The organism is Neolewinella lacunae (assembly GCF_014349155.1).
Classification (GTDB): Bacteria; Bacteroidota; Bacteroidia; order Chitinophagales; family Saprospiraceae; genus Neolewinella; species Neolewinella lacunae.
The window spans coordinates 1-47660 of record NZ_JACSIT010000122.1 but is presented as its reverse complement, the minus strand read 5'-3'; the positions used below and the strand labels follow the sequence as shown (position 1 = coordinate 47660).

Below are 47660 nucleotides of genomic sequence, written 5' to 3'. Positions count from 1 at the left end.
GTCGAGGCCCAGCAGGTCACCGCCCGTGAAGCTGAAGTTGCTCAGTACCAACTCGCTGGCAAAGGCACCAGCGAAAGGCTGGAAGCCATCGTCGGCCAGCTCAACCATCAGCGTGTAGCCCACTTCGATGGCCACCGTAGCGGAACCGCTGGCGGGATCGTCCGTGTTCAAAATCGTTTCTACCACGTTGCCTTCGAAGTCGAAAACAATCAGGGCGTCGTCGAAGCCAGCGTCTACGCCGTTGAAGTCGTAGTCGAAGCTCAACTCACCGGCCGTGGCGAATTGCAGGTCGGCAGTCACGCCGAAGGGAGAACCAGAGCTGAATACTGCCGCAGAAGTGCGCAGCGTCAGCGTAGTGGCGGTGAAGGTGGCCGTAGCCGTCTGGTTGGCGTTGCTCGTCGTGGAGACCACGTCCCAGTTGCCGGGGGCCAGGGCACCCGTCAGGCCGTTCGTAGTTGCAGAAGACTGGGCCGTAGAGCGGATCATGTACTGGAAGCTGCCGCAGCCGTCGATGATCGGGCCGTTGCTCGGGTCGCTGTCCATTACCGTGATGTCAAAGCCGAAGACGTCCAGGCACGCAACGTTGCCCGTCAGGACCATCCGGGGGATCAGCAGACCCTGGCAGTCGTCGTTGAGCGTCAGGTTGATCTCGCCGATGCAGGACAGGTTGGGCTGCAGGAACTGGACCGTCACGATGACCGGGGCAGTCGATACGCTGCCGTTTACGTCAGTGGCCGTGATGAGCACTTCCACTTCGCCAATGTCTTCACAGGTGAAGATCAACTGGCTGGCCGTCAGAGAGGCAAGGCCGCAGTTGTCCGTAGCCGTGGCCAGGTCGGCAACCGTCAGGGTAGCCGTTCCCGTGGCATTGCTCAGTACTACCGTTTGCGGTGTGACGACGATCTCGGGAGCGATGTTGTCTTCCACCGTTACCGTGGCTTCACAGCTGGAAGTGTTGCCGTTGACGTCCGTTACTGTCAACGTGACTACGTTTGCACCTGCGTCCGCGCAAGTGAAATCTACCTGGCTGATGGCGTAAGTCTCGATGCCACAGGCATCCGTAGAGCCGCCATCGACCAGCGGTGCATCGCCCGTTTCACCGCCGCCGTCGCCGCCGCCACCGTCGCCAGCCGCAAAGACCTGGCCACCGTTGGCGCTGCTGATCGTGTAGGTATAAGCACCCGTAGCGCCGTTGCCGAAGGTGGTCGTCACCATCGTGTACTGGCCGGGCACGAGGTCCAATTGGATCATGATTTCGGGGTCGTCGCCGTTGGTGTCGTCGTCGATGCCGATCAGGTTGGTACAAGCTGCGTTGGGGTCGAATCCTCCGCTGTAGAGGGAGAAGAGGAAGTCTGCCGTTGTGTTGGGCACCATCATGAAGGTGTACATATCGGCAGCATCAACGGTAAACTCGAACACTTCGTAGAAAGTGTTCGTACCTACGCCGGACAGTATACAGTTCGGCAATACGGAGAAACCGTTGGCATGGTTGTAAGTGGGGTCGCCAGCGTCCAGCTCGCCGCTAACGGAAGTTACGGCCATGGCCGTTCCGCCACCGCCGCCACCCGTTGCACCGGGGGCAATGGAGGCATTACCTTCTTCGTCGAGCTCAATGGTCACGTTCTGGCAAAGGGCAACGGGGGCCACATTGTCTTCTACGGTTACCGTAGCCGTGCAGGTAGCGCTGTTGCCGCTGAGATCAGAGACCGTTACGGGAACCTCAAAAGAGCCAATGTCATCGCAATCGAGGACAAAGCACTGGTCGAAGGGCGCAAGGTTTACTGAACAGTTGTCAGTAGCTTCGAATAGCTCGATCTCACAGTAGGTACCAACGCCGTCTTCGTCCAACTGGACCACGAGCGCTTCGCAGGTGACGACCGGGCTGATCGTGTCGAGTACCAGAACGGTGGTTACACAAGGCTCAGAACTATTGCCAGAAAGGTCAACAGAAGAGTTAGGAAAGAAAACAAAGGAGTTGATTTCATTACAAGTAAGTGGCACCAGGATGGCAGGCGAAACCAAAGAAATACCGCAGTTGTCGGTATTACCCGTCACGCCATCGGTGGAGCCGTAGAAGGCCTCACCATCCTCATCTAAGTAAATGGTATCGGACGCGATACAAGTAGTAACGGGAGCGATCGTATCGAGCACCGTAATCTCAGCTTCGCAAGTGCTGACCGAGGGGGTAGTGCCAGCAAGCGTTTGGGTCAGGGTCACGGTAATGATCTCTTCCTCCGCGTCTTCACAAGTAAAGGCAGAAACGTCCAGGCTAAGGCCAGTGGCGTCACAGGAGCCAATTACCTGGACTTCTTCGGGGGTGATGCTGGCGGCACCAGCAGCATCCAGGTAAACCGTAAGGTCGCGGCACTGGAGCTCCACAATGCACTCCGTCAGGGTGATGGTCTGCTCACAGGTAGTGGATTGGCCACTTTGGTCGGTGACCGTAAAGGTGCGCGTAATCACGATGGGATCCGTTCCCATTTGGCTGTCCACGTAGGAAATTTCGTCGATACAGTCCTCGTCGATAGCTCCACCTTCGGCGGTAAACTGCGTTTCGGTGATCATTACCGGGGTTTCCGAGTAAGCCAAGTCAGAGTTTATACCATTCCCAACCTGATCAGTATCACCAGCTAGTTCGAAGTCTTCGGGGCAAGTAGTAATAATGGGTGCTTCCGTATCCTGAATGGTTGCCCGGACGTACAGGGAGTCTGGCGACTCATTTCCGGTAGAATCGCGGAAAATGAGGACGTTGACGATTTCTACGGAACCAACACTTGAACTGGCCACGAAAGAGCGACCAAGCGTGGATTCGATGTTGCTGATGTCGCCACAGTCATCCAGGATACAGCCATTAACATCTACGGGGAGAATGTAGATGCCACCAAATGCAGACTGGATGATGCCGTCTGCGGGAACTGGGCTCCACACACCACTTGGGGTGTTGCTGCCCAGGCCAGCGGGGCAACCCTCAAAAGTCATGGTAACTTCCTCACAGGTGACGGTGGGGGAAGTAACATCTCCGCCCATCGCACAAGGATCGGGAGAAGTGATGGTCACCTGGAAAGGACCTGCGTTAGTGCCGTTAGGCGCAACGGTGCTGCTCCAGTCTGCTACGTACAGGTAGTACGTTGTTCCTAAAACGGATTGGAAGGTGATGGTCTCAGCCCCTCCGGTTCCTCCAGCATCCGCACATGCGATGTTGGAAAAACTGCCACAGTTGCCACTGCTGATGTTGATCTCGGGGTCCCATCCCGTGGGAACAACCCTGACAACCAGTTCTTCGCCGCTTCCGGTGAAGGTGTACCAGACACCCTCAGAAATACCTAAACAAGAGGTAGGTCTTCCGTTGGCGTTGGCACTTGCGTTGGACCCCATTACGGGTCCGGCAACACCTGGTACCAGCGTGATGACCTCCGCATCAGCGCATTCATCGTTAGGTGGAGGAGGAGGCGTGGTACCTACGCAAACGTTGAAGTTTACGTTTTGGACGCTGGTGAACCATCCGTATACCCGCAAGTAGTACAGCGTCCCGGGGGTAAGCCCCGTGACGTTGTACGTCTCAGGGTCACTGGTGCCGAAAAAGGTCAATCCTGCGCAGCCGCCCGTGCCGGTGTAAAGGGCCATGCCCATGTCCGTGCTTGTAGAAGTACCGGAGCCGTCATTTACCAGATTCAGCAGCGAGATCCGATGTGCACTGCTCGTGGCCGTAAAGGAGAACCAGACGTCATTGTTGGCCGTTCCGCTGATCGTTCCGGGAGGTGAAGTGGAGGCGGTAGCGCCCGCCGTAGTGCCTGCAGTCACCGTTCCGCAGTTGAAATCAGCATTTACCGTCAACGGAATGGCATTGGCGCACTCGTCGTTGGAAGGAGGAGGGGGAGGAGGAGGAGGAGTGCCTACGCAAATGTTGAAGTTTACGTTTTGGATGCTACCGAACCATCCGTATACTCGTACATAGTAGAGCGTACCTGGGGTAAGTCCGGTTACATTATAGGTCTCAGGGTCACTGGTACCGAAAAAGGTCAATCCTCCGCAGCCGCCCGTGCCGGTGTAGAGGGCCATGCCCATATCGGTGCTCGTAGAAGTTCCGGAACCGTCATTTACCAGATTCAACAGCGAGATCCGGTGGCTGCTGTTGGTAGCAGTAAACGAGAACCAGACGTCGTTGTTTGCCGTTCCGCTGATGCTCGTGGTAGGGTTGGCAGAGGCCGTAGCGCCAGTAGTAGTTCCCGCAGTCACAGTACCACAGCCAAAGTCGGCGTTCACCGTCAGAGGAATTGCGCCGGAACATTCGTCATTTACCGGTTGAGCCAAAAGCGGAAGCCCGCCAATTAACAAGAGGCAGGCCAGGCCTAGCCGGCCCAGAGGGAGTAAAAATTTCTTCATCGAGTCGTCTTTAAATCTGAGATTGATGACCTTGGTAGAAAGCTGAACTTCACCGAGGCCCGAACATGGCACCAAAAGTAGCTAAGAACTTTAATACATCGGTAACTTTTGGAAAAAAAACTGTCGTGAACAGCCTCGCCGTCTGCCTGCGGCGTCTGTACCGCCATCGTCCCTGGGCTGGCCTGGGCGTTCCCTGCTCCCTGCCCTGCCCCGGCACCTGCGGCCGCGCCCACCTTCCGCACCACCCTAAAAAGAGAAAGGCACGACGCAAGCGCCGTACCTTTCCTGAACTAAACCCCAGTTATAAAAATTCTTGGTGGCCGGGTGCAACCGGCGCATGGGCAATATACGGGCAAGGCCGTGTTAAAATTGTTAAGGCAGCGGATTTTTTCCCACTCCCCCAACTTTTTTCGGGTAAAATCAGCGGGCCTGCTGGGCACCAAAGTCAAACAAGAGGCTGAAACGCAGCGTGTTATCCAAAGGATTGCGCTGGTTGCTGGTGGGCACCAGGTAGCTGAAGTTGAGGCCAAAGATGTTGTACTTCAGGCCCAGGCCAGCGGTGAGGTAGCGGCGGCCACCCTTGGTCTGGTCTTCGTGGAAATAGCCCGCGCGGACGGCAAACTGCTTGTCGTACCAGTACTCCGCCCCCACGCTGAGGGTGAACTCGCGGAGTTCTTCGCCAAAACCCTGGGGGGCATCGTTGAGGCTCGAGAAAATGCCGGCGATGGGCGATTTGTCGTTGATCTCATCCTGGTCGCAGTCCACGTCCGTACCGTCGCAGGGGGTAGGGACGAGGAGTTTGTTCGCATCGAAGGTCAGCGTCAGTTCATTGTACTCATCGAAGCGGAAGGTGTAGGCCGTACCGATGGCCAGGTTGGCGGGCAGGAAGTCGCGTACCGTATCCTGGGTGTAGGTGATCTTGGAGCCGATGTTGGTGATGGCCGCGCCGATGGCGAAGGCGTTGTTGTTCTTCGTATCGTCGTTGCGGTAGGTGAAGCCGAGGTCGGCCGCAAAGGCCTGGCCGGCTTCGAGTACCACACCGCTCACTTCCTGGCCAGCGGCGAGGTTAGAGTTGATGTACTTACCGGTAAGGCTGGCGCTGAAGCGGTCGCTGAGCTTACGCGTGTAGGCCAGGGCGAACTCAAATTCGTTGGGCTTGCCCGTACCCGTGCTCATGCCGTTGACGTCGGTGTACTGGATGTCGCCCAGGCTGAAGTAGCGCAAAGAAGCACCTACGGCCTGGAACTCGTCCAGTTTTTTGTAGCCACCGAGGTAGGCCAGGTAAACGTCGTTAAGCCCCAAAGCCTGAAGCCAGGGGGTGTAAGTTGCCCCCAGGGCGAGGTCTTCCTCGGCAAAGGCCAGGCGGCTGGCGTTGTAGTGCAGGGAGTTGGCATCGCCCGAAAGCGCTACACCGGCATCGCCCATAGCACCACCCCGGGCGTCGGGGTTGATCCGCAGGAAAGGTACGGCCGAAACGACGGTATTGATGCAAGGGCCTCCGGTGCCGGGCTGGACGGCACGGCCATTCTCATCCAGTACGCAGGCACCTTGTGCAGCGAGGGTGAAGGAAAGACCACAAAGGGCCAGGGCGCACAAGGAGTTAAGTAAGATTCGTTGCATGTGAAGATTGTGATTCCGAAAAAGGGAGACCGCCCACAGGGGAAGATACCGGGCGGTGCTGTGGTTAAATCGCTCTACCGGGCCCGGCAAATGCCCGTTAAGGCTTTTTTAACGATTGCCCGGAGGCTTTATTTTCGGCGGGATGATTTTGCCGGGGCAAAAGTAAGTGCTTCTCCGCAGATACGCCAAACGCGGAAGGCGTGGTTTGTACCGCCGCCTGATTCCCGGTAATTTAGCCCCCCGAAAATGCGGACCGCCGGGCCAACCATGCTTTGCCTCAGCAGTTTACCCTCATAGTGAATCCCCGAGTATGCCCACCCATCTATTCGTTTACGGTACGCTCCTTAGCGACATCCCCTCTTCCATGAGCAAGTTCCTCCGCCGCCGGGCTACCCTGATCGGCAAGGCCACGGCGGCTGGCACGCTCTACGACCTCGGCCTCTACCCCGGATTCGTCGGGGGCAGCGGCAGCGTCAAAGGCGAACTCTACCGCCTACACGACGAAAATCTCCCCGAAACCCTGGAAATGCTCGACGCCTACGAAACCGTTACCGGCTCCCCCGAAGACCAGTACCGCCGCATCACCGTCACCGCCACGGTGGGCGACGGCGGCACCTTCACCGCCCAGGTCTACGAATACCGCGGCAGCACCACCGGCAAAAACACCATCCCCAAGGGCGATTACTGCCCCTTCTACCGCAGTAACCCCGATCACCAGCGTTTTGTGAACGGAGAATGAGGTAGTTCATAGTTCAGTAGTTCATAGTTCAGTAGTTCATAGTTCATAGTTCAATAGTGCATGGTACTAGTGAACCGCCGACTACTAGACCACCGAACTATTAGCCTACTAGACTACTAGCCTATTAGACTACTAGACTACTGAACTATTGAACTACTAGACTACTGAACTTTTGAACTACTAAACTCCCCCCACTTGCGCATTCTCCACACCTCAGACTGGCACCTTGGCCACCGCTTGTACGACCGCGACCGGAGCCCCGAGCACCGCGCGGCCCTGCAGTGGTTGTTGGCTACCATTGAGGCTGAACGGGTCGATCTGCTCATCGTTGCGGGCGACGTTTTCGATACCATGAACCCTTCCAACACCGCCCAGGAACTCTACTACGCTTTTCTCGGGGCCCTGGCGCGCACGGGTTGCCAGGCGGCGGTCATTGTGGGCGGCAACCACGATAGTCCCTCGCTGCTCGACGCGCCGGTGGAGCTGCTGCGCCAACTCAACTGCCACGTGGTGGGCAGCGCGCGCAGCGACCCCAGCGCGCAGGTCATTCACCTGCGGGTGGACAGCCGCGAAGGCAATAAGTGGGGTATGGGGGCGCTCAACGCAGGTGCTGTGGAAGGTGACGGAGCAGTGATCGTCGCGGCCGTCCCCTACCTCCGCGACCGCGACATCAAGTACAGCATCGCCGGGGAAAGTCCCGAAGATCGTCGCCAGCGGATGCGGGCAGCCATCCTGGGCCACTACCAGGCCATCGCCGCCGCCGTCGAAGCCAGCCGCCAGGACCCCACCACGCCCGTCATCGCTACCGGCCACCTCTACGCCTCCGGGGCCGTTGACGCCGAAGACAAAGAGACCCACATTTACCTGGCCGACAAAAACAACATCGCCGCCGAGCAATTTTCGCCGCTATTCGACTACGTAGCCCTGGGCCACATCCACCAGGCGCAGCGCGTGGGTGGCCGCGAGTCCGTCCGCTACTCCGGCAGCCTCATCCCCCTGACCTTCGGAGAGGCGCGGCAGCCGCAGTCGGTGTGCATTTTCGACCTGGACCGGGCGGGGCAGGAAGTCGAAGTCCGCAAAATCCCCGTACCGCGCTACCGCGAGCTCGTCAGCGTCCGGGGCACCGCCGAGGAAGTCATGGCCGCCCTGGCCACCCTGAAAACCAGCGAAGCCGCCCGTACGGAAGAGCGCCTGCCGACGTGGGTGGAAGTCCGGGTAAGTTCCCCTCATCCCCTACCCCTCCTCCGCAAAGCCCTGGAAGATGCCCTTGGCCCCGCCGACGCCGCCGAAGCAGCGGGCCTGCCAATGGTCGTGCGCAGCAGCGTCGTCCGCCCCACCACGACGCTGAGAACCAGCCAAAGCCTGGGCATTGACCTGCGGGAGTTGGACCCTGAAGAGGTCTTCTACCGGCTCTGCCACGGCACTGCCGAAGCGCCCCGCGAAGATTATCCCGAGCTATTGGCCAGCTTCCGCGAACTGCGGCAGTGGATGGGCGAAGAAACCCCTGAAGCATGAAAATCCTTCGCATCGGCATCCGCAACCTGAACAGTTTGCGCGGCGACCAGGAAGTCGATTTCCGCCAGGAACCCCTGCGGTCCAGTGGCCTTTACGCCATTGTGGGCCCCACGGGCGCGGGCAAAACCACCATCCTGGACGCCATCACGCTGGCCTTGTACGGACGCACCGAGCGCGACCGCTACGGCAACGAAGTGATGAGCCACGGGACGGGCGACTGCTACGCGGAGGTGGAATTTCAGGTGGGCCAGGGGCAGTACCTCAGCCGGTGGGAGCGGCGGCGATCGCGCAGCCGCCCCGACGGCAAACTCCAAACCGCCGAGCGTTCCCTGAGCCAGTGGGACGAAGCCACGCAGCAGTACCTGCCCCTGCCGGTAGACGGTTTGCGCGGCGTCAACGAAAGGACGGAAGAATTGCTGGGGCTGGATTACGGCCGCTTCGTGCGCTCCGTGATGCTTACTCAGGGCCAGTTTGCCCGTTTCCTGGAATCGGACGTAGCGGAGCGTTCGGGGGTGCTGGAGCGGATTACGGGGACGGAGATTTACTCGCAGCTCAGTGCTGCGGCCTTCCGCCGGCACAAGCTCGCGCTGGACACCTATACTTTGGCATCGCAGCGTTTGGAGGGCTCGGCACCCTTGCCGGCGGCGGAACGGGAGGAGCTGGCGGGGCGTTTGGCCGCTGCCGTTCAACTTACCGGGCACCTGCGACCGCGCCAAAAAACGACGCAGGCCGCCCTGCAAAACTACCTTCGGGCCGCCGAGCTACGAGCGCGCTACGCTACCGAATCCGCCACCCTAACGGGTCTGGAGCAGGACTGGCAAGCCGCCCAAGCCGAACGTGCCGCCCTGGCCGAAAGCCTGCGCCTGCGGGAGCTGCGCACGCCCCTGGAGCAAGTCGCCGAAAAAGCTGCTGAACGGCAAGCCCTGGCCCCCCGCCTGGCCGCCGATGCCGACCGCGTCAGTGCCCTGACACCCACGCTGGAGCAGCACCGCCGCGACCTGGCCGCCGCAGAAAAAGCCCACGCCGACCACCTCGCCGCCCGCCCCGGTCGCCTGGCCAAGCTGGACGAAGCCGACGAACTGGAGAAAAAACTGGCGGGCCTGCACGGCATCGCCCAGACCGAAGGGGCCCGCCAACACGCCCTGGCGATGGCCCTCGCCGAGGCCAAAAAAACCTTGGAAAGCGGGGAAAAACAACGGGCGGAACTCCTGGCCACCACCGCTGGCGCGACCAACCTGGAAGCCGAGCTGAGCGCCCTGGAAGTCCGGCACCTGGCCACGGATACCCGCTGCGGCGCGCTCAATGCCTGGATCGCTTACCGCCGCACGCGCAACGCCGCCGAGCGGCAACGGGGCCTGGCCGAAGCCTGCGAAAAAGCCCTGGTCAGCGCCGAAAACTTTCTGAAAGAGGCCACTGAAAAGGTTGCCCAAGCCGAAGTTCTGGTGGACCACCGCGACACCGCCCTGCGCCGACTGGAGCAATTCCGGGGGCTGGAGCATCTGCGTACCGCCCTGGAGCCCGGCCAGGCCTGCCCCGTCTGCGGCGCGACCGAACACCCGGCACTGGAGGACCACACGCCAGTGGCCGACGCCGAGCTGGCCCTGGCCACCCAAGACCTCCAGGCGGCCCGTCGGGCGCTGGACCAGGCCAGGAAGGAGCGCGAAACGGCCAACACCCAGGCGCAGACGGCCCTGGCCAACCTGGCCGCCGCCCAGGCCAGCTTCCAAACCCTGGAAACCGAAGCCGCCAGCCGCTTGCCCACCGGCGAAGCCCCCGCCGCAGGGGATGACGCCCTGGAAGAAGCCCTGGCCGAGGCCCGCCGGCAACTGCAGGACGACGACGCCCGCCTGCGCCAACTCCGCGCCCAACGCAGCGCCGCCCAGAACCTCCGCCTCCTCGAACAACAACTCGCCCAGGAACGCGAACAGCAGCGCGAGCGGCAGGCCGAACACCAGGCCCTGCAGACCAACGCCGCCGCCCGCAGCACCGCCATTGCGGCCCTGCAAGCCGAACTGCGGGAGAAAATTGGCGACAAAAGCGTTGCCGAATGCCGCGCCCTGCTGGCCGCCCGCGATCGCCACTGCCAGCAGACCCTGGACCGCCAAAAAAACCTCCTGCAAGGCACCGAGCGGGAAATGACCGCCGCTCAAACGGCCCAAAGTGAAGGACTCGCGCGACAGGAGGAACTCCGCGCGGCAGAGCAAAAACTGCTCGATCAGCTACAGGCCAAACTGGCGGAGCTGGGTCTGGCCGACGCCGCCCAGGCCCGCGCCGCCCTCCTCCCTCCCGCCCAGGAAGAGCAACAACGCCAGCAACTGACCCGCCAGGAACAGGCCCTGCATACGCTCCGCGACCGCGTGCAGCAGCTGCAGACCGAGCTCGCCGCAGCCACCGCCGCACTGTCCACCCTTCCGCCGGAGGAAGAACTCCGGCAAAGGGCCGCGCAGGAAGAACAGGAACTGGCCCAGGCCGAACGGGAGGTGGGGGCCCTGGAACGCGAACTGGCACTGGACGACGCGCGCCGCAGCCAGCACGAAGCCCTCACCAGCGCCCTGGAAATGCAGGCGGCTGAATTGCAACGCTGGGCCAAACTCCACGAACTCATCGGGCAAAAGGACGGGACAAAATTCCGCCGCTTCGCGCAGTCGCTCACCCTCCAGCGCCTCGTGGAAGCGGGCAACCTCCACCTCGACGCCATGAGCGGCCGTTACCAGATGCGCCATAAAGCCGCCGAAAAACTGGAGCGGGAAAACCTGGAGCTGGAGATCATCGATACCTACCAGAACGACAATGCCCGCCCGACCACTACCCTGAGCGGCGGGGAGACCTTCCTGGTTTCCCTGGCGCTGGCCCTGGCGCTTTCCGACCTGGCGGCGGGGCAGCAACGCATCGAGTCTTTGTTCATCGACGAAGGCTTCGGCACCCTCGATGAGCGGGTGCTCGACCAGGCGATGACCACCCTGGAGCAGCTCCAGGAGCGGGGCAAGACGATTGGCTTGATCAGTCACGTCCGGGAACTGCGCGAGCGCATCCGCTGCCAGATCAAGCTGGAGCCGTTGGGGGATGGGTACAGCCGGCTGGAAGTGGTGGCCTAGGGTTAGTCCGTTTAATAAATTGGGGTAAAACCGTACGCGCGTTAGACTGCCCAGGTTGAGACCCTCTGGGTCGATCGAGCTAGGTACAGTGGCGTATTCTCCTACGACCCAGAGGGTCTCGACCTGGTAAGCGCTTGAGCCTCCCCCGGTTGATCTGGGGTTGAGCCCCCAACGAATGGGCCAAAGTGAGTACGGCTTGGGCCCAGCTAATCAGACAGCCCAGGCCTAGGAGTTCCAGGTCACGCTCTGATCATTTTTCAGGGGAGTGGGAAAAGATTTTTGGGGCTTTCAAAAACAAGGCGTACGTTTAGCACAGGCCACGGTTGGGGTCGTTCTGCGGTCCGGGGGGCGAACGATTCCGCATCCGGTGGAGTTATTCTTTCGTACCTGGAGTAATTGTTACTCCGCATTTTTTCATTCAAAAACCCACTAGCGTTTATGCAAATTACCATTCATAAATCCGGGGAACTGCTCGAAAGCACCAAGCAGGTTATCCAAGAGAAGGTCAGCAAGCTGGAAACCTTCTACGATCGCATTGAGCGGGCAGACGTTTACATCAAGGAAGACGACGGCAACACGGCCAACGGGCACAAAGTGGAGGTGCGCCTTTCCATCCCCGGCAACGACCTCTTTGCCGAGCACACCGACGCCAGCATCAAGCGCGGCATTGCCGAAGTGACGGAGGCCCTGCGCCGGCAGATCAAGAAACACAAGGAAAAGACCGTCGACCGCGACCAGGCGGGCATCTCCCACGCCGATATGGCACCCAGCGACGATGAGGAAGAAATCATCGTTTCCGAGGAGCAGTTGTAGGCTTTTCGTCCGGTGCCCGCAGCCATTCGCGTGCGCCTTAGCGGCCCGTTTCCCGAGTTTGGGAGGCGGGCCGCTGTTGTTTGGGGGGGGGAGGGCTAACGCAGCGATGTTTAAATCAGGGCATGCTTCCTTCGCTGTTTTAAAGGTTTTCGGTACGCAGCAGGGTCTGGTTGAAGGTGTCCCCACCCGAATGTCCTCGATTCGGGTGGGGACATCCTCAGCCAGGAGTTCAGCCGCTCCCGGTGAGAGGTGCTACCTTTGGCCCGTCTCAACCGCTGTTCTGACCATTTTCTCCCAGTGTGGGGATACCCTACATTACGTCCAACCACCCCTCCCAGCATGCGCATCATCTCCGGAAAATTCAAGGGCCGTCGCTTCACACCACCGGCCGACAACTGGCCCACCCGCCCGACGACGGACTACGCCAAGGAAGGACTCTTCAACGTCCTCAACAATTGGCTGGATTTTGCCGACCAGCGCGTCCTGGATCTCTTCGGGGGGACGGGCAGCCACGGCTACGAATTCATCAGCCGCGGGTGTACGGATGTGACCTACGTAGACCAGCACCCGCCGGCGGTGGCCTTCGTGGAAAAGACCGTGAAGGCCCTGGGTATTGCCGAACAGTTCAAGGTCTTCCGCATGGACGTGTTCCGCTTTCTGCAACGGCCGGTCGCTACGCCCTATACCTACATTTTCGCGGGGCCGCCCTACCCCCTACCCAACATTCCTGAGCTGCCGGACCTGGTCTTCGAGGCTGGCCTACTGGCTCCCGGCGGACTCTTCGTAATGGAAACCAACCCGCACCACGATTTTTCTTCCGATCCCCGTTGTACGGATAAGCGGAGTTATGGAAAGACTATTTTTTGGTTTTTTGAGCACGTTGGGGGGGAGGAGGAGTAGTGGCCTGGTATTCACCTTTACTGTAATGAGGGAAACTGGTTGGTGAAGGTGCTTGGAGTTGATTCCAGTTGACGCATTATGCGATAGCGGAGATTTTTTTGTATTAAAAATACGCTTATCAAAAAGCGAATTAAACATCATTTAAAACACCTGATTTTCAGGAAGTTAGGTGGTCTCGGATGGAATCGAACCATCATCGCAGGCTTCGGAAACCTGAATACTATCCGTTGTACTACGAGACCGGATTTTATTTACATCATCAAAGCAGCAACATCTTACCGCTTAAAAGGCCTTTTCAACACACCGAATCATCAGCGCAAGCTTCGGACCGCCGTAGGCAGCAGCGAAGCTCAACCTGAATACTATCCGTTGTACTACGAGACCGGATTTTATTTACATCATCAAAGCAGCAACATCTTACCGCTTAAAAGGCCTTTTCAACACACCGAACCATCAGCGCAAGCTTCGGACCGCCGGAGGCAGCAGCGAAGCTCAACCTGAATACTATCCGTTGTACTACGAGACCGGATGAAATTTTCTTGTCAATTCGCCTTTGATCCCTCTCCCTCGGTCCCTCTCCAGAGGAGAGGGATGACCCTTCGAGCTACACTTTGACGGCGAGCCAAAATCTATTTCGCCAGGATTGCTTTTACTACCCGGTGAGGAAAATCAATTCGGTGTGGAGGCAGGTTAGTGCTCCCCGCAAGATCTCAGGTGAGAACTGCGTATATGCGTTCACGACAACGTTTTGCCGTTTATACGTGGTCTCGGATGGAATCGAACCAGCAGCGCAGGCTCAACCTGAATACTATCCGTTGCACTACGATACCTAGGTACCTGGGCAACAACACCTGTCTGGAGAAAGGTTGCGCCTTAAGCGGGGCAAAAGTAGCGTACGCTCAGGAACTGTGCAAGCCTTTCCTTCCATTGCTTCCGATTCCTTCGCCCAGCATCCCGCGGCCGCGCCAGATACTGCTATTGTCCAGTAGTTCATAGCCCAGCACACGTAGCGGAACAGGCTTGGCCGCGCGGAGCAAAATCAAATATCAAATATCAAGAATTGTTTGTCGTCTATCCAAGCCCCCCCTTCGCCGCACAGCTGCTCAACCAGTGGCGCGCGCGTAAACCAGCGCCGCAGCCAAGCGTTCCCCTTCCTACAACAACGCCATACATGCGCCCCATACTGCCCCTTACTGTTTTGCTTTTCCTGCTTAGTGCCTGTACTTTCGTCCAGGAACGCTACCCTGCCCTGCCGCCGGGCCCCTACCGGGCCGTGCTGGAACTGGAAGACAACGTGATTGTGCCCAACCCCAAGGGGGCGCCCATCGCCGAAAAGGTCGACCTCGAATTTGAAGAGGTGACCGAGGGCCTGCTGCCCTTCAATTTCAGCGTCGTTTACGAAACCGACACCACCTTCCGCATCGAAATGCGCAACGGGGAAGAGATCATCACCGTGCCGCCCAAAGACATCCAGTACGGGCGTGACCAACGCGCCGGGCGCGATACCATCCGCATCGATTTCCCCGTCTACGACTCCCACATCAGCGCCTACCACGAAGAAAAAGTGATCGAAGGCGTTTGGGTGATCCACTACCGGGACAATGCCCGCATCCCCTTTAAGGCCTATTTTGGCAAAGACCACCGCTTCACTACCCTGCGCAAGGAGCCCCTGGCCGACGTCAGCGGCACCTGGGCGGTGACGTTCGGCACCCAGGAGGAAGAAGCCTACCCCGGCATTGCCGAGTTTACCCAAAACGGAAACCACCTGACGGGCACCTTCCGGACGGAAACCGGCGACTACCGCTACCTGGAAGGGACCGTCCAGGGAAACAAACTCTACCTGAGCGTTTTTGACGGCAGCCACGCCTTTTTGTTCGAGGCCCTGATTCGTCCTGACGGTACCCTGAGCGGCACCTTCCGCTCGGGCCGCACCTACCTCACCAACTGGGTAGCCCGCCGCGACCCCGCCTTTAGCCTGCGCAGTCCGGATGCCCTGACGCAGATGCGCGAAGCGGCCCCGCTGGACTTCCGTTTTCCTACCGTTGAAGGCGACACCATTGCCCTTTCCGACCCCGCCTACGCCGGGCGGCCTAAGCTGATCAGCATCATGGGGACCTGGTGCCCCAACTGTCGCGACGAAGCGGAATTCCTGAAACAATACCTCGCCGAAAACGACACCCAAGACCTGGCCGTCCTTTCCCTGGCCTTTGAGCGCTACGGGGCGGAAGACGAGCGGAGCCGCGCGGCCATCCGCCGTTACCAGGAGAACATGGGGGTTCCCTGGCCCGTTCTGTTGGCAGGCTCCAGCGACAAAACCGCCGCTGGCGAAGCCTTGCCGATGCTCGACAAAATCATCAGCTTCCCCACCCTGCTTTTTGTGGACCGCAACAACATCGTCCGGCGCATTCACACGGGTTACAACGGCCCGGCCACCAGCAAATTTGCGGAGTTCGAACGGAGTTTTGCCGCTTCGGTAGCGGAACTCCTGGCGGAGGAAGCACCGGCCCAATCAGAATAACATGGAAATTACCAGCGCCAACAAAACGGCTCTTCTCTTCGGTGCCACTGGCTTGGTTGGCAGTGCCTTGCTGAGAGAACTGCTGCAACATCCCGCCTACGAGAAGGTTATTGCCCCCAGTCGGCGGCCCCTCCACCAGCCCCACCCGCAACTGGAAAACCCACAGGTGGATTTCGGTGCGCTCGAAAAGTGGTCGGGTAAACTACTGGCCGACGACGTGTTCATCGCCCTGGGGACGACCATCAAAAAGGCCGGCAGCAAGGAGGCTTTCCGGAAGGTGGACTTCGACTATATCGTCAAGAGCGCCCTGGTGGCCAAAGCCGGCGGCGCGAAGCAGTGTTTGCTGGTTTCTTCCGTGGGGGCAGACCCTAGCAGTCGCTTCTTTTACACCCGCGTCAAGGGAGACACCGAGGCGGCCATCCAGGAGCTGGGCTTCTGGGCCACCCACATTTTTCGCCCCGGGGCCCTGGTGGGAGACCGGGAGGAATTCCGCCTGGGCGAAAAAATTGGCATCGCCGTCTCCAATGTCCTGCGCAGCATCAGCCCCAACATCCTGGGCGATTACAACCCCACGGAGGTAGACGTTTTGGCCCAAAAAATGGTGCAAGCGGCCCAGGGGGTGACGGGCGGCGTACAGGTGTACGGCGCGCGGGAGCTGCTCGTTGACGGCGAATGATCATCTTGAAAGGCCAAGGGGCCACAATGCGACACCTAGTGGTCTGTCAACATTTAAAATTCGGGTAAGGTGCTAGTAGATTTTGTGGACTGACTAAATCAAAAAACGCAGGCAACGCCATAGCGTCGTTGAGGCTTTTTGATGACGGCAGGCGGCAAAAGATGCTGCAGATTACCCGAAAATTTAAGTTTGACAGACCACTAGTTTAGAAAAAAACATTATTTTTGCTGGCGTCCCGGGGGACTGTTCCCGGGGAGACTAGTTATCAAGAGCGTTCATAAATTTTTGCTTTCTGATAATCACGCACGTAAGACCTGGCGCCGCAAAAGCAGTTCACCCACTTTACCATACGCGCCGTTTTTAACCCTGTCAGCACCCTACGTCATTGACTATCCGTTCTTAAAAATCTCCCACACGCTCTAACTTATTAACACAACTGCGGGCTACCGCACCAATCAACTTCCTTTCAATATGGTTTCTTTTTTCCGGGCAGCAATGCTGCCACTACTCCTCGTTTGCGCGGCGCTTACGAGTGTATCCCTGGCCGCCCAAGAAAAAGTGTGGGATGCCGATTTATTCACTGCATTAAACAGCGTAAACTGGATCCAACAGGGCAATGACGGAACATTGCTCGCTTCCGGTGACAAGGCCTTGCTGGGCATGGACCACCAAAGCGGGAAAATTCTGTGGACGAATGCCGATCTACAGGCAGTCAACAAGGAAAGCTACTTTAATGTAGAAGGATTGCCGATTGCCTACCTGGAATACAGCACCGGCATGAAGAACCGGGGTGCCATCATCAACGTGCATACTGGCGAGGTATACTTCGACACGGGTGAGGAAGGCCTGCGCATCCAATCTTACACCAGCTTGCCGGAACAAAACAGTATTCTTTTTGAAGCGACGGAAGGCAAGCAGCGGAAAATCATCAACTTCGACCTGAAGACGCTAAAGGTGAATTGGACTGCAGATGCGGGCGAAGTAAAAGGATTACTGAACCAGGTAAAAAAACTCGCTGGCGTAGGATCCTTTATCTCCCAGGGCCCCATGTTCACCAAAGATGGCGAGATGATTCTGGGCATTAAAGACCAGATCCACGTTTTCGACTTTGCCAGCGGAACCCGCAAATGGCAACAGGAAACGGATAAAGACATAAAGGCCTTGGTGTACAGCCCCATCAACAATAGCCTTTACCTGGGCATCCTGAAGAGCAACCGGCTGACCGTCCTCGCCCCAAGCACCGGGGAAGACATCACCCCCGGCAAACTGAAGCTGAAGGGTGCCATGCTCGATATTTTGCCCGACGCCAGTGGCAACCTCATTCTGGTAGAGACGGAAGGATTCAACCTGATCGATCCGGCCACCAATGACCTTATCTGGAAAAAAAGCTACAAAATTGAAGCGCTGGAAGAAGTGATCCCCCACGCAAATGGCTTCATTGCGATCGGTAAAACCGAAAAGGAAAGCGAAATCCACTACACCGATAAGTCCGGCGACAAAATCTGGGGCACCAAGGTAAAAGGCTACGCCTACTTTGCGGTGCCAACCCCCAAGGGTGTGATGTACATCAGCACGGAACGCTCCAACATTTTGTCCTTCGCCGATGGCAAAGATGTTTGGGATAAAGACGTAAAATTCCGGTCGATCCCCGCAGTAGCTTACGACGAAAAAACGGACCAGGTTTTTCTCTTCGAAAACAAGACGGCATTCCGTTTCAGCTTTGCCGAAGGAAAAATCGAAGTCATTGGCGAAGCGCTGGAGCTGGCAGATGTAAAGCGCAGCACCCCGCTGGAAGCTGAAGCGCTCCCTGCTGGCTACTTTGTTTTCGACGACCAGCACCTCAGTTTGATTGACCGCTCTGGCAAGCTGGTTTACACCGCTTATTACAAGCCGATGGTAGTCGTCAACCTGATGAGTGTCGCACAATTTGGCCTGGCCGCTGCGGGCGTAGATCTGGACATTCAGGGTACCATGTCCAACATCGAAACGATGAAGGACATCTCCAACGGTGCTTACAAGACCGGACAATCCCAGTCTGGCAGCCGCGCTGAAACCAGGAAGGATTTTAGCATGGGCGTTGGCAACACCGAACTGATGAACGTCACCAGCACGCGTCTGTACAACAGCCTGCAAACGAAAGACTTCAAATTCCTGACGGCACAATCCGAAGATGGCACAAAAAAAGCCATCTACATGATTGAAAAAGCTACCGGTAAAATCCTCAAGGAAATTCCGCTGACGGACAAAGACCCGGGCTACGAGATCGACGAGGTCGACCAGCTTATTTTCGTCAATGAAAAGAACCGGACGGTGACAGCTTACAAGATGTAACTCAGTTGAAACCCGGTTTACCGAAAGCCCCCGTCATGTTTACCACGTGGCGGGGGCTTTTGTATTTGCGCGCTTCATTAGGGTGCAGCCCCGGTACACCGCGCCGGGGCCACGAACGGTTGCGCATCGCCCAGCCATTTAAACTGGCCGCAACGTAGCCTGTTTTCCGCTAAAATTAGTGTACCCCCGCCATCGTACCTTTGCATTTTAATCCTTCCCCCTGCATCCTGCGTCCGCGCCCCAAACCAGCAACATGATCAGCGTCCCCAAGCTCAAACACAGCGCCACCACCAATTTTTTCCTCATCGCCGGCCCCTGCGCCATCGAGGGCGAAGCCATCGCCATGGAGATCGCCGAGCGGGTAGGCGAGATTACCGATAAACTCGGCATTCCCTACATTTTTAAGGGCAGCTACCGCAAGGCTAACCGCAGCCGGGTGGACAGTTTTACCGGTATTGGCGACGAAAAAGCGCTCGAAATTCTCGCCAAAGTGGGCCAGCGATTTGACTTGCCAACTACCACCGACATCCACGCCGAGCCCGAAGCGGCGCTCGCCGCCCAGTACGTCGACGTGCTCCAGATCCCCGCTTTCCTCTGCCGCCAGACCGATTTGCTGATTGCCGCCGCCCAAACCGGCAAGGTGGTCAACATCAAAAAAGGGCAGTTCCTGAGCCCCGAGGCCATGGCTTTTGCCCGCCAAAAAGTGCTCGATAGCGGCAACGACCAGGTTTGGCTCACGGAGCGCGGCGTTACCTTCGGCTACACCGATCTGGTGGTCGATTTTCGCGGCATCCCCGTCATGCGCGCCATGGGCAGCCCAGTCATCATGGACTGCACGCACAGCCTCCAACAGCCCAACCAGACGACGGGCGTCACCGGCGGCAAGCCCGCACTGATCGAAACCATCGCCCGCGCCGCCATTGCCGTGGGGGCCGACGGCCTGTTCATGGAAACCCACCCCGACCCCGCCAGCGCGAAGTCCGACGCGGCTAATATGCTGCCCCTGGATCGCCTCGAAAGCATCCTCACCCGTCTCCTCCGCATCCGCGCCGCCATCCAGGATTAATGGGCGCGGCCGCAGGTGCTGTGGTTTGTCTTTTAATAGCTGGGGACGTGGGGAGGTATTTGCTTCCCCTGTGGGACTGGTGTTTGTTTGTGGGGGTGTTTAAAGTCTCTTAACCGTTATTGTTGACCTTATTTTTTGAGGGGAATGGTTGATTATTGGTTTGGGCAAACTCCTCTTGCGGGTGTTTGGTGTTAGCGGCTTCCGAAACTTTATTTTAAGAATTCGTTGGATTTAGCATCTCTCCAGTTTTCTATTTTTATTCTTTTTACTCTCTAAATGCTTTACATTATTTGTTACCATCGTCATGTTGTTGGCAACTGCGGTGCATCCGATAATTAAATCGAAGTCCGGAATCAGGTTTCCTTCTTTTCTCAGTCTTACTTTCTCCCGTGCGAAAGTATCAATTGCCGAAAACAATGGGAGCACCTCAAACAAATTTTCTATCTGATTGACTTCACTCAAATGTTTTTGAATTTTTTCACTATTATAGGCTCCGTACGTTAACTCTGCTATCGATATTTCGGAAACATAACAATTCTCAATTCCAACCCTGTCAATTTTTTCGGCGACATGATATTCGTCTTTCAGGAAGCTTATAAGCATGTCAGTATCTAATAAATATCTCATTTCAATCTAGGCTAATTTCTTTATCTGATATTGTTCTACTGCGGTAAATATCCGCTTCTAGATCATCACTTACATCATTCCATGACCCTTTTAAGTCATCAAAAAGTCGTCTTTTATCGATTTTTGTTTTTTTCAAGCTATTCTTAATATTTTCGGATAGTGCAGCCAGTAGCTCTAGCTTTAGCTCAGTGCTTAGCGGGTCAAACAATCTTAAGTACCTAGAGATCAATAAATTTTCCATCAGACCTGAATTTTTCGAGGAAACAAATTTATAGCCTTGGTAGTTCCCAAACAAGTTTTTCTCTTAGGTACCTTGGGCCAGGCGCATAGCGCACGGGACCAGAGGAGAGGTCTCACACCCCACTAATAATCTTTACTTCAAATCAGCCCCCCTCTAGGTCATCTCACTCCGGGGGAGTGGGATGACCTAGAGGGGTTCAAGGCTAAACTGAGTGCACGAAGTACTACGGAGTAAATTACTGCAGGCGTTACCAGTTACTTGGTCACCTCCACCCAGCTGCCCTTTACCGTTGATTTGATGTCGTTGGCGTACATCGCCTCGCTGACCTGCGAGGGCAGGTAATAGCGGCCCGGGTAGGTGGCGGTCATGCGGAGGGCAAAATTCTTCGATTGGCCGCGGCCGAGGTGGAAGAAAGTGTATACGCGGTCGTCGCGGATGTCGCGGTAGTCGTAGCTCGCTGCGTTCCCCGTGGCGGTGGCGTCGAGGCGTTCATTGCTTACTTCCCAGCCGGAAGGCAGCAAACTGCGCAGGGCCAGTTGGCGGTAATCCATGCCCAGGCTGCCCGGGTTACGAACGGTGTAGTTGGCGATGAACTCCGTCCCCGAGCGGAGGCGGCTGACGTCGACTTTGTTGCCGTTCTCATCGGTGTAGCTTACCGTCAAGACCAGGTTTTCGTTTACGGCCGTCTCCTCGCCGGGCAGGGGTACACCAGAGGTGATGACGGAAGCGTACAGCGTACCGGTGCCCGTGTTCTTCAGGGTAAAGCTGGCCGTTGGGGCGTCGGTGGGCAGTTCAATCTGGAAGACGCCGGTATTGGCCCCTACTGCCGTGCGGGCTCCGGTGGGCGAGGTAAAGTCTGCCGTCAGCTGGCTGCTTTGGGCAGCGTTCATCTTGCCGATGGAGAGGAAGGCGAAGGCGGCTTCCTGAGTGCTCAACCAGTTGCGCTGGCCAATGCGCTCGGCCAGGCGGAACACCTGCCGGGCGGCGCTGGCCTGGTCGTTACTGGCCAACTGGGCTTCCAGAATCATGGCCATGTCGCGGATGTCACTGCCGAAGGTATAGCCCAGTTCGCGGTAGGAGGCCACAGTAGGCTCAGCACCCTGCATGAGTTCGGTCGAGGCGTTTTTCTGTCCCAACAGCGCATAGGCAGCCGCCAACTGGTAGCGGGCGGCGGAAGGCAGCTGGGCGCTTTTCCCTTTCAGGCGATTCATCGCGCCTACTTCGGCTTTGCCCGCCAAGGCGAGGCTGTAGAGGCGGTAGGCTTGGTCGCGCTGCAACTGTGCGGAAGAGGCGTAGAAATTTTTATCGCTGTCTTGCCAGTCTCCGGCGGCTTTGCGTTGGAACTTGATGAGCTGGTTTTTCAGGTCGAAGGGAACGCTGTAGCCAGCCCGTTCGGCTTCGATCAGGAAGTGCAGCGCGTAGCTGGAGGCCCAAGGGTGCGCATCGCGGTTGCCCGGCCAGTAAGCCATTCCGCCGTTGCTCGTTTGGAATTTGCGCAGGGCGTCCAGTCCGGCGGCAATGTTGGTCTTACGGCTGGTCTCCTGGGCGGGCGTCAGCTTCGTCACCCGATCAAGGTACAACTGCGCGAAGGCGGGTGATACCGTCTGTTCAACGCAGCCGTAAGGATAACGCAACAGGTAACGGAGGTGTCGGTCGAGTTGCATAGCCGGCAGGGTGGACAGTTCCACCAGCGCCGTCCGGGTGCCTTCTACGCCGAAACGCTCGTAGGGGATGGTTTGGGTGGCACCGGCGGGGATGGCTACCGTGTTTGCCCGCGTAGTGCTTTCGTTGGGGTGACGGACGTCAATTTCGATTTCCTGGCTGGCGTTCTGGCCGTTGCCGCTGCCCTTGATGGAGAATTTGGCCACGCCCGCCTTTGATCCGACGGTGATGGGAAAGTAAGCCAGCTGGTCACCCACAGCGGAGAAACTCATGGACTTACTGCCGCTGCCGACGGAAACCAGGCCGCTGCTCTCGCTTACGTTTACCGTTACGTTGCGCACTTTGTCGTTCATGGCAAAGACGTTGACGGGCATTTCCACGGTCTCGCCAGGTCCGAGAACCCGTGGCAAGGTGGGCAACACCATCAGGGGTTGCACCACGGGCACGCGCTTGTCCGCACTGCCGTAAGCCCGCTCGGCGTTGGCTACCACCATTACCCGGACTGCACCGACATAATTGGGCAAGGTAACGGTGTGGCTGGCCGTCTTGCCAGCGGCAAGCTGGAAGGGGCCGAGGTGGCGCACTACGGGTTCAAAGCGGTTGGCCGATTGGTCTTCGGGGGATATTTCACCGCCGTCTCCACCAACGGCGAGTACTTTTCCGAATTCTCCGTTGATGCTGCCGATAACGTAGCGGTACAAATCGAAGGTTCGTACACTCAGTGCCTCCTTGGCAAAGAAGCGATCGTGCAGGTCGGGTGTCTCGAAACGGGTCAGACCCAGCAAACCTTCATCCACAATGGCCAGGGTGTAGGTCATCGCCTTTCCACCCGCTTCTTTAACTTCAACGGTGGCTTTTTCCAAGGGAGCCCAAGTGTCTTTTACACTCAGGGTAGGTTGTAAGACGGTGGCGGGGTTGGTAACTTCAATGGGGATGACGCCGTAGAGCCGCACGGGGCGGTCGTTGGTCGTTTGGGCGTAGGGCTGGAGCATGGTCACGTTGGCGTACACCGTAGGGACCATTTTCTCATCGGCCTTGAAGCTGATCTTGGTTTGTCCCGCTGCGGCGTCTACCCAAAACTGCTGGAGGGTACCCGCTCCGGATTCGAGGCTGACCAGAATGCTGCCGCCGGCGCTGGAAGGCAGCGTGAGGTTGATCTGCTCGCCGATGGAAACCGTCTCTTTTTCTGCCTTGAGCCGGACCAGCGAGGCCGACTCGCGGTCGTCCGACTGCTGCTGGTACCCTCCGTAGAAGTAGGAGCCGGAGCAGTGCCCGTCGCCGTCACAAACCCGCAGCAGGTAGCGGCCCCAGTCGCTCACCTGAATGCCGACTTTGGCAGACCCATCCCCGCCGGTAGTGGCGGTGTAGGTGGAAACCGCCTCCGTGTGCTGGCTGCCGTTGAAGCGGGCAACGTTGTCGTTGTTGTCTTGCCACCAGTAGCGCCAGTCTACTTTGTACACGCCAACGGTCAGTTTTCTGCCGCTGACGCCTTCGCCTTTGGTGTCCACGGCAGCCAGTTGAATGGTGGTTTCTCCCTCCCGGCTTACACTTTTGCCGCCCCATTCATCGGTGGGAATCCGGACCCCGGCGTAGACCAGGTAGGGGTCGTAGGGGACGCGCTGGTTATCGATGCTGAAGTTGCCGCCCGGTTCAAATACCTTAGTGCTCAGGCCGGCGAAAAGCGGACCGGGCATGGCGGAGCCCGTTGCGGGCAATTGAACCTGCGCCTGGCCAGCCGCGTCGAGCGTCCCATCAAAAATGCGCTGGGGTTCCGGCGAGTCCAGGGCCCGGGCAGGGTCCTGGAAATCAAAGCCCGTCCACTTCGCAAATTCTGCGTTTCGTTTGCTGATGTTCATTTCCACGGTCGCCTTCAGGTTGGCCGCCGGGGCCCCGTAGAGCCACTTGCTGACCAGCGTCGCACTGCGGGAATCTGGCCGTAAGCCGCTGGCGGGCAGGTTGAGGTCGATGGAAAGCCGGTTGGGCTTAACGGTTTCGATCATGAGATTCTGGCGGTAGGTTTGTCCGCCCGCCTCAACGGTGGCCGACCAGTTGCCGGTACCATCGCCGGAGCCAGTAGCAAAGTTGAGGGCGTAAAGTCCTTTTCCGAAGGCGGGCCGCACGGTACGGCGCTCCACTACCCTACTCTGGGCGTCGGTAAGGGTAAATTCAATGGGGTAATTGGCGGGCAGGCGCTTTTCCCGGTCTTCCAACACGAAGTGCAGGTACACCGAATCGCCGGGCCGCCACACGCCCCGTTCTGCGTAAAAGGCTCCTTTGATGCCACCGGCACCGCTGACGCCGCTGATGTCAAAACGGCTCAACGAGAGGCCATCGCTTTCGGAGAGGTTCAAATAGGCTACGTCTTCACCCAAAGTGGCCATTACGATGGCGGGGGCTTCTTCCGTCGTCATTGTAATGATTCCTTCGCCGTTGGTGGTTCCGGTGAATAGTTCTTGCTGTTGGAAGCTGTAGGCTTTTACCGTTGCGCCAGACCGTGGCTTGCCGGTAATCAGGTCCGTCGCGATGACGATCGTAGAGCGATCGGGGTTCCGCTTGGCAATGAGACCGAGGTTGGAGGAGACGACGTTTTGGATGACGAAGCGGCTGCGACCGTAGTAGGCTGGCTTGCAGGGGTCCTCCTCGTCTTGCCAGTTGAAGTCGTCGTAGTAGCCGTAGATGCCGTAGTAGTCGCCCATCCGGCTGTTCAGTTCCTCGAAGCCCAGGGTGAAGGTTTCTTCGTTTTTCGTCGCGTCCAGAGGCTGAAGACCAAAGTCTGCCGCCGCAATGCCACAACCGGCCTCGGCGTCTTCGATGCCAAACCCGAGGCGTACCTGGTAGATGGCGCTGGCGTTCCCCTGGATGTATTTACCGAGGTCGATGGCGTAGCGGGCCCAGCGGTCTCCGTCTACTGCACCACTCAGGCTGCTGAGTTCGATTTTTTCTTGCACCACCAACTTGCCCACGCGGCGCAGCGACCAGTCGTCGGCAGCATCGCCCAGGGAGTAGTCTTGCAGGTACTGCTGCACGTTGTTGGGGTAAATTTCTACGAGTTCCAGGCGCACCGCACTGAGCCCCACGGCCTCGAAGGGAAAAAGTCGTTGGCCCTGGTGGGGCAAAATTGCGCCATTGCCGACGGTCCGCAGCGCGGGGGCGGTGCGGCCCAGGTTGACGTTCCAGCTCGTCGGGCGGCCCAGGCGCGAGCCCGCCGCGTTTTGGATGCCATCGAGCAGGTTGACGGTAATTTCGCCGAGGTTGTTTTCCTGGGGGTATATCCGCAGGAGGTTTCCGTCCACTTTGGTGGTGAATTTCGATCCCGTACTGATGTTTACCAGGCCGTTGAAGTCTTGCTTAGCGTTCAAAACATCGCTGAACCGGACGAGCATAGTCCCATTGGCTTTGTCTTCGGGCACGAGGCTTTCTACCCGGAAATCGTCGTCTGCGGGGATGGCCACACTTAATTCGCCGGAGGTAGACGCAAAGCCGCTGCGGTCTCCGTCGTAAGTAATCACAACTGCGGCAGGGTCTTTACCACGGTTGGGGCCCGCAACGGTGTATGAAAAGTGGCGCTCGTCCGTACCCGGCGTAACTGTTACGTCGAGGGCGCGGCCACCCTGGCTGGCTTGGAGCATCTGATCGATTTCTTCGGTTGTGGCCGCGTCGTTCGTCACCACCCGGCCCTGAACGACCAGTTCCGTCGGTTGATCGGCCGGGAGATAGATGCCATCGGTAAGCACTTCCGCACGGCGCTCGGGGGTGCTGAAGCTGAATTGGTACTTGCTCTTTTCGCCGGGCACGCTCACCGCAACGGTGTAGGTCTGGCCCGCTGCCCAGGCAGTTTCCGGCTGGAAACTGAGGCTGGTGCCCTGCAAAGTGGCCGTCCCCGCAACTTTAGGGCTGACGGTGATGAGCCCCTCGGCCGTACCTTCAGGGACCGAAGTGTACTGTACGTAAACGGGTTCCATCCGCCCGATGACGCCCACCGTGTGGGCCTGAAGACCCGCTGGCATTGCTTGTACACTGATGGCCTGGCCATTATCCCCCTGCCCGGAGTTACAGCGGTACAAAGCAGCGGAAGTTAGTACGAAAAGGAGAATAAGTGGGGCAATTCTGGAAGACATCATAGTGGATATGGGTTTGCAAGACAACAAAAAGCGGGTGGTTCGCTTACCTAGTGAACAGAACGCCGAGGTCTTGCTTTATGTCGCACAAATTCGCACTATTTCCCCTACAGTTGGTTGTTTTCCCCGGGGAAAATCTAAATCTCCACATTTTTGAGCCCCGCTACCGGCAATTGGTGGAAGATGCGGAACAAGAAGGCATTACCTGGTTGATTCCCACGGTGATCGACGGCAATATCCAGCCCATGACCACCGAAGTCTCCCTCCAAATTGTTGCCCACCGCTATCCGGGAGGGGAAAGCGACGTCAGAACCATCGGACAAAACGTTTTTCAACTCCTAGACTTCTGGGAACGCCACCCTGGCAAACTCTACCCCGGCGGCGTCGCTAAGCGCATGGACATTGACTTCAACGAAGACCCCGCGCTCAACCAACTCATCGTTGGCCTGACGGAGGACATCTTCCGCCTGCTCCACATCGAAAAACCCATCAAATCCGTGGAAGATGGCTTTCGCACGTACGACGTGGGCCACTACGTAGGCCTCACCCTCCGCCAGGAATACCACCTCCTTACTTTGCTCGATGCAACGGCCCGCCAGGAATACCTGCTAGCTCACCTCCGGGGCATCCAACCCCAGGCCGATCAAAACAGCAACATCAAACGGCGCGCCGAACTCAACGGCCATTTTCAACACCTTCGCCCACCGCGCTGGTAAGCGCACGTGAGGCTATAAGAAGCAGGCCTAGCCCTCCAGGGCAGCCCGCACGGCCGCCGCGATTTCCTCCATTCGCTCGGGGCTAACCTCGATGGAACGCCCCAAATGGAAATCCTGCTCCGACCGCACAGGGATCAGGTGTACGTGGGTGTGGGGAACCTCCAGCCCGAGTACCGCCACCGCAATCCTTTTGCAGTCGATCACCTGTTTGAGGGCCTGGGCGACCCGCTTGGAGAAAAGGGTGAGTCCAGCCAGCTCATCATCCGTCAGGTCGAAATAGTAATCTACCTCACGCTTGATGATGCACAGCGTATGCCCTTCTACCGTAGGACGGACGTCGAGAAACGACAAAAATTGGTCGGTTTCAGCAATTTTGTAGCTGGGGATCTCCCCCTCCACGATGCGGGTGAAAATGGTGGCCATAGCGAATGGGGCGTTATTGAGCGCTGGGCGGGAAGCAGCGGGAGGCGCCTGGGCTAAACGGTGATGTTGATAATCTCAAATTTGATGACCCCGTTAGGCGTGGAGACCTCGGCAATGTCCCCTACTGCCTTACCCAACAGCCCTTGGCCCATGGGGCTGCTGACGGAGATCTTTTTCTCTTTCAGGTCGGCCTCAGACTCTGCGACAAGGTGGTAGGTGATCTCTTTGTTGACCTTCACATTCTTGATGGTCACTTTGCTCATCACCGTGACGTGGCTGGTATCCAACTGAGAAGCGTCGAGCACCCGGGCGTTGGCCATCACTTTCTCCATCTCGTTGATCTTCATTTCCAGCAGTCCCTGGGCATCTTTGGCCGCGTCGTACTCGGCATTTTCCGAAAGATCTCCCTTTTCGCGGGCCTCGGCAATGGCGGCAGCTACATTGGCCCGCCCGGTGGACTTTAGTTCATCCAATTCAGCTCGCAGTTTATCGTAACCTTCCTGCGTCAGGTAGTGGGTGGTTGACATACTTTTTGCTTTTGCAAGGATAAAGACAACACAAACTTCCTACCGGACCCCGGCAGGAAGCAGAATGACTTACCCCAAAATGATAAAATGGCGCGGCGGCCAGCTTTGGCTGGGCTTCACCCGCACCGATGGTGATAAAAACAGAGACGTTCCTACCGTGGAGGTAAGAACGTCTCAAATAATTTCTTGGTTTCAAAGATAGGGAAATTTTACCGTACCCACACTGGCCTACGGTTAAAACTTCACCAACCTTTCGAGGCATTCGCCCTCCAACTTAGATCGCAACGCTGAGCCCGATGTTGTGGGTACCGTTGAAGATGCGGGTGTTGCGCCAGGCGTAGTCGATGCTGAAAAACTTATCGCGCTGACCACGTACCACTGGAACGCGAATGCTGGCACCAGCGCTCAGTCCGTCGTACAGCGGCACTTCGGTCAGGACGTCGGTTTCCAGGTCAGTACGGTAGCCTACGCGGGCGATGAATTGCTCGCGGAAGGCGTATTCCAGGCCAGCGCCAACCTGGTCGCGGCTGAAGGAGTTGGCCGTAAAGTTAGCCACCAGGGTTACCCGTTGGTTCTCGATGCCGGAGAGGAAGTCGTAGGCAACCCCGATGTTGAGCATAGAGGGCATTTCGAAGCCGGCGGCGCGCTGGCTGAAAAGCAGTTCATAATCGGTGGAAGGATCGGGGTTGGGGGCAAACGTAGCCAGCCCCTGTCCGCCGTAAGCCATCCGGGAACCTACGTTGCGCAGGCTGAGTCCGAATTTAAACTCGTCGTTTTCCCCCGTTATGTATTGTACACCGGCATCAATGGCAATGCCAAAAGCGCTCACATCGCTGGTGCCTTCGCTCACGCCCCGCAGGGTTACGCCCACCGAGACGGCCTCTTCGAAGGTGTGGCTATAAGTAAGGCCGATGTTGATGAAGCTCAGGCTCAGCAGTGCGCCCGTTCCTTCTGGCTGGTTGGTGGTGGTGACTGGGACATCACCGAAGTCGAGGCTGTGGAGGCTCAACCCAATAGCGCCTCCCTTGCCGTTGGCGCTGCCCACCCCAATGGCCTGCATCGAGATGCCGGTACCCTGGAGGTAATTGGCGTAGCCCAGCATGATGTTCGTGCCCGTCATCCGGGAAAGCCCGGCGGGGTTGATGCGCATGGACTCCACGCCGAAAACGTTGGCGGTATTGAGCGAGTGCAGGCCGGCGGATGGTGCCCAGGGGTTCATCAGCAATTGGGCGGCACCTGCTTCCCCTTGCCGGTCGGGGTTACCGGCAAAGGCGGTTCCGGCGGCAAAAGCCAGAACAAGAAGGAGTAGGTAGATTTTTTTCATACTAAACTACTAGTGAGTTGTGGTCTTCCTTCCAGCGAGGGAAGGAAAAGAATTTATTTATCACCTCTTTTTGCGCGGCCGCAGGTGCAATGGGAAGTGGTCTTCCTTTGCCCGACCTCCATTGGTCGGGTCCGTTCCTTGCACCTGCGGCCGCGCCCTGTTTCTTTTGGTAAAGAGCAAGGGGAGGCGTTAAGCTGATTTAGAGGCCCGAGGGGTCAAACTGCCGTTGAACTCCGAAGAATTTCAGCGTCCGCTCCCCAAGCCCCGGTGCGGCGACGTGGATCAGGTAGACCCCACTGGCCACGGGGATGCCCCGGTAGTTGCGCAAATCCCACTCGAGGGCGGGTGTAATCTGCCGAGATTTCACAAAGCGACCTTCGCCTGGCGTGGGTCTAGCGACCTCATCACGATCGTACTTCCGGATGAATTTGCCGTCCAGGCTGTAGATGGTCACCGTAGCCCGCGCGGGCAGGTTGGTAATCTTTACGTTGGTCTCAAATTGGTCATCCTCGTAGATGCTGTAAGCGTAGTAGGGGTTAGGAACTACGTTGATCATTTCCAGAGCCCGTGCTACTTCTGTCTCATCTAGATTGGTGTTCGCCGCCTTACCGTCAATGCTGAAGCGGTAGGTGGGGTAACCATTGCTGTCTTCCGTTCCTTCGGCGTAGCCGTACTTATTGTTTACGCGCAGTTTGATGCGGGCCTCGTTGGGGATGAGACCATCGGCGTAAGAAAGCAATGAAGTACCGGGCAACAGGACGGGGAAACCAGCCCAGGTGATGGCCTCAATGCCAAGGCGCTTGCGGGTAACGGCTCGGGTGCCGTCGAAACGGCCCAGGAGGTACTCGCCACCATCGTAAGGGCGGTTGGTGACGTAGAAGAAATGCTGCCCGCCCGTGACGAAGTCAGCCAGGCTAAGACCGCTCCCCGCAATGGGGTCGATGATTACGCTGGAAGGGTTCCAGATCATGTCGCGCCCGTTGTCTTGTAACTCGAAGTTGTCGGGGCCCACCGTGCGTCCGTCGTAGATTGTATTTTCGCCCCAGAAAATTTCCAGGCGCTGGCCGGTTTCCACGTCCACGGCGTAGCCAGGGAAGTAAGCCAGGCCAGTAGCGAGGTCGGGGTCAACGCTGCCGTCAACGGGTACGGGTAGTCCATCCGGGCCAGCCTCTTTCGTCACACTCCGCGCGGGACGGGAGTCGAACATTCGGGCACCGCCTTCGGTCGTCAGGGCCTCTCCAGCAACCACTTCGCCGGCCTGGTAGTGGCTGGCCGTTTCGATAACCACACAACGGGACCACAGGTCTTTGTTGGGGGTCAAGACGATGTCGACGTTATTCAGGTTGGCCAGGGACAGTCCGTTGGCCGCCGAAGTCAGGGAGTTTGCCGCCGAAAGCCACACCGGAGAAATGTAAGGAATGGTATTTTCCTTGGGCAGCCAATCCATCAATTTGAAGGGGTAAATGCCGGGGAAAAGGTTACTGTAGCGCTGGTTGGGGTCCTCCTCGGAAAAACGGGCGAAGTTCTCGGTAGACACGTAATCAAACAAGGCCTGGTCCAGCTGGGCTATTCCGATTCCGGGGGAGAAGTTGTCGGGGATGAATCCGAGCCAAGGGTTTTCGGGGTCGGCGTAAGTGATGGATCCACCGATGGCACCATTGTCTCCGAGGGGTTCCTCCCCAGGTTCGGGGGCATCACCGAGAAGAACGGAGAACCCGAATTCTCCAATGACTTGCTCGTTAACATCAGCGATGGGTCGCTTACTGATAATGGTAGGCACAGAACAACCGTCAAGGCAACGGAGCATCCACCTGACAGTATCATCCAGGCGAGTATTGGCCATGTTTTCATCGAAGAAGGTAAGCTCGTATTCGCCGTCGACAACATCTAGCGGGTTGGCTACGAAAACCTCAATCGGTCCCGCCCCAATTTTGTAAGTGAGCTCGGGCGTCTGGGTTTCGCCTGCTGCGAAATCACTTTCTACCTTTTCGGCAGTGGCATCGTCTAAGTCCAGGAAATTCCCATTGTTCCCGGTTCCGGAGAGGCGGGTAATAACTGCTCCATCGCCATAATTAGCGGACAAGGTGCGGTCGAGAATTGGCCGAGGAATGGCTAGATAGTAATCATTACCCTGTTCGCCAATATTTCGGCTGGACGGCAAGTATTGCCGTGGCTGCCCGGGGTTGTCTTGATCAAAAGGATCGTACTCTTTGTAGTTGTTGTAACCGTATGCTATAATCACGAAGTAGTAGCGACGGTGGTTGATCAGGCGCGTCTCTCCGCCGCTGGCGAAAGCATCTTGGGTAATGCTGATACTGCGCCGAATGCCCGTATTAGCACCCTCTACGCGAAGGGAAGGTACCAAAAAAGGGGTAATAAGAGGGTTATTCTCCCCCTCCACTGCATTCCAATTAAAAACTTTAGTCACCCCATTTTTCAGGTCATACTGTGCGATTTCCCGCGCTTGGCTGGGGTCATCGGGATCAAGGATAGCGCTAGGGCCGGATAATTGGAATATGCGGTATCCTTCGAAACGGTAGAGACTATCGAAGCCTGAAGGAATTCCCAGACCTGGCTCAAAGTACTTTTCTTCAAAATTATTGCTAGCAGGGCCATTGCTCCATAGCAGGATGATTTCGCGGTCCAACTCAATCAAATCGACGTCTGGCGCATCGGGGCCCTCTAGGAGGTCAAAACAGTTATTGAAGAGGCTCTGGGCCAAGTCATCGGCCTGTTGCAAGCGCTGGATGGAGGGGTTGGGGTGGGTTTGGTCGGGTACCCACACTACGCCAATGATGAGCTCGTTGACGGCTCCGGGGGTAAGCGTGAAGGGACCGGAAGCCTGCAGGGTACGGCGGTCACCGAAGGGCAAGTCGGCCGTTGCCATCGACCAACCGGCAGCATTATCCGGTGCGTCAGAGAAAGCGTAGCGGGTTTCTACGCCACCGGGGATGTCGTATCCATTTCCAGAGTTGTACAATGGGGAACCATCCCTCCAAATGCCTTGGAGGTAATTGTAGTATTCTTCGGCGGTGTTGGGGTCAGTAGTAGCGGGCGGTGGTCCACCCACGCCTGCATTGTTGATGTAGATGAAAGAGCTCATGCCCAGTTCTTCTTCTCCAATGGGGTTGCCATCGTCGTCGAAAATGGGTGCCCGCGGGCCGCGGAAGTAGTCTACGCCAAGAATGGGAATTTCGTCGCAGTAGGTATTAATCCCCTGTTCACAGGTACAGCCGTTGGAGCCGTCCAGTTCGTCCTCATTGTAGACGTAAGCGAGGGAGCGCGACGTATCGCTACCTACGTAGTCATCGCGGAAACAGCCCAGATCGGGGTCGACCCACATGGCGAAGTAAGTATCTAAAATGTCTTCCTGCGCCCGGTTGATCAACTTGTAGCGCTGGAAGGTCATGCTGTTGATGTCGTCCGAAGTGCTGTAAGCGAAGGCCTGTACCTGGATTTCCATCTGGATTTGCAGGGGCGTGCCAGACTGTCGGTGGGTATTGCCCGCATCGTTGTAAATCCAAAAGGTCATCTCTTCCGGAAACTGGGGCGTTTCGCTACAGCCCCGGATCTCGATGATGGGGTAATCGCCCAGGGTCGGGTCATAGATACCGTCCAGATCCTCGTCCCAGAAGCCCGCCAAGCCCTGGAAGGTATTAGGCAGCTCAAAACCGTTTACGTCAAAGAAGTAGGGGTTGCCCGTAGAGGGCCAGCCCAAGACATCCGCAGGAATCTGGCTGAGGTCCAGCGGCAAAGTATTGCTTTCGAGCGCTATTTGGTAAGCTGCCCGTACCTCGCGGATACTCTGGCCTTTCACGACGAAGAAGCGGTCCCAACGCGCGCAAGTGTCCCGGGAAATGGTTCCCTCGTCCGTCAACGGACCGGGGTAGTAGTCAAAGTTTCCAGTGCTGCGACCGTAATCCTGCGCGGCAACTTTCAACCCGCCCCCTGGGTCGCGACCGCCGAGCCATACTGCACCGGCGAAGATGGAACTCACCTCTGGGACACCCGGAGGCGGTTTAGGTACGACGTAGCGGCCATTGGAGCCGTCCCACCATACGTCGCCTCCCGTCGTTAAACGGGCCCGGACGTTGTTGATCTCCATGTCAATCTGGGCCACCGCGTTGTCGCAATTGGACCGCAATTGAATCCGTTCCTGCTCGGAACGGTTGGCCGGCCGGTTGTTCCCCGGCCCGATGTGCGCCTGCACTACCAGCGGGGCCGTGAAGCCAGCCAGCAGCAGTAGTGAAAGAATAAGCTGCTTAATGCGCATAACTTGATTTTTTATAATTGAGGCGGGGAAGTTTAGAGGCTGAAGATGGCACCGACGAACATGCGCCGCGGGAGGGTAAAGAAGTCGGGGTTCAAAACCCGCTGCTGGTACGTTGCCAGGTAGCTTTCTACTGGACGGGTCCCTCCCTCCAGGCTTCGGATCTGATCTAATCCGAAGATGGATTGGAGGAAGCCGGGATCCGTGGGCGAACCCGTGGCCGAGTAAACGTTGAGCACATTCCGGCGGTCGAGGATATTACTGACCCGGAAGTAAATGTTCACTTGGGAGTTCTGCCCGAAGGTGATGTCTTTGCTTACCTGCCCATTAAGTGTAAGGGTAAGCGGCTGACGCGAACCGTTGATGGCTCCTCTGGTTCCCGATCCTCCAAATTCCTCCGGAAGGAATGTCGCGGTGTAAGGACGGCCAGTAACTGCGGACGACTGTAAATTGATGCCCGCATTATGCAAGAATTTGGGCGCGCTACTGCGGCTGTCCAGGCGGTAGTCCAATACCAAATTAAAACGGTGGCGCTCATCAAAGTCCAAGGGGAACAAGGTCCGCAGGTTACCCCGGTTACCCAGTCCCCTCTGACTGGTAGCGTTTGAACCCGTACCATCGGCAAACTGCAGCGTGTAGTTGGCGTTGATGGTGAAGTTGGCCGTCCGACGCAGGTCGTAGGTTAAGGCAAAACCCTTTACCGTACCAAAGTCTTGGTTGTCAAAAGTCGTGTATTGCTGCACCAGCGGTACGGGGAAATAGGTCCGCAGCTGAATCATGTCCCGCATCTCCCGGTAGTAGGCTTCAAGCGTCAGCGCTGAAGTGTTGGATAGGCGGGTTTTGAAACCTACCTTATAGTCTACCGTGCGCTCGGGCCGTAAAGCGGAGTTGCTAAACGTTCTTGATCCCGCATTTTCTACAAAGAAAAAGTAGTCCAGAGGCGTGGCAATCGATCCACTGGGGGGCCGCTGTACCAACACATCGTAATGGGCAAAGAAGTTGGCGTCGTCAGAAATGGGGAAGGAGAAAGCCAAACGGGGAAGTACGTTGAACTGTACTTCGTAATCCTTAAAGGAATCATCCACCGTAAATTCATCTGACTTGATGAAGTTGGCCCCCAAGTTATTCACCAATGGGTTGGCGTACTTTGGAAAAACCAGGCCAGACCGAATACCGTCAATTTCCTGCGGGCCGTTGGTGGGCGAACCATCGGGCAGGAACCAAGCGTCCCCACTGCGGTAAGCCTGCACTTCTGTACCATTTTCCTCAGAGGTGTAAACTGCGTAATCGGCCCCAATGTTACCGGGTTGGGTTCCCCCAAAGTTGGAGTGAAAATCGTCAGCACCAATGATTTCGTAGAGGCTGTAGGGATCTTTCAATACCTTAGTATTCGCATCAAAGCGTTCTACCCGAAGGCCGAGTCGGAAGATCATCTTGTTGATCGTGAACTTATCTTGGATGTAAGCGGCTGCGTAGATGGGGCGGTTCGGAGCCACATTGAATGCACGCTCTCCCGTATTGGGATCAAGGGTGAAGAAGTCATCAAAAGAGCCGTTGAACTCATTGCCCAAGTAGTCATATCCGTAGTAGTTCAATAAATTATTGAAGGTAAGCTCCCTTGCGCTGAACAGGTCAAGGCTAAGCTGGCTGGGGTCCAATCCATCAATGTTAACGTGCTGATCAAGGGGTACACCTAGCCGTTCCCGGATCGAACGGTAAAACTGGCCATCAATATTGTCTACGGTAGGGGCAAGTACTGCCACCGTGCGAACGTCCTCACCCAACAGAAGGGCCACCGAATCAACTACACGGTTAGTCTCCGCAACCGAAGGTATATGACGGTTGACCAATTGCCGACCCACAGTCCATAAAGCACGGGGGTTGAGGCTGTAGGCACGGTCCGTCCGCTGTTCGTACCAAACCCCCAGTTGGATGCTGTGCCGGCTTTTGTCGGAGCTACCTGGCACGATCTCAAAAGAGGCGTTGGCCTGGAAGGTGTAAAGATCGTTGTCCGTTTTCTGGTACAGGTTGTAAACAGTACCCACGTTGCTGTTGAAGCCCCATTGATCCGTAAACAGCGTCTGGGTGCGGCCATTTATGGTTGCAAATCCACCATCCAGCGTTGGACCTTGGGTACCCCCACCAGATAATGCAGAAACATCGCTATTGAATATTTCGTCTGCTCCATAACCAAAGAAGTTGTTGTAATTGGTCAACACCGGGTTACTGGAAGTGGAAGGATCATAACTACGCAACACTTCCCGGTAGTCCGAGTGGAAAGTGACGATTTCCAATGGGTTAGCCGTATCTGGCCGGATTCCGTAAATGGGAATGTAGTCAATATCAAAGGTCCCGACGTGGCCGTAGTCAAAGAAGTTTTCCCCGTGCCGTGGATCAGCAACACTGGAAGTACGGTTTTCTACGGTAAACTGGAGATTGTAGCTGGCGTTTTGTAATACGCTGCTTTTGCCACTGCCACCATCGGCTACGCCATTGCCGCCCAAACGGTGCCGCAGGCGCACGTTGCCCCGGTAGTTTTGACTGAAAGCCGTGGGGTTATTCTGCGCGTTTAGCAAACGCCAATTGCCCGCACCGTTTTCTCCGGGAGTAAACTGGTTAGAATTGTCACCGTAGGCACCAGTCACCGTAACGTCAATAGCGTCACTCAAACGGGCGGTTATGTTGCCGTTCAGGTTCAAGGTAGAGGCTTCCTCAAACGGACGTGTCTTCAAACTATTTGCGTCCGCGCTCGTCAGGAAGTCAGCTGCCACCAAGTTGCGTCCTCCACGACGAATGACTGGGTTTTCCTCCAAGGCTGCTATGACATCATCCTTGGCCCGGAAAATGGGTACTGCACTCGGATCATCGTCTTCCTGGTACGTGTAGCGCGCTGAAAGGCGGTAACCCAAAACCGCATCCTTCTTCTTGTTGCGCAGCAGCGGTCCGGTGAAAGAGACACCCACCAGGCTGTTGCCGTAGGCGTCCAAACCTTCGCTGGTTTCCGCTTCGGCATTAACGCGAAACTGGTCGCTGAAGCCTTTCGTAGTAATGGAGATGATGCCCCCGGTTACGTCGCCGTAGCGCGCTTCCAAACCACCGGTAACCACCTGCAACTGTTCGATTTCTGAATCGGGGATACTCACGGCAGACACCCGTACACCGTCCACGTAGTAGTCGGTAGCGTTGGAGCGCGAACCCCGGATGTTGATCGCACCACCCTCGTCGGCCGAACTCGCACCCGCCGTGATCGAAGCGATCTGGTTGATGTTCCGCGTCGGCAGGTTCCGGATTTGCTCCGAAGTCACCGTCTGGCCAGAAGTGGTGTTGTCTTGCTCGATCAAGGGAACCTTGAAGTCAGTTACAACCACCACGTCAAGTGCAATACCCCCATTGGAGGACATTTCGACGTTGGCGAAGTTGGTCTGCCCCGCCTTAACAGGAATGGCGGTCAACTTGGTGGGTGGGTAGCCGGTGTAGTCCACCTGCAAATCGTACGTACCCGGGTCGATGTTGGAAAAATAGTAGTTTCCATCGAGGTCCGTCGTCGTCCCTTGGTAAAACGCTCCATTTTTGTAAACCTGCACCGTAGCAAAGGGTAGCGGGTCCTTGTCGTTATCGATGTCAACGACCTTACCAGAAAGCGCAGTCTGGGCGTAAATGCTAAAGGCCGCGAAGAGGAGTAAGGCGAGGAGTAGAGTTCTTTTCATACCTAGTGAGTTTGTCGTAATTCGCGTGGAGTACAGGTAGACTTCAGTCGCAAAAATGCCCCAATGCCAGCACTTATTCTCATCGGATGACGGTAGCGACCGTCAGCCGACAAAACTACCAAGGACTGGCCAGGGCCGGCAAAAGTAAGGAATTCGCCGGGATCTGCTCCAGACAGCCCGCATTTGTCTCGACAACTACAAAGTTTTTTAGTCTTCGGTGGCTACCAGACCGTGGGCGCGGCCGCAGGTGCCAGGTTTTGCCTGGGAAGCAGGGAAAGGCCAGGAGCGGCACGGGCAAAATGCGAGAGGATTTTTATAGGCTCAACGAACAAGGCCCTACCGCCCCCCTGTTGTAGTTAGCGTAGCTGCCCAATTGGATTTGTCCTTTAGGCAGAAGTTACTTTAACCCAAACCGGCGCACTGTTGCGCCACCAAAACCAGTTTTACCATGAGTGCGAATAAAGATGTTATCAACAGCCTTAACAAATTGATCACCACCCTCTACGACGGCGAAAACGGCTACCGCGAAGCTGCCGAAGACGTAAGCAACACGGCCCTGGCCTCCCGTTTCCGGACCCTGAGCCAGCAACGTCATGACTTCGGCCACGAACTCAAGCCTTTCATCAACCGGATGGGCGGTGAACCTACTAAAGGCGGCAGTACCGCTGCGGCTTTGCACCGGACCTGGATCGACCTCAAAGCTGCCGTTGCCGGCAATGACGAGGCCGCCGTCTTGAACGAGTGCGTCCGCGGCGAAGAAAGTGCCGTAGAGACCTACCAGGAAGTCCTGCTCCACGAAGCCCTGCCCGCCGATGCCCGCGAAGTCGTAAAGCGGCAGATGGACAAGATCGTGACTTCCCTCGGTGAAGTGCGCCACCTTGCATCCGCCTACGAACACAAAGTGTAAGGCGCGAGACGAAAAAGGGATAGACCCTTCTGACCCGAAAGCTGCATGGTCCCCCCTCGGCCATGCATGGCCCTCCGAAACTTAATGTTTCGGGGGGCTCTTTTTTTTGTGATTGACACCTTTTTTGCCGGGGCGTTAGGTTATCGCGGGCTGGGCAGCTACCTTGGGGGGAAGATTAGTTTACCATTTCGTACCGGTCATGCAACGTCGTCACTTCCTCCGCAACTCCGCCCTTTTCACTGCCATGCTGGCCGCCGGACAAAGCCGGGCCTTCGCCGCCTGGAAAAGTAGCGCACAAAAACGCATTGCCCTGGTCGGCACGGGCATCCGGGGAACAACCCTGTGGGGAAAAAATCTGGTCGATAACTATGGTCCCCAGGTGCGCTTCGTGGGCCTGTGCGATACCAACGTCGGCCGCCTGACCACCGCCCTTGGGTACACGGGGGCCCGCTGCCCCACTTTCACGGACTTCGACGAGATGCTGCGCAGGACCGTCCCCGAATGGGTCATCGTAACTACGGTCGATAATACCCACCACGAGTTCATCATCAAGGCGATGGAAGCCGGGGCCAACGTCATCACTGAAAAGCCCCTCACCACCACGGCGGCCAACTGCCAGGCGATCCTGGATGCCCAGCGTCGCACGGGCCGCGAAGTCCTGATCACCTTCAACTACCGTCACCAACCCCACGCCACGGCCATCAAACAGTTGTTGAACGACGAACGCGTTGGCCCGGTAACCAGCGTCGATTTCAACTGGTACCTCAACGTGTACCACGGGGCCAGCTACTTCCGCCGCTGGCACGCCTACACGGAAAAGTCCGGCTCCCTCTGGGTACACAAGGCCACCCATCACTTCGATCTGCTCAACTGGTGGATCGGCGCCGACCCCGTGGAAGTGATGGCCTACGGCGCCCAGGAACACTACGGCAAAAACGGCCCCTTCCGCAGCACCAACTGCCGCCCCTGCCCCCACAAGCGGGAATGCCCCTACTACTGGGACATCACCAAGGACAGTTTCGCTACCCGCCTCTACGCCAACAACGAAAAGTACGACGGTTACCTCCGCGACGCCTGCGTGTTCCGCGAAGACATCGACATTTGGGATAAGATGAGCGCTCAGATCAAGTACGACAACGGCGTGTTGGTCAATTATTCCCTCACCACTTACTCCCCTTACGAAGGCTGGCGCATTGCCTTCAACGGAGAACGGGGCCGGATAGACTCCTGGGAAGACATCCCCTACCAGCCGGGGAAGTTCAGCCCGACCGAGCAGGCAGCGCTCCACGCCGCCGAAATGTCCACCGCGAAGGAAGACACCCCTACCGACTACCACGAGATCGTTGTTTCGGAAAACTTTAAGCCCGGCTTTGAATCCATCAAAGTCCCCCAGTCGCGTGGCGGACACGGTGGCGGAGACCAACGGATGCTCGATTATCTTTTCGTCAACCCCGGAGCCGACGACCCACTCGGACACATGGCCGGGACGCGCGACGGTGCCCTTTCCATCCTGGTGGGCATTGCCGCCCGACAGTCCATTGCCGAAAACCGCCCGATTCGCCTCGATTCCCTGGTGAAACTGTAGGGATTTGTGCTGCGGGGGGGGGGACCAGATGGTAAAACCAAGAATCTCCTCCCCCGGCAGAACCTCATGACAATACCCTGCATTTATAGTTGACTGTACCGGCGTAGTTTCGCGCCCCAACTACCCATTGCTATGCCCGCCCCCGCCGTAAAGATCAACGAACAGTGGAAGATTGCACTGGAAGAGGAATTTGCCAAGCCCTACTTCCGCAACCTAATCGCCTTCCTGAAGCAGGAAAAGAGTGAAGGAAAGGTCATCTATCCCGCCGGCCCGCTGATCTTCAATGCCTACGACAGTACGCCCCTGGATGCGGTGAAAGTGGTTATCCTGGGCCAAGACCCCTACCACAATCCCGGCCAGGCCATGGGGCTGAGTTTCAGCGTTCCCCGGGGAACCAGCATTCCCCCCAGCCTTCGCAACATCTACAAAGAATTGCACGATAGCCTGGGGCTGTCCATTCCTGCGCACGGCGACCTGAGCGACTGGGCCAGGCAGGGCGTATTCCTGCTCAATGCCATGCTCACGGTGGAGCGTAACCAGCCGGGCAGCCACCAACGCTCGGGCTGGCAATACTTTACGGACGCCTCGATCAAGGTCATCAACGCCCAGCGCGAGCACGTGGTGTTCATGCTCTGGGGGGCCTTTGCCCAGAAAAAAGCGGCCTTGATTGATCCGCAGCGACACTTGATTTTGTCCAGTGCCCACCCTTCTCCCTTCAGCGCCGACCGGGGATTTTTCGGCAACCAGCACTTTAAGTTGGCCAACGATTACCTGGTAAAACACGGCCAAGCGCCCATCGACTGGCAGGTGGGGGCATAGGGCAGACGCGGGATACCTCCCTTCGCTACGCTGGGCGACAGTCCGAATTGGCGTGGAGCCGGCAGGACGAATTGCTCGTGATCTTGCACTTATCTTTGCGGCATGCGTATTGCCTTACTTTGCTTTTTCATCCCCATTCTTTGCACCTGCGGCCGCGCCCCCCTGACTACGGAAATGGCTACGGTGGTTGGTACCGTGCGCTACGAGGAGCCGCGGCGGCTGCTCACTACGGCGTTTAATATCACGCCGGCGGATAGCCTCGAAAATGCGCCGGTGCCTACCCTTTTTGCGTCTCCACTGGCCCGCCAACCTTTGGCTGGACCTGGTCGTTTTCAGGATCGCCGGACGGTAGCGGCTCCCGATTCGCTGCGGGGTACGCTGCCCCTGCCCGGAAATCCCCAGCATCCCTTTGCCGTGGCTTTTCCTGCGGTGGCCATTGATTCCCTGCCCGCCCGGCACCAGCGCAGCGCGCCCCTGGTTTTCCCCGTGGGCAAGCGGGCGCTGAGCGAACAGGAATCGCTGGTACTTTTTTTCGAGCCCAATGACCACGGGACGCCGCACCGGATCCAGCTGTTGGGGCCGACGTCCTCCCCCACCCTGTCGGTGCCTGCAAAGACTTTAGAGACCGTGCCCGCGGGCGTTTACCAGGTTTATCTGGTGCGGCAGGGTTTGCACAAAGACAGTACGGCGCTGCTGCGATTGAGTGTGCAGACGGAGTTTTTTACGCGCTCCGCACCTTTGGAGCTCTGGGATTAACGAGAAAAGGGTGCTTTCCCTTAATTTGTCGGCCCGAAGTTTGCCCCACTTGCCATGTACGCATTCCGCCGACTGCTTTATCTGCCGCTGAGTCTTTTGCTGCTCAGCCTGGTCTGCTTCGGCCTGCAACTGATCACTCCTGGCGACCCCGTTCTGCAGCTGCTGCCCCCCGCCGAATCGCGCCTGGGCACGGAAGATCCGGCGGCTTACGACGTCGTTTACCGCCGGGCCGCCGCCAGCCTGGATTACGATCTTCCCCTCTTCTACTTTTCCCTGACCAATGCGGCCTTGCCCGATACGCTGCACCGTATTCTTCGTCCGGAGGAGCGCACGATGTTGCGGGCTTTGACCCTCAATTGCGGTGATTGGCCGGCGGTGGCCCGATATTACCGGGAGCTACGGTACCTGGCCTATCCCCGGCAACCCGACAGCCTGTTGGTGGGGCAGGCAGAGGCCAGTCCGCTCGCCCGGAGGCTGCTTTTGCAGGATGATCCCCAGGACATTGCCAACATCGTCGGCCAGCTGGCGGGCAATCCCAGGGCCACCGCCCTGGTTGAGGCCCACGCCGGACTGGAGATGGGGCAACGGCGCGGGCGTTTGCTGTTGCCCGCCTTCCGTTGGTGGGGCCTGGATAACCGCTACCACCGCTGGCTGGGCCGGGTGCTGCGCGGTGATTTCGGCCATTCTTACCTCGACCGCCGGCCCGTCGGGCACAAAATCTGGGCGGCGGCCAAATGGACGGCCCTGCTTAATGGATTGGCTCTATTAGTGGTATATCTCGTGGCTATTCCCTTGGGACTGCTGACGGCGGCCCGGGCGGGAAGTCGCTTCGACCGGGTAATGACCTTCCTGCTTTTTCTGCTGTTTGGCATACCCAGTTTCTGGATTGCTACGCTGGTGACCAACTTCTTCACCACCCCGGCCTACGGGATGGACTTTTTTCCCAGCATGGGCTTCGGGGAGATTCCCAGCGGTGCGGATTGGTGGACGGTGCTGCGCATCCGAACGAGTCATTTGTTTTTGCCCGTGCTCTGTTTGGCTTATCCCAGTTGGGCCTACGTCAGCCGCCACCTCCGCCGCTCGGCCCTGCACGAGTTGGGGCAGGCCTACATCAAAACCGCCAAGCTGAAAGGGCTTACCGGCCGGCAGATCCTCTGGGGTCACGTGCTGCGCAATGCTTCTTTTCCTATTCTGACGCTACTGGGGGCCATGTTGCCGGCTTTGCTGGCGGGCAGTGTGTTGATTGAGCGCATCTTTAACCTGCCGGGCATGGGGCAGCTGTTGTACAACTCGGCCGTGGGGAGGGATTGGCCGGTGGTGATTGCCTTGGTCTTACTCAATGGATTGCTCACTGCGGCGGGACTGCTTCTTGCCGACCTTAGCTACAGCCTGGCCGACCCGCGGGTGCGCCTGGGCAGCGAACGTCCAAACCCCAGTACTGCCGGATGAGTAAGACCCGTAACCAACTCCGCCCCTTCGCCCTGGGCTGGCTCTTTTTCCTGGGCAGTCTGGCGTTGCTGGGCGACTTTGTGGCCAATGACCGTCCGCTGATGGTAAGGGTGGAGGGAGAATTGCGCTTTCCGGTATTGCACGATTACGGATTGGCGCTGGGCGTAGTGGAACCTTACCAACCGGTAGTCAGGAACTGGTACCGGCAAAAAACCGATTGGGCCTGGTGGCCGCTGATTCCCTACTCTGCCGGGGCATCCGACCTGAGCAATAGCAATTATCGTTCGCCCTTCGGGGCGCAGCAAACCGGGGAACGCGCCCGGCACTATTTGGGAACGGATGACTTGGGCCGGGACGTTGCCGCCGGGATGGTGGCGGGGGCGCGGGTGGCCTTGATTGTTGGGCTGGGCGCGTCGTTGCTCTCGCTGCTGTTGGGCATTCCGCTGGGGGGGATTGCCGGATTTTTCGGCAATGACCAATTGCGGGCCCCGCGCTACCACTGGTGGGGCTGGAGCCTGGGTGGTGTGGCGGGAATGCTTTACGTAGTGCTCAGTATTTTTCCTTTCGTTGGGAGTAATAGCTGGCTTATCAATGCAGGGTTGGTGGTGCTGGGCTTTTGCGGGGGCGGCCTGTTGCTGCGTGCCCTGTTGCGGTGGGTACCGGCTTTGCGTCGCCCGAGTAATTACCCTGCCGACACGCTGGTACTGCAGGGCATCGAACTTTTTGTGAACATCCCTGGCCTCGTACTGCTGATTGCTCTCCTGGCCATTATTGACCGCCCGTCCATCTGGCTGGTGGTCCTGATCATTGGCGTCCTGCGCTGGCCGGCGGTAGCACGGCACCTGCGGGCGGAACTGCTGCGTATTCGTCGGCTCCCCTATATTGAAGCGGCCCGGGTGAGTGGCATTGGCAAATGGCGGATTCTCCTGCGGCATGCGCTACCCAACGCGCTGGGGCCGGTCTTGATCGTGGCCAGTTTTGGATTGGGGTCCGCCATTTTGCTGGAGGCGTTTTTGTCGTTTCTGGGTATTGGCATCCCCGCAGACCAGGTGACCTGGGGGAGTTTGCTGCGGCAGTCGCGGGAACAACCTACTGCTTGGTGGATGGCCGTATTCCCTGGAGTGTTTCTTACGTTGACGGTGTTGGCGGCCAATGTTTTGGGGGAGGAATGAGGGGTTTTGGGAGCTTCGCTCCTCTTTTTTGAACCACGGTTTTGGCGGAGCTTCGCTCCTCTTTTTTGAACCACTAAGGACACGAAGAGGCACTAAGCGTATTTCTCTTCGTGTTCTTAGTTTTCTTAGTGCCCTTAGTGTTGAAAAAAAGCGAAGCTTGCTTCGCGGGAAAAAATGCCCTAAATGGAGAAAGCCCCACCGCTGGGTAGCGATGAGGCTTTCATAAAAATTGGCGGCGACCTACTCTCCCGGGATCAAGTCCAAGTACCATCGGCGCTGGGCAGCTTAACTTCTCTGTTCGGAATGGTAAGAGGTGATCCTGCCCGCAATAGCCACCAAAGTCTTTTGGTTGGCACTTCAGTGCAAACCACGTTCTTTAGTGAAACGATCAACAAGTGGGAAAGAGAGTGTTCAATAACTTTGCAGCGGACTTTGCTGGCCACGTAAAGACCTGGTTTTGCTGATTTAAAATTTATCATCAAGCGTCAGCTTCAATTTACTTACTCATAAGTTCTAGGGCAATCTATGTTGACCTCGTTTGCTTATTTTGTAGACTTTTCTTAACCGTTTGCCCTACTACACGTAGTACGGCTTTGATTAAGAAAAAAAGGAAGCTGTCGGGCGATTAGTATCACTCGGCTCCATACGTTACCGCACTTCCACCTATGACCTATCAACGCAGTCATCTTCTGCGACCCTCAATGGAATACTCATCTTGAAGTTGGCTTCGTGCTTAGATGCTTTCAGCGCTTATCCATTCCGCACATAGCTACCCGGCACTGCAGCTGGCGCCACAACCGGTACACTAGAGGTGCGTCCATTCCGGTCCTCTCGTACTGGAAACAGATCTTCTCAATATTCCTACGCCCGCAACAGATAGAGACCGAACTGTCTTGCGACGTTCTGAACCCAGCTCGCGTGCCACTTTAATGGGCGAACAGCCCAACCCTTGGGACCTTCTTCAGCCCCAGGATGTGACGAGCCGACATCGAGGTGCCAAACCTCCCCGTCGATGTGAGCTCTTGGGGGAGATCAGCCTGTTATCCCCGGAGTACCTTTTATCCTTTGAGCGATGGCCCTTCCATACGGAACCACCGGATCACTTGAGCCTGCTTTCGCACCTGGTCGAATTGTCTTTCTCTCAGTCAAGCTCCCTTATACTCATACGCTCTTCGCATGATTACCAACCATGCTGAGGGAACCTTTGCGAGCCTCCGTTACGCTTTAGGAGGCGACCACCCCAGTCAAACTACCCACCACACACGGTCCTCCTGTTTTGCAGGAGTTAGTGTCAAAGTATAAGAAGGGTGGTATTTCAAGGACGACTCCACAAGCACTGGCGTGCCCGCTTCGTAGTCTCCCACCTATCCTACACATCTTATACCCTAACACAATGTGAAGCTATAGTAAAGGTTCACGGGGTCTTTTCGTCCCGTTGCGGGTAATCGGCATCTTCACCGATACTTCAATTTCACCGAGCTCATGGCCGAGACAGTGCCCAGATCGTTACACCATTCGTGCAGGTCGGAACTTACCCGACAAGGAATTTCGCTACCTTAGGACCGTTATAGTTACGGCCGCCGTTTACTGGGGCTTCAGTTAAGACCTTCGGATTGCTCCTAAGCCCCTTCCTTAACCTTCCAGCACCGGGCAGGTGTCAGACCCTATACTTCATCTTGCGATTTAGCAGAGTCCTGTGTTTTTGCTAAACAGTCGCCTGGGCCTCTTCACTGCGGCCCCACATCACTGTGGGGCGACGCTTCTCCCGAAGTTACGCGTCTAATTTGCCTAGTTCCTTAGCCATGATTCACTCGAGCGCCTTAGGATACTCTCCTCAACTACCTGTGTCGGTTTACGGTACGGGCCGCTTCACTCGCTATTTCTTGGAAGACGCTTCGGTACACTATCAAATTCCCCCGAAAGGGTCTCTGTACTATCGGCCAGTTTTACCCAGCCTTCAACGTACTATTCCGTCAGTACGCGATACCTACACTACTCCGTCGCTTTCATTGTGAGCGGGTACGGGAATATTAACCCGTTTGCCATCGGCTTCGCCTGGCGGCTACACCTTAGGACCCGACTAACCCGATTCTGATTAACATCGAATACGGAAACCTTAGTTTTACGGCGAAGGGGTTTCTCACCCCTTTTATCGTTACTCATGCCTACATTTGCTTTTGTAGCCGCTCCAGCATACATCGCTGTACACCTTCGGCGCTGACTACAATGCTCCCCTACCACGTACAGACAAGACACGTCTTGTCTCCACATCCATAGCTTCGGTACTGGACTTATGCCCGAGTATTTTCCGCGCAGGAACGCTCGACTAGTGAGCTGTTACGCACTCTTTAAATGAATGGCTGCTTCCAAGCCAACATCCTAGCTGTCTTAGCATCCCCACATCGTTCAATTCAACTTAGCCCAAATTTAGGGACCTTAGCTGATGGTCTGGGTTGTTCCCCTCTCGGCAACGGACCTTATCACCCGCTGCCTCACTGCTGCTACTGTTATGCTGGCATTCGGAGTTCATCAGGGGTTGGTAGGCGGTGAAGCCCCCTAGCCCTATTGGTAGCTCTACCTCCAGCACACATTACACAACGCTGCACCTAAATGCATTTCGGGGAGTACGAGCTATCTCCTGGTTTGATTGGCCTTTCACCCCTACCCACAGGTCATCCGAAAACTTTTCAACGTTTACCGGTTCGGTCCTCCATTCCGAGACTATCGGAACTTCAACCTGCCCATGGGTAGATCACCAGGTTTCGCGTCTACCCCCACTACCTTGACGCCCTGTTAAGACTCGCTTTCGCTCCGCCTCCGGTTCTGAAAACCTTAAACTTGGTAGTGAGGAGTAACTCGTAGGCTCATTATGCAAAAGGCACGCCGTCATCCCATAAGGACTCCGACCGCTTGTAGGCGCACGGTTTCAGGGTCTTTTCACTCCGCTTCTCGCGGTTCTTTTCACCTTTCCCTCACGGTACTTGTTCACTATCGGTCTCTCAGGAGTATTTAGCCTTAGCGGATGGTGCCGCCAAATTCAGACAGGGTTTCTCCGGCCCCGCCCTACTCAGGATACCCAACTCAGCATTCACCGTACCTGTACGGGACTTTCACCCTCTGTGGTCACCTTTTCCAAAGATGTTCCAATTGAGTGAATACTGATTATTCGGGTCCTACAACCCCAAAGCGACGTATCGCCTTGGTTTGGGCTCTTCCGCGTTCGCTCGCCACTACTTGCGGAATCATTAAATTATTTTCTCCTCCTCCGGGTACTTAGATGTTTCAGTTCCCCGGGTTACCTTCCTTGCGGATACTTGGTCTTCAACCAAGTGGGTTACCCCATTCGGACATTCAGGAATTAACGGTCGTTTGCACCTCCTCCTGACTTTTCGCAGCTTACCACGTCCTTCATCGTCTCTGAGAGCCTAGGCATCCCCCGTACGCCCTTATTTCACTTCCTAATCTTAATCCCTAACAACTCTCTCCGAAGAGAAAATTAATTAGCGACAATTCTTACGAAACAAAATAAAGTTATCGAGTAACATTATTTGCCTAAAACTAATGAGTTAGTTATTAAAATATCCAACAGACGCTTGAGAAATGAATTTCTCTCGCAACGAGATCTTATGTGAACATAAAATCCGTTTTAAAATTACTGTTGCTCTCTTTTCCCAACTTGTCAAAGATCGTCACTAAACCCT

25 protein-coding genes, 1 tRNA gene, 2 rRNA genes and 1 pseudogene are annotated in these 47660 nt (G+C 57.0%); 16 read left to right on the top strand and 13 right to left on the bottom strand.

Annotated elements, in window-relative coordinates; translation table 11 throughout:
* Positions 1-4383, bottom strand: a pseudogene (locus tag H9S92_RS13990) (hypothetical protein); the annotation flags it as partial.
* Between the two features lie 420 nt (positions 4384-4803).
* Complete coding sequence (gene porV, locus H9S92_RS13985) at positions 4804-6003, bottom strand: type IX secretion system outer membrane channel protein PorV (protein ID WP_187467327.1); 1200 nt, start codon at positions 6001-6003, stop codon at positions 4804-4806.
* A 310-nt stretch (positions 6004-6313) separates the two neighbouring features.
* Between porV and H9S92_RS13980 the strand changes: the two genes are divergently transcribed.
* The 5 genes from H9S92_RS13980 (at position 6314) to H9S92_RS13960 (ending at position 13065) form a co-directional block, all read left to right on the top strand.
* On the top strand, positions 6314-6742 hold the full coding sequence (locus tag H9S92_RS13980) for a gamma-glutamylcyclotransferase family protein (RefSeq protein ID WP_187467326.1): 429 nt from the start codon (positions 6314-6316) through the stop codon (positions 6740-6742).
* Between the two features lie 195 nt (positions 6743-6937).
* Positions 6938-8257, top strand: a complete 1320-nt coding sequence (locus H9S92_RS13975) for an exonuclease SbcCD subunit D C-terminal domain-containing protein (RefSeq protein ID WP_187467325.1) — start codon at positions 6938-6940, stop codon at positions 8255-8257.
* Entirely contained in the window at positions 8254-11352 is a 3099-nt protein-coding gene (locus tag H9S92_RS13970) for an AAA family ATPase (protein ID WP_187467324.1), read from the top strand. Before H9S92_RS13975 ends, H9S92_RS13970 begins: the two co-directional genes overlap by 4 nt.
* A 438-nt stretch (positions 11353-11790) precedes the next feature.
* On the top strand, positions 11791-12165 hold the full coding sequence (gene hpf, locus H9S92_RS13965) for a ribosome hibernation-promoting factor, HPF/YfiA family (RefSeq protein WP_187467323.1): 375 nt from the start codon (positions 11791-11793) through the stop codon (positions 12163-12165).
* A 339-nt stretch (positions 12166-12504) separates the two neighbouring features.
* Positions 12505-13065: an RsmD family RNA methyltransferase gene (locus H9S92_RS13960; RefSeq protein WP_187467322.1), complete on the top strand. Its 561-nt coding sequence runs from the start codon at positions 12505-12507 to the stop codon at positions 13063-13065.
* Positions 13066-13235: 170 nt separating this feature from the next.
* On the opposite strand, the gene H9S92_RS13955 is transcribed toward H9S92_RS13960, so the two are convergent.
* Positions 13236-13307: transfer RNA gene (locus H9S92_RS13955), tRNA-Arg, on the bottom strand.
* A gap of 929 nt (positions 13308-14236) precedes the next feature.
* Between H9S92_RS13955 and H9S92_RS13950 the strand changes: the two genes are divergently transcribed.
* The 4 genes from H9S92_RS13950 (at position 14237) to kdsA (ending at position 19656) form a co-directional block, all read left to right on the top strand.
* On the top strand, positions 14237-15583 hold the full coding sequence (locus H9S92_RS13950) for a TlpA disulfide reductase family protein (RefSeq protein ID WP_187467321.1): 1347 nt from the start codon (positions 14237-14239) through the stop codon (positions 15581-15583).
* Position 15584: 1 nt separating this feature from the next.
* Positions 15585-16259 (top strand): oxidoreductase, encoded by a 675-nt coding sequence (locus tag H9S92_RS13945; RefSeq protein WP_187467320.1) that lies wholly within the window; start codon positions 15585-15587, stop codon positions 16257-16259.
* 495 nt (positions 16260-16754) lie between these two features.
* Positions 16755-18590 carry a hypothetical protein gene (locus tag H9S92_RS13940; RefSeq protein ID WP_187467319.1) on the top strand — a complete coding sequence of 612 codons (1836 nt, stop codon included), beginning with the start codon at positions 16755-16757 and terminating at the stop codon, positions 18588-18590.
* A gap of 253 nt (positions 18591-18843) precedes the next feature.
* On the top strand, positions 18844-19656 hold the full coding sequence (kdsA, locus tag H9S92_RS13935; RefSeq protein WP_187467318.1) for a 3-deoxy-8-phosphooctulonate synthase: 813 nt from the start codon (positions 18844-18846) through the stop codon (positions 19654-19656).
* A 231-nt stretch (positions 19657-19887) separates the two neighbouring features.
* Here the strand turns inward: kdsA and H9S92_RS13930 are convergent, their stop codons facing one another.
* The 3 genes from H9S92_RS13930 to H9S92_RS13920 all read right to left on the bottom strand — a co-directional run bounded on the left by H9S92_RS13930 (position 19888) and on the right by H9S92_RS13920 (position 26307).
* Positions 19888-20283 carry a PIN domain-containing protein gene (locus H9S92_RS13930; RefSeq protein WP_222936108.1) on the bottom strand — a complete coding sequence of 132 codons (396 nt, stop codon included), beginning with the start codon at positions 20281-20283 and terminating at the stop codon, positions 19888-19890.
* 1 nt (position 20284) lies between these two features.
* Positions 20285-20524, bottom strand: a complete 240-nt coding sequence (locus tag H9S92_RS13925; RefSeq protein WP_187467317.1) for a hypothetical protein — start codon at positions 20522-20524, stop codon at positions 20285-20287.
* Between the two features lie 254 nt (positions 20525-20778).
* Positions 20779-26307 carry an alpha-2-macroglobulin family protein gene (locus H9S92_RS13920; RefSeq protein ID WP_187467316.1) on the bottom strand — a complete coding sequence of 1843 codons (5529 nt, stop codon included), beginning with the start codon at positions 26305-26307 and terminating at the stop codon, positions 20779-20781.
* A 77-nt stretch (positions 26308-26384) separates the two neighbouring features.
* Here H9S92_RS13920 and H9S92_RS13915 point away from each other — a divergent pair, with 77 nt between their 5' ends.
* The gene (locus tag H9S92_RS13915; RefSeq protein WP_187467315.1) at positions 26385-27020 is read left to right on the top strand and encodes an LON peptidase substrate-binding domain-containing protein; all 636 of its coding nucleotides are present in this window, start codon (positions 26385-26387) and stop codon (positions 27018-27020) included.
* A 27-nt stretch (positions 27021-27047) separates the two neighbouring features.
* Here H9S92_RS13915 and H9S92_RS13910 read toward each other — a convergent pair whose 3' ends face one another.
* The 5 genes from H9S92_RS13910 to H9S92_RS13890 form a co-directional block, all read right to left on the bottom strand.
* Positions 27048-27443 (bottom strand): HIT family protein, encoded by a 396-nt coding sequence (locus tag H9S92_RS13910; RefSeq protein WP_187467314.1) that lies wholly within the window; start codon positions 27441-27443, stop codon positions 27048-27050.
* Between the two features lie 53 nt (positions 27444-27496).
* Positions 27497-27970: a transcription elongation factor GreA gene (gene greA, locus H9S92_RS13905; RefSeq protein ID WP_187467313.1), complete on the bottom strand. Its 474-nt coding sequence runs from the start codon at positions 27968-27970 to the stop codon at positions 27497-27499.
* 274 nt (positions 27971-28244) lie between these two features.
* Entirely contained in the window at positions 28245-29294 is a 1050-nt protein-coding gene (locus tag H9S92_RS13900; protein WP_187467312.1) for a PorV/PorQ family protein, read from the bottom strand.
* A 199-nt stretch (positions 29295-29493) separates the two neighbouring features.
* Positions 29494-33567: a hypothetical protein gene (locus H9S92_RS13895; protein ID WP_187467311.1), complete on the bottom strand. Its 4074-nt coding sequence runs from the start codon at positions 33565-33567 to the stop codon at positions 29494-29496.
* 32 nt (positions 33568-33599) lie between these two features.
* Positions 33600-37271 carry a TonB-dependent receptor gene (locus tag H9S92_RS13890; protein WP_187467310.1) on the bottom strand — a complete coding sequence of 1224 codons (3672 nt, stop codon included), beginning with the start codon at positions 37269-37271 and terminating at the stop codon, positions 33600-33602.
* Between the two features lie 448 nt (positions 37272-37719).
* Between H9S92_RS13890 and H9S92_RS13885 the strand changes: the two genes are divergently transcribed.
* The 6 genes from H9S92_RS13885 to H9S92_RS13860 all read left to right on the top strand — a co-directional run bounded on the left by H9S92_RS13885 (position 37720) and on the right by H9S92_RS13860 (position 43959).
* Entirely contained in the window at positions 37720-38178 is a 459-nt protein-coding gene (locus H9S92_RS13885) for a ferritin-like domain-containing protein (protein ID WP_187467309.1), read from the top strand.
* Between the two features lie 199 nt (positions 38179-38377).
* The gene (locus H9S92_RS13880) at positions 38378-39763 is read left to right on the top strand and encodes a Gfo/Idh/MocA family oxidoreductase (RefSeq protein WP_187467308.1); all 1386 of its coding nucleotides are present in this window, start codon (positions 38378-38380) and stop codon (positions 39761-39763) included.
* 132 nt (positions 39764-39895) lie between these two features.
* Positions 39896-40582 (top strand): uracil-DNA glycosylase, encoded by a 687-nt coding sequence (ung, locus tag H9S92_RS13875; protein ID WP_187467307.1) that lies wholly within the window; start codon positions 39896-39898, stop codon positions 40580-40582.
* Between the two features lie 102 nt (positions 40583-40684).
* Complete coding sequence (locus tag H9S92_RS13870) at positions 40685-41338, top strand: hypothetical protein (protein ID WP_187467306.1); 654 nt, start codon at positions 40685-40687, stop codon at positions 41336-41338.
* Between the two features lie 54 nt (positions 41339-41392).
* A complete protein-coding gene (locus H9S92_RS13865) occupies positions 41393-42787 on the top strand; it encodes an ABC transporter permease (RefSeq protein ID WP_187467305.1) in 1395 nt (464 codons plus the stop codon).
* Positions 42784-43959, top strand: a complete 1176-nt coding sequence (locus H9S92_RS13860) for an ABC transporter permease (RefSeq protein WP_187467304.1) — start codon at positions 42784-42786, stop codon at positions 43957-43959. The genes H9S92_RS13865 and H9S92_RS13860 overlap by 4 nt, the downstream gene beginning before the upstream one ends.
* 227 nt (positions 43960-44186) lie before the next feature.
* Here H9S92_RS13860 and rrf read toward each other — a convergent pair.
* Positions 44187-44299 (bottom strand): 5S ribosomal RNA (rrf, locus tag H9S92_RS13855).
* Positions 44300-44564: 265 nt separating this feature from the next.
* Positions 44565-47420: ribosomal RNA gene (locus H9S92_RS13850) — 23S ribosomal RNA — on the bottom strand.
* Between the last annotated feature and the right edge of the window lie 240 nt (positions 47421-47660).

What these genes read in the sequence shown, in the direction of transcription:
- H9S92_RS13915 (WP_187467315.1), top strand. Translation starts at nt 26,385, where the DNA reads ATGTCGCACAAATTCGCACTATTTCCCCTACAGTTGGTTGTTTTCCCC.
- H9S92_RS13865 (WP_187467305.1), top strand. Translation starts at nt 41,393, where the DNA reads ATGTACGCATTCCGCCGACTGCTTTATCTGCCGCTGAGTCTTTTGCTG.
- H9S92_RS13910 (WP_187467314.1), bottom strand. Translation starts at nt 27,443, where the DNA reads ATGGCCACCATTTTCACCCGCATCGTGGAGGGGGAGATCCCCAGCTAC.
- H9S92_RS13920 (WP_187467316.1), bottom strand. Translation starts at nt 26,307, where the DNA reads ATGATGTCTTCCAGAATTGCCCCACTTATTCTCCTTTTCGTACTAACT.
- H9S92_RS13895 (WP_187467311.1), bottom strand. Translation starts at nt 33,567, where the DNA reads ATGCGCATTAAGCAGCTTATTCTTTCACTACTGCTGCTGGCTGGCTTC.
- H9S92_RS13970 (WP_187467324.1), top strand. Translation starts at nt 8,254, where the DNA reads ATGAAAATCCTTCGCATCGGCATCCGCAACCTGAACAGTTTGCGCGGC.
- H9S92_RS13980 (WP_187467326.1), top strand. Translation starts at nt 6,314, where the DNA reads ATGCCCACCCATCTATTCGTTTACGGTACGCTCCTTAGCGACATCCCC.
- H9S92_RS13900 (WP_187467312.1), bottom strand. Translation starts at nt 29,294, where the DNA reads ATGAAAAAAATCTACCTACTCCTTCTTGTTCTGGCTTTTGCCGCCGGA.
- porV (WP_187467327.1), bottom strand. Translation starts at nt 6,003, where the DNA reads ATGCAACGAATCTTACTTAACTCCTTGTGCGCCCTGGCCCTTTGTGGT.
- greA (WP_187467313.1), bottom strand. Translation starts at nt 27,970, where the DNA reads ATGTCAACCACCCACTACCTGACGCAGGAAGGTTACGATAAACTGCGA.
- H9S92_RS13940 (WP_187467319.1), top strand. Translation starts at nt 16,755, where the DNA reads ATGCTGCCACTACTCCTCGTTTGCGCGGCGCTTACGAGTGTATCCCTG.
- H9S92_RS13885 (WP_187467309.1), top strand. Translation starts at nt 37,720, where the DNA reads ATGAGTGCGAATAAAGATGTTATCAACAGCCTTAACAAATTGATCACC.
- H9S92_RS13890 (WP_187467310.1), bottom strand. Translation starts at nt 37,271, where the DNA reads ATGAAAAGAACTCTACTCCTCGCCTTACTCCTCTTCGCGGCCTTTAGC.
- H9S92_RS13870 (WP_187467306.1), top strand. Translation starts at nt 40,685, where the DNA reads ATGCGTATTGCCTTACTTTGCTTTTTCATCCCCATTCTTTGCACCTGC.
- H9S92_RS13930 (WP_222936108.1), bottom strand. Translation starts at nt 20,283, where the DNA reads ATGAGATATTTATTAGATACTGACATGCTTATAAGCTTCCTGAAAGAC.
- H9S92_RS13960 (WP_187467322.1), top strand. Translation starts at nt 12,505, where the DNA reads ATGCGCATCATCTCCGGAAAATTCAAGGGCCGTCGCTTCACACCACCG.
- H9S92_RS13945 (WP_187467320.1), top strand. Translation starts at nt 15,585, where the DNA reads ATGGAAATTACCAGCGCCAACAAAACGGCTCTTCTCTTCGGTGCCACT.
- kdsA (WP_187467318.1), top strand. Translation starts at nt 18,844, where the DNA reads ATGATCAGCGTCCCCAAGCTCAAACACAGCGCCACCACCAATTTTTTC.
- ung (WP_187467307.1), top strand. Translation starts at nt 39,896, where the DNA reads ATGCCCGCCCCCGCCGTAAAGATCAACGAACAGTGGAAGATTGCACTG.
- H9S92_RS13880 (WP_187467308.1), top strand. Translation starts at nt 38,378, where the DNA reads ATGCAACGTCGTCACTTCCTCCGCAACTCCGCCCTTTTCACTGCCATG.
- hpf (WP_187467323.1), top strand. Translation starts at nt 11,791, where the DNA reads ATGCAAATTACCATTCATAAATCCGGGGAACTGCTCGAAAGCACCAAG.
- H9S92_RS13860 (WP_187467304.1), top strand. Translation starts at nt 42,784, where the DNA reads ATGAGTAAGACCCGTAACCAACTCCGCCCCTTCGCCCTGGGCTGGCTC.
- H9S92_RS13950 (WP_187467321.1), top strand. Translation starts at nt 14,237, where the DNA reads ATGCGCCCCATACTGCCCCTTACTGTTTTGCTTTTCCTGCTTAGTGCC.
- H9S92_RS13925 (WP_187467317.1), bottom strand. Translation starts at nt 20,524, where the DNA reads ATGGAAAATTTATTGATCTCTAGGTACTTAAGATTGTTTGACCCGCTA.